The organism is Pseudoalteromonas sp. NS-SX12 (genome assembly GCF_057367955.1).
Window position 1 is genome coordinate 2439798 of the sequence record NZ_CM170634.1, and the last position, 57671, is coordinate 2497468.

Annotated in this window: 59 protein-coding genes (2 of these 59 cut by a window edge); 16 read left to right on the forward strand and 43 right to left on the reverse strand. The window is 38.8% G+C overall.

Annotated features, from left to right (window positions below; translation table 11 throughout):
* Positions 1–326: the 3' portion of a hypothetical protein gene (locus AC2IOM_RS11275; protein ID WP_486358408.1), read on the forward strand. It extends 169 nt beyond the left edge of the window; the window shows 326 of its 495 coding nt (coding positions 170–495); its start codon lies beyond the left edge, outside the window; its stop codon occupies positions 324–326.
* A gap of 1064 nt (positions 327–1390) precedes the next feature.
* Here the strand turns inward: AC2IOM_RS11275 and AC2IOM_RS11280 are convergent.
* The 18 genes from AC2IOM_RS11280 to AC2IOM_RS11365 all read right to left on the reverse strand — a co-directional run bounded on the left by AC2IOM_RS11280 (position 1391) and on the right by AC2IOM_RS11365 (position 13217).
* Positions 1391–1747, reverse strand: coding sequence for a hypothetical protein (locus AC2IOM_RS11280; protein ID WP_486358409.1), 357 nt, complete (start codon positions 1745–1747; stop codon positions 1391–1393).
* Between the two features lie 112 nt (positions 1748–1859).
* Positions 1860–2228 carry a hypothetical protein gene (locus tag AC2IOM_RS11285; protein ID WP_486358410.1) on the reverse strand — a complete coding sequence of 123 codons (369 nt, stop codon included), beginning with the start codon at positions 2226–2228 and terminating at the stop codon, positions 1860–1862.
* A gap of 141 nt (positions 2229–2369) precedes the next feature.
* Complete coding sequence (locus AC2IOM_RS11290) at positions 2370–2624, reverse strand: hypothetical protein (RefSeq protein ID WP_486358411.1); 255 nt, start codon at positions 2622–2624, stop codon at positions 2370–2372.
* Positions 2625–2718: 94 nt separating this feature from the next.
* Positions 2719–3405, reverse strand: coding sequence for a hypothetical protein (locus tag AC2IOM_RS11295; protein ID WP_486358412.1), 687 nt, complete (start codon positions 3403–3405; stop codon positions 2719–2721).
* A 99-nt stretch (positions 3406–3504) separates the two neighbouring features.
* Positions 3505–3942 (reverse strand): hypothetical protein, encoded by a 438-nt coding sequence (locus AC2IOM_RS11300; protein WP_486358413.1) that lies wholly within the window; start codon positions 3940–3942, stop codon positions 3505–3507.
* Between the two features lie 110 nt (positions 3943–4052).
* On the reverse strand, positions 4053–4388 hold the full coding sequence (locus AC2IOM_RS11305; RefSeq protein WP_486358414.1) for a zinc-ribbon domain containing protein: 336 nt from the start codon (positions 4386–4388) through the stop codon (positions 4053–4055).
* Between the two features lie 71 nt (positions 4389–4459).
* Positions 4460–4984, reverse strand: a complete 525-nt coding sequence (locus AC2IOM_RS11310; RefSeq protein ID WP_486358415.1) for a DUF6988 family protein — start codon at positions 4982–4984, stop codon at positions 4460–4462.
* 386 nt (positions 4985–5370) lie between these two features.
* A complete protein-coding gene (locus AC2IOM_RS11315; RefSeq protein WP_486358416.1) occupies positions 5371–5859 on the reverse strand; it encodes a hypothetical protein in 489 nt (162 codons plus the stop codon).
* Positions 5860–5906: 47 nt separating this feature from the next.
* Positions 5907–6323 carry a hypothetical protein gene (locus AC2IOM_RS11320; RefSeq protein WP_486358417.1) on the reverse strand — a complete coding sequence of 139 codons (417 nt, stop codon included), beginning with the start codon at positions 6321–6323 and terminating at the stop codon, positions 5907–5909.
* A 659-nt stretch (positions 6324–6982) separates the two neighbouring features.
* Positions 6983–8305, reverse strand: a complete 1323-nt coding sequence (locus AC2IOM_RS11325) for a zonular occludens toxin domain-containing protein (RefSeq protein ID WP_486358418.1) — start codon at positions 8303–8305, stop codon at positions 6983–6985.
* Positions 8305–8706: a DUF2523 family protein gene (locus tag AC2IOM_RS11330; protein ID WP_395388934.1), complete on the reverse strand. Its 402-nt coding sequence runs from the start codon at positions 8704–8706 to the stop codon at positions 8305–8307. The genes AC2IOM_RS11325 and AC2IOM_RS11330 overlap by 1 nt, the downstream gene beginning before the upstream one ends.
* Positions 8699–10090, reverse strand: a complete 1392-nt coding sequence (locus tag AC2IOM_RS11335) for a hypothetical protein (protein WP_486358419.1) — start codon at positions 10088–10090, stop codon at positions 8699–8701. The genes AC2IOM_RS11330 and AC2IOM_RS11335 overlap by 8 nt, the downstream gene beginning before the upstream one ends.
* 119 nt (positions 10091–10209) lie before the next feature.
* Positions 10210–10446 carry a hypothetical protein gene (locus tag AC2IOM_RS11340; RefSeq protein WP_486358420.1) on the reverse strand — a complete coding sequence of 79 codons (237 nt, stop codon included), beginning with the start codon at positions 10444–10446 and terminating at the stop codon, positions 10210–10212.
* A gap of 35 nt (positions 10447–10481) precedes the next feature.
* Positions 10482–10721: a hypothetical protein gene (locus AC2IOM_RS11345; protein ID WP_486358421.1), complete on the reverse strand. Its 240-nt coding sequence runs from the start codon at positions 10719–10721 to the stop codon at positions 10482–10484.
* A 2-nt stretch (positions 10722–10723) separates the two neighbouring features.
* Positions 10724–11041, reverse strand: a complete 318-nt coding sequence (locus tag AC2IOM_RS11350; protein WP_105171391.1) for a hypothetical protein — start codon at positions 11039–11041, stop codon at positions 10724–10726.
* Positions 11032–12411: a replication initiation factor domain-containing protein gene (locus AC2IOM_RS11355; RefSeq protein ID WP_486358422.1), complete on the reverse strand. Its 1380-nt coding sequence runs from the start codon at positions 12409–12411 to the stop codon at positions 11032–11034. Before AC2IOM_RS11355 ends, AC2IOM_RS11350 begins: the two co-directional genes overlap by 10 nt.
* Complete coding sequence (locus AC2IOM_RS11360; protein ID WP_100915185.1) at positions 12411–12611, reverse strand: hypothetical protein; 201 nt, start codon at positions 12609–12611, stop codon at positions 12411–12413. The genes AC2IOM_RS11355 and AC2IOM_RS11360 overlap by 1 nt, the downstream gene beginning before the upstream one ends.
* Before the next feature lie 3 nt (positions 12612–12614).
* On the reverse strand, positions 12615–13217 hold the full coding sequence (locus AC2IOM_RS11365) for a 3'-5' exonuclease (RefSeq protein ID WP_486358423.1): 603 nt from the start codon (positions 13215–13217) through the stop codon (positions 12615–12617).
* Between the two features lie 159 nt (positions 13218–13376).
* Between AC2IOM_RS11365 and AC2IOM_RS11370 the strand changes: the two genes are divergently transcribed.
* The 5 genes from AC2IOM_RS11370 to AC2IOM_RS11390 all read left to right on the forward strand — a co-directional run bounded on the left by AC2IOM_RS11370 (position 13377) and on the right by AC2IOM_RS11390 (position 18979).
* The gene (locus tag AC2IOM_RS11370; RefSeq protein WP_237128763.1) at positions 13377–13718 is read left to right on the forward strand and encodes a hypothetical protein; all 342 of its coding nucleotides are present in this window, start codon (positions 13377–13379) and stop codon (positions 13716–13718) included.
* A 122-nt stretch (positions 13719–13840) separates the two neighbouring features.
* On the forward strand, positions 13841–14746 hold the full coding sequence (locus AC2IOM_RS11375) for an AAA family ATPase (RefSeq protein ID WP_486358424.1): 906 nt from the start codon (positions 13841–13843) through the stop codon (positions 14744–14746).
* Positions 14747–14749: 3 nt separating this feature from the next.
* Positions 14750–15724 (forward strand): DUF58 domain-containing protein, encoded by a 975-nt coding sequence (locus AC2IOM_RS11380; protein ID WP_486358425.1) that lies wholly within the window; start codon positions 14750–14752, stop codon positions 15722–15724.
* Positions 15717–17663 (forward strand): transglutaminase TgpA family protein, encoded by a 1947-nt coding sequence (locus tag AC2IOM_RS11385; protein WP_486358426.1) that lies wholly within the window; start codon positions 15717–15719, stop codon positions 17661–17663. The genes AC2IOM_RS11380 and AC2IOM_RS11385 overlap by 8 nt, the downstream gene beginning before the upstream one ends.
* The gene (locus AC2IOM_RS11390) at positions 17660–18979 is read left to right on the forward strand and encodes a Na+/H+ antiporter family protein (RefSeq protein WP_100913367.1); all 1320 of its coding nucleotides are present in this window, start codon (positions 17660–17662) and stop codon (positions 18977–18979) included. The genes AC2IOM_RS11385 and AC2IOM_RS11390 overlap by 4 nt, the downstream gene beginning before the upstream one ends.
* A gap of 21 nt (positions 18980–19000) precedes the next feature.
* On the opposite strand, the gene AC2IOM_RS11395 is transcribed toward AC2IOM_RS11390, so the two are convergent.
* From AC2IOM_RS11395 to AC2IOM_RS11410, 4 genes are all read right to left on the reverse strand, one after another.
* Positions 19001–19432, reverse strand: a complete 432-nt coding sequence (locus AC2IOM_RS11395; RefSeq protein ID WP_100913365.1) for an Mpo1 family 2-hydroxy fatty acid dioxygenase — start codon at positions 19430–19432, stop codon at positions 19001–19003.
* A gap of 86 nt (positions 19433–19518) precedes the next feature.
* Complete coding sequence (locus AC2IOM_RS11400) at positions 19519–19941, reverse strand: acyl-CoA thioesterase (RefSeq protein WP_237128758.1); 423 nt, start codon at positions 19939–19941, stop codon at positions 19519–19521.
* A gap of 2 nt (positions 19942–19943) precedes the next feature.
* Entirely contained in the window at positions 19944–20759 is an 816-nt protein-coding gene (locus tag AC2IOM_RS11405; RefSeq protein WP_486358427.1) for a M23 family metallopeptidase, read from the reverse strand.
* Complete coding sequence (locus AC2IOM_RS11410; protein ID WP_486358428.1) at positions 20752–21606, reverse strand: 6-carboxytetrahydropterin synthase; 855 nt, start codon at positions 21604–21606, stop codon at positions 20752–20754. The genes AC2IOM_RS11405 and AC2IOM_RS11410 overlap by 8 nt, the downstream gene beginning before the upstream one ends.
* A 146-nt stretch (positions 21607–21752) precedes the next feature.
* Here AC2IOM_RS11410 and fabA point away from each other — a divergent pair, with 146 nt between their 5' ends.
* Entirely contained in the window at positions 21753–22268 is a 516-nt protein-coding gene (fabA, locus tag AC2IOM_RS11415) for a 3-hydroxyacyl-[acyl-carrier-protein] dehydratase FabA (RefSeq protein WP_010560104.1), read from the forward strand.
* 55 nt (positions 22269–22323) lie between these two features.
* Here fabA and rmf read toward each other — a convergent pair whose 3' ends face one another.
* From rmf to AC2IOM_RS11460, 9 genes are all read right to left on the reverse strand, one after another.
* Entirely contained in the window at positions 22324–22494 is a 171-nt protein-coding gene (gene rmf, locus AC2IOM_RS11420) for a ribosome modulation factor (protein WP_010560105.1), read from the reverse strand.
* Positions 22495–22914: 420 nt separating this feature from the next.
* Positions 22915–24756 carry a protein kinase domain-containing protein gene (locus AC2IOM_RS11425; RefSeq protein ID WP_486358429.1) on the reverse strand — a complete coding sequence of 614 codons (1842 nt, stop codon included), beginning with the start codon at positions 24754–24756 and terminating at the stop codon, positions 22915–22917.
* An 88-nt stretch (positions 24757–24844) separates the two neighbouring features.
* Complete coding sequence (locus tag AC2IOM_RS11430) at positions 24845–25606, reverse strand: SDR family oxidoreductase (RefSeq protein WP_010560107.1); 762 nt, start codon at positions 25604–25606, stop codon at positions 24845–24847.
* Between the two features lies 1 nt (position 25607).
* Positions 25608–26504, reverse strand: a complete 897-nt coding sequence (gene mmsB / locus AC2IOM_RS11435; RefSeq protein WP_486359561.1) for a 3-hydroxyisobutyrate dehydrogenase — start codon at positions 26502–26504, stop codon at positions 25608–25610.
* A 2-nt stretch (positions 26505–26506) separates the two neighbouring features.
* Positions 26507–27610, reverse strand: coding sequence for an enoyl-CoA hydratase/isomerase family protein (locus AC2IOM_RS11440; protein WP_486358430.1), 1104 nt, complete (start codon positions 27608–27610; stop codon positions 26507–26509).
* Complete coding sequence (locus AC2IOM_RS11445) at positions 27610–28386, reverse strand: enoyl-CoA hydratase (protein ID WP_038641585.1); 777 nt, start codon at positions 28384–28386, stop codon at positions 27610–27612. Before AC2IOM_RS11445 ends, AC2IOM_RS11440 begins: the two co-directional genes overlap by 1 nt.
* A gap of 10 nt (positions 28387–28396) precedes the next feature.
* Entirely contained in the window at positions 28397–29554 is a 1158-nt protein-coding gene (locus tag AC2IOM_RS11450) for an acyl-CoA dehydrogenase family protein (protein ID WP_010560111.1), read from the reverse strand.
* A gap of 35 nt (positions 29555–29589) precedes the next feature.
* A complete protein-coding gene (locus AC2IOM_RS11455; protein WP_486358431.1) occupies positions 29590–31080 on the reverse strand; it encodes a CoA-acylating methylmalonate-semialdehyde dehydrogenase in 1491 nt (496 codons plus the stop codon).
* A 50-nt stretch (positions 31081–31130) separates the two neighbouring features.
* Positions 31131–32327, reverse strand: coding sequence for an acetyl-CoA C-acyltransferase (locus tag AC2IOM_RS11460; RefSeq protein WP_486358432.1), 1197 nt, complete (start codon positions 32325–32327; stop codon positions 31131–31133).
* A 288-nt stretch (positions 32328–32615) separates the two neighbouring features.
* Here AC2IOM_RS11460 and AC2IOM_RS11465 point away from each other — a divergent pair, with 288 nt between their 5' ends.
* The 9 genes from AC2IOM_RS11465 to asnB all read left to right on the forward strand — a co-directional run bounded on the left by AC2IOM_RS11465 (position 32616) and on the right by asnB (position 43168).
* Positions 32616–33014: a MerR family transcriptional regulator gene (locus AC2IOM_RS11465; protein WP_010560114.1), complete on the forward strand. Its 399-nt coding sequence runs from the start codon at positions 32616–32618 to the stop codon at positions 33012–33014.
* A 48-nt stretch (positions 33015–33062) separates the two neighbouring features.
* On the forward strand, positions 33063–34238 hold the full coding sequence (locus AC2IOM_RS11470) for an isovaleryl-CoA dehydrogenase (protein WP_100913354.1): 1176 nt from the start codon (positions 33063–33065) through the stop codon (positions 34236–34238).
* Positions 34239–34246: 8 nt separating this feature from the next.
* Positions 34247–35854 (forward strand): carboxyl transferase domain-containing protein, encoded by a 1608-nt coding sequence (locus AC2IOM_RS11475; protein ID WP_486358433.1) that lies wholly within the window; start codon positions 34247–34249, stop codon positions 35852–35854.
* A gap of 9 nt (positions 35855–35863) precedes the next feature.
* Positions 35864–36631, forward strand: a complete 768-nt coding sequence (locus AC2IOM_RS11480; RefSeq protein ID WP_486358434.1) for an enoyl-CoA hydratase/isomerase family protein — start codon at positions 35864–35866, stop codon at positions 36629–36631.
* An 11-nt stretch (positions 36632–36642) separates the two neighbouring features.
* Positions 36643–38604 carry an acetyl/propionyl/methylcrotonyl-CoA carboxylase subunit alpha gene (locus AC2IOM_RS11485; protein ID WP_486358435.1) on the forward strand — a complete coding sequence of 654 codons (1962 nt, stop codon included), beginning with the start codon at positions 36643–36645 and terminating at the stop codon, positions 38602–38604.
* Positions 38604–39503, forward strand: a complete 900-nt coding sequence (locus tag AC2IOM_RS11490) for a hydroxymethylglutaryl-CoA lyase (RefSeq protein WP_486358436.1) — start codon at positions 38604–38606, stop codon at positions 39501–39503. The genes AC2IOM_RS11485 and AC2IOM_RS11490 overlap by 1 nt, the downstream gene beginning before the upstream one ends.
* 34 nt (positions 39504–39537) lie before the next feature.
* Positions 39538–40236: a CoA transferase subunit A gene (locus tag AC2IOM_RS11495; protein WP_486358437.1), complete on the forward strand. Its 699-nt coding sequence runs from the start codon at positions 39538–39540 to the stop codon at positions 40234–40236.
* Between the two features lie 8 nt (positions 40237–40244).
* The gene (locus AC2IOM_RS11500; protein ID WP_486358438.1) at positions 40245–40901 is read left to right on the forward strand and encodes a CoA transferase subunit B; all 657 of its coding nucleotides are present in this window, start codon (positions 40245–40247) and stop codon (positions 40899–40901) included.
* A gap of 605 nt (positions 40902–41506) precedes the next feature.
* Complete coding sequence (asnB, locus tag AC2IOM_RS11505) at positions 41507–43168, forward strand: asparagine synthase B (protein WP_486358439.1); 1662 nt, start codon at positions 41507–41509, stop codon at positions 43166–43168.
* Positions 43169–43218: 50 nt separating this feature from the next.
* Here asnB and AC2IOM_RS11510 read toward each other — a convergent pair whose 3' ends face one another.
* The 12 genes from AC2IOM_RS11510 to AC2IOM_RS11565 form a co-directional block, all read right to left on the reverse strand.
* Entirely contained in the window at positions 43219–43626 is a 408-nt protein-coding gene (locus AC2IOM_RS11510; RefSeq protein WP_486358440.1) for a hypothetical protein, read from the reverse strand.
* An 83-nt stretch (positions 43627–43709) separates the two neighbouring features.
* Entirely contained in the window at positions 43710–44792 is a 1083-nt protein-coding gene (locus tag AC2IOM_RS11515; protein ID WP_486358441.1) for a DUF3137 domain-containing protein, read from the reverse strand.
* A gap of 30 nt (positions 44793–44822) precedes the next feature.
* The gene (locus AC2IOM_RS11520) at positions 44823–45404 is read right to left on the reverse strand and encodes a LemA family protein (protein ID WP_010560125.1); all 582 of its coding nucleotides are present in this window, start codon (positions 45402–45404) and stop codon (positions 44823–44825) included.
* Between the two features lie 263 nt (positions 45405–45667).
* On the reverse strand, positions 45668–46327 hold the full coding sequence (locus tag AC2IOM_RS11525) for an IPT/TIG domain-containing protein (RefSeq protein WP_486358442.1): 660 nt from the start codon (positions 46325–46327) through the stop codon (positions 45668–45670).
* A gap of 172 nt (positions 46328–46499) precedes the next feature.
* The gene (locus tag AC2IOM_RS11530) at positions 46500–47087 is read right to left on the reverse strand and encodes a hypothetical protein (protein WP_486358443.1); all 588 of its coding nucleotides are present in this window, start codon (positions 47085–47087) and stop codon (positions 46500–46502) included.
* 116 nt (positions 47088–47203) lie between these two features.
* Entirely contained in the window at positions 47204–47896 is a 693-nt protein-coding gene (locus AC2IOM_RS11535; RefSeq protein WP_486358444.1) for a hypothetical protein, read from the reverse strand.
* A 22-nt stretch (positions 47897–47918) separates the two neighbouring features.
* Positions 47919–48377, reverse strand: coding sequence for a hypothetical protein (locus AC2IOM_RS11540; RefSeq protein ID WP_486358445.1), 459 nt, complete (start codon positions 48375–48377; stop codon positions 47919–47921).
* A 63-nt stretch (positions 48378–48440) separates the two neighbouring features.
* Complete coding sequence (locus tag AC2IOM_RS11545) at positions 48441–50441, reverse strand: IPT/TIG domain-containing protein (protein ID WP_486358446.1); 2001 nt, start codon at positions 50439–50441, stop codon at positions 48441–48443.
* A gap of 75 nt (positions 50442–50516) precedes the next feature.
* Positions 50517–50957, reverse strand: a complete 441-nt coding sequence (locus tag AC2IOM_RS11550; protein WP_486358447.1) for a hypothetical protein — start codon at positions 50955–50957, stop codon at positions 50517–50519.
* Between the two features lie 181 nt (positions 50958–51138).
* Positions 51139–53127, reverse strand: a complete 1989-nt coding sequence (locus tag AC2IOM_RS11555) for a hypothetical protein (RefSeq protein WP_486358448.1) — start codon at positions 53125–53127, stop codon at positions 51139–51141.
* A 72-nt stretch (positions 53128–53199) separates the two neighbouring features.
* On the reverse strand, positions 53200–53625 hold the full coding sequence (locus AC2IOM_RS11560) for a hypothetical protein (protein ID WP_486358449.1): 426 nt from the start codon (positions 53623–53625) through the stop codon (positions 53200–53202).
* Between the two features lie 153 nt (positions 53626–53778).
* On the reverse strand, positions 53779–57671 hold the 3' portion of the coding sequence (locus AC2IOM_RS11565; protein ID WP_486358450.1) for an IPT/TIG domain-containing protein. It continues 31 nt past the right edge of the window; only the last 3893 of its 3924 coding nucleotides appear in the window; its start codon lies off the right edge, out of view; it ends in the stop codon at positions 53779–53781.

The following is a 57671-nucleotide window of genomic DNA, read 5'->3' on the forward strand; positions in this document are numbered from 1 at the left end:
CTGAAACATCACAAAAGTATCAAAATAAAAGCATGTTCGAATCAGAGCGCAACGCGAGTTTTTTAAAAAAAATTCAAGAAGCGATTTTAATGCAACGACTCGGCGTCGATCTTGAAAAAGTGAAACAGTTGAAAGAAAAAATAGCCGAACTTGAAAGCATGCTCGAAACGGGTGACATTAGCCAAGAAGATTTTCAAAAACAAGTTTTAGCATTAGAAGAAATGATCGCTGAAGAATATCAAAAAGGCCAAGAACGACGGCAAGAAAAGGAATTAAAACAAGCCAATGAGACCCAAAATACCAACGACGAATCGTTAACTTCTTAGCTTAGCTGGTTGTGTTATTTCTGCTTACTAAAAATTTTCGTCACAGTTACTCATTTTTAAGTCGAAATACCATATCGCGAGTGAAATTGTTAATGTTATTCATGAGGGAATATAATTTCCTCATTTATTAGCGTACATACTTAAATTGTACATTAAGTATAAGAAAAATATTCAAGTAGATGTTAGTTTAAATAGCGTGCGTAATGCTTTGAAATATAAGGCACTAACAAACAACACACATATCGTTGTTAACGAGTTATTTAAACGCATAGTAATACATCATTTTAAAATAAGAAATTAACGCATTCACAGCCCACATAAATAAGCACTTCCAATTATTAGACACATGTATTTAAATATATTTTGTGTTTTTGCAGATAGATCTGGTTGATTTCTTCCATATCATTCAAGTTTTATGTTTAAAATCTAATTAATTACAAATTTAAAATCTAGCAAAGATTAATTTATTAAGGTGTGAGATGAATTATTAAGTTAAATCATGGATTGAAAGTAATGAATGCAACTTAACTAAGTAAAGTAATTAAATAAAAAAATGCCCATAATGTATAGTATGTGATTGAAGAGGAAATGATAGTTTCCTCTTTTTTATTAGAGAGTTAAATAAATATTTAAATATGTCAAAGTGACATTTATATGTGTAACGCCCATTGTTGATGCGCTTGTTAGGGTTACAGTAATGGCTCGCCAAATTCATCAACTTTATTGCCCCATTTATCCATCATTGTGCCGCAGCTATCGCAAGTCCAGCCCCCGTAAAATTTTTGATATTGATTTTTGGGCAGCCTAATTATTGGCATTTGTTTATTACAGGTAGGACAATTCACTCTGTTTTTCAGATTTATACCGTGTTTAGACTTTTTAGCACTCTCCACTTTAAAGTAGAGGTACAAGCCCAAGATTGGAACTAGTGGAGTAACTATAATCGTCAAATACAATCTTGTAACCCTAACTTTTAAATAAGGGGCGCAGGCGCGTGGGCTAAAATGCGAAGCAGCCCACGTGTATGCGTCCCAGCTAACGAAGTGAGTGACTTAATTTTTTTGTTAGGTGGCATTGTTTCCTCGAAGATACACACCAATGTGGTCGCCCGAATACTTATGATTTTTAAAGTTACCACGTTTTACAATTGGGACAGAGCCTAAAGTGCTGGTTATTTTTTGTTGAAGCTTCGGTGTATTGAAACTTGATTTTTTTGGAACAACTATGAGTGGCGTGAATAAGAAATGAGAGAAGTCTTGATTGCCACTTACTACGGTATATCCACTTTTTTCTAATTTGATTCTTAGGTTAGTTAACTTTGCTTCGCTAACTCCATCTGAGTGGAGGTGAATAGTAGGTCTAGCGACTGACGTGCACCCAGCTAACACAATAACAATAAATGACAGTAGTACCGTTTTCATCCCTGACACCTAACGCTAAGCTAAGCGGAAAAATGCAGTGGGCTATAATGTGCGAGGCACGAGCGCTAGCCAACTGTAATTTTTCCGTTTAAGCGCCTTGTTTTACTTTTAATTACACATAACTGACATTGTTATTATCTAGTTTTATGTACTTCTGTTTTTGAAGCTCTTTAATAATTTTATCAACATCAGAGTCAGAAATACCGCCTTGAAACTGAAACATTGATTTAATAGAGTTTGTCAAAGACTTAACCTTTACGGGCTTTAACTTTGATAGTCGCTCCGTAACATAAGAAATAGTATCTACTTCAGCTTCTTCAACTATTTTTTGAGGTGCTTTCTTTGTAGGAGGCTCTGCTCGTTTTTGAGGGTTAGAATTTTCCTCTTCTTTACGCGCAGTTTGAATTAGTAGCTGAGCAAGTCGGAGTTTATCTCTGTAATCCAACTGCTCACATGCTAACGCAATAACATCGTAGTTCATTAATACTTCCTTTTATTTATACGTGCCAAAATTCGATAAAAATATAACGCTTTGCTAATGGGCAAATTACAAATTTGCTAAACTGCGCGTAGCGCAAGCAGACTGTAATTTGTCCTGTTGAGTAACTTGTTATACGTGATATTAATTACCTCGACCAAAATCGTTCATAATTGAAACTATATCAGTACACTCAACATCATTAAAGTTTAGTGATACTTCCTTGTTTGGGTTTGCAAATTCATTTATATCTAATGTTGCGTCACAGAGAATATTTATAACAGTAACAGCATCGGACATTGGTGTATCTGTAATAATTACAGTAGCCTTTTTGGATTGAGCAAATACAGAAGTAACAAAACTTAATACTAAAATTGAGGCTAGTAATAATTTTTTCATAGTGCATCCTTGTAAATAGAGTAATTAAACGTATAACGCCCGGCGCCAGCCAAGCTTTAGACGTCCATTCATTAATGCGTTTGTTATATGGCATTTACCTTAGATTTGAATTTAACGGGTTGCCATTTTTTATTAATGTAATGAGTTTTGAGCAATGTTGAGTTTTATCTTTATTCTCAGCATTCCAAAATAACCTTTTTTGCATTTTTAATAAGTGATCATATTCTGTTGATTTAGCTTTAACTCTATCAAGTAACCAGTCATGCTCGGCTAACCAGTTTGTAATTTCAGTTGGGTTACCACAAGGAATTACAGATGTTTCAATTATCGATAGCATCCAGGCTCCACCAGTACCCACTTTTTCACATTTTCCAGACTCAGTATCACAAATTTCATTTGCGTCCTTTTGAGTGACTTGTGAAGTTGCTTTGCTCCTAACAAATTTAACGATTTTATTTGTAGAAAAGTCATAATGAATTACCCCATTTTTATAAGATTGATCCATTACCGATTTACTATTACGAAATGTAGAACGATGCTTTAATTTAAACTCAAATAATCCAGGTTTTATGTTTAATCCACTTTTCTCTAAATAATAGTCATATGCTTCATCACCTTTTTCTTTTAAAAAAGATAAAGTAGCAATGTACGCTTTTCTCTCAAGTTCAGACTCAGCCTCGTAAGACCCGAAGAATGTATACCCATCAGGCGGCCCTATCGTAACTGTTTTAGCTTCAGTTTGAATTGATAACAAAGCTAGAATTATAAGTATAAATTTCATGAGCAACTTAACGCCTTACTAATGGGCGCATAAATGCTTGGCTAAAATTAGCGACGAAGGAGCGCAAGCCAAGCGTTTTGCGTCCTTTTGAGTAACTTGTTAGGTTGCCATTTTTACTGCTGACAAACCTAGTAAAGCAAGACTAAATACTATTAGTACCAGAATACTTTTAATACCAATACCATATTTAAGTTCGTAAAAGCGCCAATACTCAAAAAAGCGTTCACGCCCTTTAGGTAAAGTAACTAGAGTCACAATAAAACAAGGTATGGCAACCATTGACCCGAAAGCAAATCCTACAACCCAAAGGCCAAAAGCATCTAACTCACTTTCGTTAAAATATAGTAATGGAAAAGCAATACCAAGAAGCGAAGACCACTGAGTAATCACTTCCAGTAAGTTATTTCTTTTTTTTAGTTCTTCAGCAGAGAATTTATTGAATCGTGATTTTTCTGAAGGTGGAAATGCAAGTCCCCACACCACGATTATTAGCGGTGTAGCTATTGCTGAAATAACAAAAATACTGATTCCGTTCACTGAAACTCCGAAGGCAACCTAACGCCCTGTTAACAGGCTAAATATAGTTGGCTAGAATAAGCGACGAAGGAGCAAAAGCCAACTGTATTTTGTCCTTGCTAAACAGCTTGTTATGTGTTTTTGAAAAACTTCTCATTTGGGTGTTTTGGCTTGTTTTTCATTTCTTCCATATGCAGCTTTTGTTGCTCCTTAAGAGCTTGGATATGTGCGCGACAAGCTTGGCAACGAACTGCTATAGAGTTAATAGTTTTGCCAAGCTCTTCATACCAATACTTCTGCTGTTCCGCGCTCCAAACCTGATCTTTGCCACAATCCCTACATTTGTACTCTTGATCATAATAGTAATCTGGAGGTGAAGAGTATGTATTGTCATTAACTCCCCATTTTTCTTTATCTGCGGGAAGTCTTAAAGCATCTTTGTTTTTTGGTCTATTACGTCTACCCAATGCTCAACTCCTGTACGAACACATAACGCCAAGTTAAGCGGCGCAGCAGCGCAACGAACTTGAACTTATTGTTATAAAGCAATTGCACCTTTCATTTGAAAACATTCAGAATATTCATGAAATGACTTGTATACACGTTTGGTAAGCATTGCTTGTCCTGTTAGAACTGAGCCAAACACTGCTACTAAACCATTAACACCATTTGACGCTTTAAGTGCTTGCTCAAGTATTTCAATGGGATATCCTTTACTATGACGATCTATAGCATGTAAACCTCCATGAACATAAGAACTTAACGGTTTCCACGAATATTCTTTGAATTCAATAATTGGACCAACTGCATTTTTCGGAGCTTTTTTCTCAAGCTGACTGATCATCTCACTCAGCATTGGTAAGTTATTTGCCCTTTTCTGGTTTTCTTCATTCAGTTCAGCTGTTAACTTACTGACAGATAAATCAGAAGCTGCGTATAGAACCCACATACCACGAACCAAACTTTCAAACTGAAGGCGTAATAGCCCAATTGCTGAAGTGAAATTCCTTGAGGCAAGCAAAATTTTAAAACTCTCCGCGTGCTCAAGTGAAACACTACACATTATTTTACTTACTTTAATTCTCTCAGAGTTGTCATAAAGAGGGTGACTAAGGACATGTATGACAAAGTCTTCATATTCTGAAGACCTTAATAATAACTTATCTATGACGTGTTTCCTTTTGCTTTATAACAGTTTATTAAGAGGCAAGTTACCTCTTTTTCTACCGCAACATCGCCTGTTTACATTCTAAAGCAATTTATAACACTAATAATTAATTGTTACTAGTCATATAGTTATTTGAAAATTAACATTTTATAAGTTGAGGAAAACAGGCAAATTGCCTGTTAATTCTATTAAGGGGGAACTAATCATTAAGAAGTGGAATAGTCATATTCCCTTTAATTTTCAATAACTAACATTATATCTTCGAAGTGTCATTTTGGAATTTATCTTGCCGCTTTTGCCTTATTACATGCCTCATCTCGTATTGATTTGTTTTTAGCATTGTTTTGTTGCATGTATCGTAAAATTGCTGTGCTACAAGCTTTTTCTAATTCTTGATTCCCTTGGCCAGATGAAAAAGAAACTTGCGCTATAACAGGTTTGTAGTTTAGAGATGCGTTGCAATACATGTTCTTTGTTTTAACGTATCGCCAGCCTTTTTCTGGGTTTTTTTCTAAGTGTTGGCAAATATCATTGAATAGTGATTTAGCGCTGACAGTACAACTAGAATAATTTGTGTAATCTTGTTTTTTGTTAGAACAAACTGATTTGGGTTTAAGTTTCCAAAGGTGATAAGAATAAGAAATATTATGACCTTGATATTGTACGGTTTTGGTTTTCATATCAGCACCGTAAATATCACTGAAATGATCGTGAACTGAGTCGGTATAGAGCTGTAAAAGTGAGCTAACAGAAAATATTAATAAATCCATTTAAATGCTGAATAAGTTAGGTAAGCATATACCTAACTTAAATGATATTAGCCTGTTTTTCTAGCTAATTTAGCCACTATATCCAATAGTGCGTCTTGTATATCATCACTGTTTGATAGTTGTTCTAATTCAGAGATCCTTTTCCTTGCATTTTTAAGTTGCTCTGTTGCTCTATGTGCAGCCCATTTGTAATTATGCACATAAGCTAAATCACCCGAAGTAACTTTACCGTAAGGGGAGTGCATCACACCGTCTTTATCGATATAGGCATCATCCCAGCCATGCGAATTGGGTAAATATCCTCGATACATAACGTCAGTCAGTATTCTTACAGTTCCACATACACGGCCAGTCTCGATATAACGCCTTATTTGCCTTGGTGATTTACCAAGCTTTTTAGATGCTAATTCGTAATCAGTGCCGAATAGTGAATAGAATTGACTTTCAAAGTCTGCCTTAACCATTGTTAACTCCTTATATTTCAGTGGTTAAGGGGTTGAATTATTGTTTTCATAAGATTGTATGCAATTACATTTGAGTGCTGTGGTGAACAGGGTGTTTACGTGCCCATACGGTAAAATTTTTGCTCCCCCCCTATTAGTATTAGGGGGGAGGGCTGATACATCCGAGTTAAATTTATACATTGTTTTGGTTTAGCAGGGGGCGAACCAGCCACTTTTATACAAGTGTTGCTGGTTTTGCCCTTGTCGATTTGATGTACGGGTATTGATATGTGGCATGTTGGTTTTGCATCAGGGGCAAGCCCCTAATAACCCCAAAAGAGTGAAATTAAGCTTTATCGTTATCAGATGATGCTCTAGGTTGCACCCTAACCCAAGAATCAGCGCAAACGCCTAGATAAACCCAGAGTATTATAATGACAGTCCAGAACGGGTGATTGCTAACGAAATTAATTATTGGATATGTTAATTCATGCAAGGTCATTAATATTTACCTTTGGATATAGATTCCAAGAGTTTACGTAATAAGAACGTTAATCCATCGTACATAAACAGGCCCATTAAAACAGCCAGCATTATCTCAAAGATGGTTAGCGGCAAAATTATCTCTACAATTTGTTTATCAGTCATATTAATCCTTATGGCTTGTTAGCTCGTTACGCTCAGACTTCGCTTGACTCGCTACCAATGCCAAACGGTTGTAATTCTATTGATGATTTACTAGGTTCTTGTGTTTGGCTGTCTACTGGCCTTGGGTTGCATAAGGCTCGATACTCGTATTTTTGAGACTGTAAGAGTACATTGCATTCGTTTATGTACTTTGTGTTTATACCCATTCCAAGTAGCTCGGTATTTGTGATTGATACGGAACCAAAATCAGGCGTTAGTAATTCAAAAATGATATGTCTTGAAAACGCTGCACCATCTTTTTTTGTGACGATGCCAGAAACAAATACATGTTTAGCGTTGTATGGGAGCTCTAAAAGAACATTAGAGCTAGTAGATACCTGATTGTTATCATCACGATTACTAACAACAGGAGTCTTGTAAGTACTTTCGACAGGAACTTGCGTGGCTTGGCCGTTATCCTCCACAGGGCTTTTATCGGCAAAGAAATACCATAGTAGAAAGCCGACACAACAAATGAATAAAAGGGAAACAATAAACAACTGCGGACTGAGAAGAAAATTTTTACCTTTTCCTTGCGTAATACTTCCGGTAGCGGTTGATTTGTAGCACTTGTGGACATCCAACGGGATTTTCTTCCAGTTGATTGTTTCATTTTTGTTTGGTTTTTTGCCGTCGAACTTGGGATTGTGTTCGTGGATTCTCGGACGTCGGTAGTAGTAAGGGATTTTTGCAAGTCCATCAAAGTACTTGTGTGCGTAGGCATATTCAGTGACGGCTCTAATATATTTGTGGACACTCCCGATATCGGGCGTACAACAGAGGATATCCCAGTTGTACTTACGGTGTCGCATGTAGGATTCTTTGAGTGTTTTTGGGTATATAACGTGGCCATGTTCATTAAACCTTTCTATTCCTAAATCATCGGTATCAGCTTCTGTTAAATCTTCGGGTTTGATTTCCTCCAGCTTTTTCATGTGATAATCGTACATATAATCAGGTAAGACGTTCTTATAGTTCGATATATGTTTATAGTCACAGGATTCAGGCTTGAAACGCGATTCAGTCGGATAAATGTCTTGTACTTCGTCCATGACAATTAGCGCGCCAACTGGCATCCAGTGAAACCAATTGCGCCATAGCATTTCGCCAACATCGTTTTGTGATGATAAGCGCCATAACTGAGCTGATTCTGGAAACGTTTCACCAAGTTCATGCTCGATTGTTTCGAGTGGTAAAATCCCCTCTATGTTCGTTACAACTAAACGGCCTTTACGTAAAGCAGGGATAACTTCGAACCAAGTTGCTGATGCTGTTTTGAAAGAACCTGGGGCACCATGAAAAAGAAACGTACTCATTACACTATCCTTAGAATAAATCGGGTGACTAGGGCATTAAGATAAATGTTCAAACCATCAAAGAAGCGTGAATCAACAAGCGCGGCTTTTACGTCTTGTGGGAGTGCATTAGCAAGGTTTGCTATCTGAGAACCAACTTGAAAACTTTCTAGTATTTGCTTAGCTACAAACCACGCAAACTTGATGCTTTCTAGTTTCATTTCAAAATAAAACTTAACCGCCCAAACAGTAATATACGCCCAAAACCTATCTATAAAACTTGGTAAGTCATCATCAAAGAATGACCAAAAATCGCTAAAGAAGTCACCCTGCATTTGAGCAACCCCTTGCTCACCTGTGTAGGTGTCTGCAAATGCAAAACACGGTATTAGTATTAAAACAAGCAATAAAAACCTAAGCACGAACACCCCCTAAAACGGCATATAAAGCGAGACAAGAAAAGACAAACAAAACAACAGGGCCAAGTGACTGCCAGAACGTAGCAAAGCGGCCTAAGCCATAGTCGATAGATTGACCTTTGAGCACCATCGTTCTTTCTTCATACGTGCCTGTTGCATTTATTTGTATGTCGAACATACCTTTAATTTCTGATTGAATTTGTGAGTAGTAATCTTTTAAATCTGTTTGCACTTGAACGCTTTCTGCTTCTAAAGATGCTAAGTTTGTTGAGCTAAACAAATCATTTAAGCCACCTGTTTTGCGGTTTGCAGTAGCTGTTATTTGAGAATTATCACAAGAATCACCAGAGCAAGGTTCTGAATTATCAGCGGGCAAATTATCAACTTTTCTATTTAATGACCCTATACCATCCCTAATCTCGGCAAGTAGGCCAGTTTGGTCTTGCTCTGCACCTAATGCGCGACCTGTTGAATCGACGATTTCGGTTAGATATGAATTTGTATTGTCTATGTTGTCTTTAATCAGAACCAAATGCTCAGAGTTAGTATCTGATGCAATGTTAATTGTGTCGTTAATTGTTTTTAGGTTGTCATTTATTTGGTTTAAAGCGTCAATTTCTAATGTTTTGTCTGAATCGTCCGCTTCGGTGTTATCGTCTGGTGTTGGCTTGTCAGCGTCAGGAACTTCGTCAGGCTGTGTAATTGGGTCAGGGTCTTCGGACTCATGTTGTTCGTTGTGACAAACGTCTGCCTCCTGAGAACCGTAAGCGTATGGTTGAAAAAAATTACCATTTTCATCTGATTCAATTTTACATTGGCTACCATCTGGATTTGTATAACAAACAGTTTGAGGCTGACCATTACCGAATATCTGAAAATCATTAGGTGTAGGCTCAGGGCAGAAGTTGTCCTTAAGCTTTGCGCATTTTTTGCCTGTTTGCGTTTGTATCATGTTGATGTGAGGTGGGTATAAACAGGCCTTGTTTATATTCGTATCTATTATTCTGAATTGTGCTTCGAGGACAACGCTGGCTGCGTTATCAGAACATGAACCGTAAATGTTCTTTTTCAAAAACCACATTACACGACCAACAGTTGTAGCGCTTGAATAAATAGGGTCTGATAATCGTGTACCACAAATGGAATAACCGGATGGCTCTGGAGTATCGACAAGCACAGCAGTTAGACCATCAACACACTTTTCGGGTACGACTTGAGCAGGGTCGTTAGCAATACCTGACGAATAAACAGTCGCATTCCCGTAACACTCCCAATCAATAACTGTTTGTTCTTCTGGTTCTTTCAAATCAGTCATGTCATACATATCTGTGTTTGAGAGAGAGTAGAAAGGTATGCTGAATAAAAAAAGTAAAAATAATAAGCGCATAAATCACCGATAAAAAAGGCGGTATAAAACCGCCATTTATTAACTAGTACGAACCCCACTGGTAAAACCCTCGGCAAAGACCCATACGAAGAAACAAGCGAGACCGATACTAGTAACCATTAGTTTTTAAGTTTGCTAATAATTAGACCAACGCCGAAACCAACAGCACACATACCCAAAATACCGAGAATTACAGCGGTATAGTTTGCCGTACCCTCAGTAACAGCTGTGTTGATAGTTGCAGTGTGATCAGTTGCAAATGCAGACGCAGAAGCAAGAACGCCAGTTGTTGCTAAAGCTGCTTTTTTAGATACAGATGCAGCACGTTGTTTAAGAGCTAGAATGTTTAATTTCATGATGAAATTCCTTGTATAGATTGAGTATTAAATAATTAAGATTTGCCCATAGCCCGAGCAACACGCCCGATACTATGGCCAGCAATGAAAGCAACAAAACACGATGCGTTAATCATTGAAAATGTTGCTAAATCAAAAGCGAATAGCTCAGTAAGCAAATTCGCTAATCCTTGCATACCTAAATTTAGGTATTCTTCATGCGTAACGATTACGAAATCACAAGCTGTGTTACTGGCCTGTAAAGTGCCGTCTTGTAGTACCGTTACGCATTGCATAATTAGTCCTTAGCTAACGCGATATCAGTTACGATGTTACGTGCTGGATTTTCTGGGTCTGGCGATAGTGTTAGGTCAACTTCGCACACACCATGTTGAACACTAAGCTTTTGAACCTTGTTGAATAGGTCGGTGCTGTGTTGCATGTTTACTGACTTCTTATCAAAGCCGCATTTATCGATGTTATGGTCACCAGCGTGATAACTGCTTGCTGGTACGATGTAATCAATAGATGCAATTGAATATGGTTTTGGTGTACCAGATTTAGTGCTGATACCACTACCTAAAGTAGCGCCTAATAAAACAACTTTTAATGACATGGGATGTTCTCCGGTTGGTTAAAATTCGGTGGCATAACGAACGTTTGCCTTATCTTGGTTGGCATGTCATCAACAGCCAATCCTTTGGTTAATTGTTTAACGATTTCGCTATCTGATAGCTGTAATGCTTGTTTCATGTAGTTCACACACTTGCCGTAAGCGAGTTTGTGATATTTGAATAAGCGTTGCTCTGTTGCTTCTAGCTGGATGCGAATATCAACAAGTCTTGAATCCATTTTTTTGCGTTTAGTTGTTTCGATAACTAAGCGTTTTTCAGATACAAAGGCGAGGGCGGGATAGGCCGCAGCAAATACCGCATCTGTGTTAATCAGTGCATCAAGTGGAATAGTGCGGTCAGTTGCGCGCAGTTCTAGCTCAGCACGTACCCAATTAGGATTGGTTTCGCATTCCATTTGACGGCCTTTTTCATAGGCTCTAAACATTTTGCCGTTAGAACGTGAGCCAACATAAAGCGTTGAACCAGCATTAGGTACTAGGTCATATTTCTTTTGCCAGCCGTGTTTTTTCTTAAATTCGGTTTGTTGTTCTTTTGATAGTGATACGTAAGTACCACCGCAAATATATGACCAGTTAGGCATTTGATTAGTTAAAGCAAAGTTACCCATTTCATATTGGCGTAAGTATTCATCAACAGGTATTTCGCCTTGGTAGTTATCGTAAGCAATATCTAATCGTGTAATTTTTGCGTGAGGCATTTTTGAAAGCATTTTATGTAATAGCGTTAGGTCTAAGCCTTTGCAGCCAGTGCCCGAAAAAGAAACCATACAGCCAGCGTTATTTGCGCCCCACGCTACAATACCGCTGTTTACCCCGTGGCGGTAAAGAGTTGCTGAATGGTCATAAGTAAACATTCCGCCTGTGTTTTGGCGAATAGTCCACGGTTGTTCATCTGCGTTCATACAGTCGGCTTTGGTAGCAACAACTGTATTTAATAGGGTTAAGAAGTGTTGTAGTTCACCCTCGATAAGGCTATCTAATACTTTGTATTTCTGTGTTTTTTTAACGACTACTTTGCAAAGCGCTATCTTTTCGTCATAAGGCATGTTGTTTGGATAACGTTTATTGTTATCAAATAAATCGTTGTAAGCCTTTTCTGATTCGTCGGTAAAGAAACGGTCAGTTGTACGTTTTGTTTCGGTGACAATATCAAAGTCGTCTGTGCCGTTTTCGTCGAATACCTCAGCACAAATAAGCGCGTTGTACGCTTCGCGATAGTGGTTATATTCACCCGTTGAAACGTGCCATTTAGCCATTGTTTTAAGGCGTTGGATTTCAGCAGGACAAAAAGTAACGGTTAAATAATCAACCTTAGTCACATTTTGGTGTTGTGGTTTAGGCGCTAGTTTCATTAGTCAAACGCCCCCGACATTAACAAATCTTCGCGATTGTTTTCGTCAACTTCTACTAGCTCGAATTCCGCACCTTGTTGGTAATCAATTATCCAAGCCAACATTTCAGCTTTTGAATAAAAAGATAAATACGTGTCTAAGCCGCTAAACATAAGGCCGTATTCGTCTTGGTTTGGGATTTCTTGCCAGTAGAACTTCATTAGTTAGCCTTGAATATTCATGAATTCATTCATAAGGGCTAAGGTCATCTGGCAATCACCTAGTGCGCGGTGAGCAGTGAAATTAGTTGTATCGATATTTTGTTGAGCACAAGCGTTTACTAGTTTTTGCCAGCGATATGAATAAGTTGGATATAACTCTTTAAGCTCACCAAAGTTAGGCTTTAATTCACCGTAAAATTCAGCGTAGGTTTGCATGATGCAGCGTATATCAAATGCTGTATTCCAAACGTGTCTCTGAAAATCTAAATGAACATTAAATGATTGATTAAGGAGGCGAACATCATAGCCTGAGTTATAGATGCAGAGTGTTTTGCCTGATAGCGCTTCTTGGATTTGAAGACCGACATCAATAATCGTTGGTGCATCAGCAACCATTTGATTTGTTATGCCATGAATATCGATAGCATCTTGAGGGATTTCGATTTCTGGATTGATAAGGGTGTCTAGTAGCGTATTACCAGAACCATCAATAATTGAGATTTCACATACACGGGCGTATTCATCTAAGCCTGTAGTTTCAGTGTCGAGTACAACAATATCAGAACGATATAAATCAAATTCTTTAGGTGTAGCTGCTAAATTCATAATTATTTCCTTATCAAATCCGTCTTAAAATGACATATGTCAAATTTGATATTTAGCGTAATGTCAATTTTGACATGTGTCAATATGTCAAATGTGATATTTTTCAAAATGTCATTTTTGAGATTTTGTATTTATAATAGATTTATAAAGGAGGCACTTATGGCTTTTAGTAGCGAACTTATTGATAAGTATAAAAAATTTAAAGACTACACTCAGGATAAACAAGTACTGTCTGATGTTGAAAGTTTACATCAGGGTAACTTGTCTAAAATTAGAAAAGGTGAAAGACACCTGACAGCAAATCAAGTGATATACATTGCCGAAGCGATGGAAATGGATGTTAAAGAGGCTTTATTGCAATTAGCATTAGAAAAATCGAAATCAAAAGAAGAATCGGCAGTATGGACAGATGTTATAAAAAAGATTAGTGCTGCTTGTGCGATTGTGGGTCTATGTTTAGGGCTTGCAGCAGAACCAGAAAGTCAGGAGACTTTCGCCTAACCTTTATATCCCATAATGTATATTATGTTAAATTAAGTATTTGATACTGTTTTCCTATTTGTTGCGTCCACTTCTTTGTTATATGCTGTTGTGAATTATTAGTTTATTTAAACATTAGCATAATGAACAAAACACTCGACCAGATAATACAACAACTAAATTCGGTCATCTTGGGTAAACAACAACAAATTAAACTCTCAATATGTTGTTTGCTCGCTAAGGGTCATTTATTAATTGAAGACTTACCTGGTATGGGTAAAACCTCTTTGGCGCATGCGTTATCCAATGTTCTTGGTCTCAATTATCAACGCGTGCAGTTTACTAGCGATCTGTTACCGTCGGATATTACCGGCAGCACCATCTTTGATCCAAACAAGCAAACTTTTCATTTCCATGCAGGCCCACTATTTAATCAAGTTGTGTTGGCAGATGAAATAAACCGCGCAGGCCCTAAAACACAAAGTGCCTTGCTTGAAGCAATGGAAGAACAACAAGTAAGTATCGATGGTAAAAGTCACACACTTCCTTCTCCTTTTTTTGTGATAGCTACACAAAACCCAATGCATCAAGCTGGCACCTTTCCATTGCCAGAGTCTCAGTTAGACCGATTTTTGATGCGTATCGGTTTAGGCTATCCAGATAAAGCTTCAGAAAAATCTATTCTTCTTGGTGAAATAAATAACGCGGCAAAGAAAATTAATGCATTACTTTCACCAGAGCTTTTAGTCGAGATGCAGCAAATCGTTAGCGAGGTCGTACTTTCTTCAGTTGTTGCTGATTATATTTTAGATTTAGTAAATGAAACACGCGATAGCTCTGATTACCCAATGGCATTATCGCCACGAGCATCCATCGCGATAGCAAACGCAGCTAAGGCGTGGGCGTTTATACACCAACGTGATTATGTTATCCCAGATGATGTACAAGCTATATTTCCATCGGTGGCAGAACATCGTCTTGGACTAACCAGTAATACCTCAAATAGTTTGTCATACGACTTATTAAATAAAGTTAAAATCAACCCTTAAGTTATGTCCGATACTATAACTAGTCTTGTGCAGTCAATAAAATCGCACGTAAATGTTTGGTTTAACAATCAATTAAAAAAACGTAAGCACAGCGAAACGTCTATTACCCTTACTCATAAAAATATTTATATTTTACCGAGTAAGTTTGGCATGGCGTATTTGATATCGAACGTTTTGGTCTATGTGTTAGGTATTAATTACCAAAACAACTTAGTAATTATGTTTAGTTACTTAATGTTTTCGTTTCTTTTAGTGAATTTTATCGTTGCGTTTATCAATCTGTATAATCTTAAAGTATCACTTTCTCACACAGTAGCGGGTTATCAGCACACCGGATACTTTGCCTACTTTCAATTGGTCAATAAAGATGGCACCACGAGTTTAGAAGTTAGTGGTGATCATATTCGTAGCCAATTTATTGATAGTATTGAGGAGACTACGCAAAAATTAGAGTTACAAATTAATATCGCTAATCGCGGTCTGCATAGTTTGCCACGGTTAAAGTTTTTTTCTCGCTATCCTTTTGGTCTAGTAACCACTTGGAGTTACTTCGTTCCCGATAAAAAAACGTATGTATACCCCACTCCACTGTCGTTTTCATTTCACCAAGTAAGCCAAGCTGAAATTGAATCAGACAGTCAATCTCAATCTAACCAAGCAACGGTTAGTGAGAACTATCAAGGAGTTAGGCCTTATATTGATGGCGACAAAGTGAATCGTATATCGTGGAAACATTATGCTAAACACCAAGTACTTGCAACTAAAGACTTTTCTTCAGGCAGTACCAGTGAATACGAATTCAGCTTGCAAACAGTACCCGGCAACCTAGAGCAAAAACTGCAACATCTAAGCTATTTAGTAACCCATGCGGAAAATGAAAATTTACGATATAGCCTAGTGTTACCTCACGCTAAAGTAGATTTAGGTTCGGGTACACCGCATATGACCAAATGTTTGGAAGAATTAAGCAATGTTTAATCACCAAAGCGTTAAAAGCTTATCTGCGCTGATCATCGCTATTGTTAGCGCCTTATTATTTGATGAACTTGCGGTACTATTTGTTGCTACCGTTGCACTTTTAATTATTTGGGTATTTGCAATTGCGTACACAAAGGCCAGTGCACCAACTGTTATCGTTGGTAATATACTCGCTTTGGTATGTACGCTTACCTTATTCTTAACAATCGGCATTAGTGAGCTTGTAAATTTATTTATTGCCATGTTATTGCAAGCCAATTGTCTGAAACTATTGATTGCTGAAAAGCCACGTCAAATCAAATCAATTGTGTTAGTTAACTTTTTCATTTCAAGCTGTGTGTTTTTGTTTTATCACTCGCTGCCAGTGACGCTTTTGGTTTTGTTTTTATTTTTGCTCAACATCACCGCTCTGTATTTACTTACCAACCGAAAAATCATAAAGCAAAGCGGCGCACGTGCTTTTAAACTATTACTGCTAAGTTTGCCAATAACCTGTGTACTTTTCCTGTTTTTACCAAAACTGCCAGCCTTTTGGCGAATGCCGAGTTTATCTACCGCGCAAGTTGGGTTATCTGAATCAGTAAACCCTTTTAATATCTCTGATCTCACTAAGTCAGATAAACTCGCATTTCGCGCTGTTGTGCCAGACAATATTGCTGCTCCTTACTATTGGCGCACTATGATACATGAAGAGTTTGATGGTCGTTCATGGAATATCATTGATTCAGCGGATTTAAAATTACGCAACAGCGCGCTTAAAAAAGGCGGTCGCGAAATTAAGATCTACCATGAACAAACATCATTAAACTGGCTACCTACTTTGTATGCAGGTTCGTCAAGCACCGGTAATATTTTCACTACAGTTGACGGTGGTTTATATCGAGTTAACCCTAACAACCAAAAATTTACGTATGACATAACCGAAATAGACTTTGCTAACGACTTAACGTCTAGTAAACGTCGGTTAAACCTTACATTACCACAAGATATCAATACACAATCCGTTGCGTTAGCCTCTCAATTAAAAGCACAATCAACATCAACCGAGCAGTTTATTCAATTGCTATCACGCTATTACACTCAACAACAATTTAGCTATACGTTAAAGCCACCTATTTATACTGGTAATAATTCAATTGATGAGTTTATGTTTGGGGAAAAACAAGGTTTTTGTGGGCATTACGCAAGTAGCAGCGCCTTTATATTTCGAGCAGCGGGTATTCCTGCTCGGGTAGTATCGGGTTACTTAGGTGGTGAAGCTTCAAGTAGCGCTGAATATTTATCAGTTTATCAATACGATGCACACGCTTGGACGGAAGTTTGGCTACCTTCAAAAGGTTGGGTTAAATTTGATGCGACTGCATTTGTCGAACCTGATCGCCTATACGGGTCACTCTCTCAACTTGATAATACACGCGATGACTTCGAAGAGAATATTGGCGTGGGCCTAACCGCGTTAAGTGATATTGCTGTTTTTAATGAACTTAGGCTTTATCTCGAACAATTAGATTATCAATGGACAGCATGGGTGCTGAGTTTTGATAACGAAGCACAAAATAAGTTATTAAAAGAGCTTATAAAGGAAACCAGTGCGCTCAAAATAGCAGTGATTGTGATGTCGTTAATTGGATTATTTTTGGTAAGCTTTTTAGTGATAAAACTATGGCAACGACGTACGCAAATTGACGACCCAGTCGCGGCTTACTTAATTGCATTAGAGCATTTTGCGAAAGGCAAAAATCTCGCACGTGAAAATGGCGAAACTGTAGCACATTTTTTAACTCGATTATGCGAACATTTCCCTAATAATAAAACCGATTTAATGAGCTTCTTAAGCCTTTATAGTCGTCACCGTTATGGTGAAAAAACGCTTACAAAGGCACAAACTAAGATGCTTAAACGTAATGTCAATAACATAAAATATAAGAGACAATTATGAACTCAGTCGTACTCGGCGTTAGTGTAATGCTGATTTTAAGTTTACTGCGTATTAATGTGATCGTAGCGATGACAATCGCCGCAATTACCACAGGATTAACTGCAGGTCTTGGTCTTGAACAAACACTGCAAGCATTTAATGATGGTTTGCAAGGCGGTGCAAAAACCGCTCTAAGTTATGCAATGCTTGGCGGGTTCGCAGTTGCTATTGCCAAATCAGGCTTAACCGATATCGTGGCAGACAAATTAATTAACCAGATAAAAGGTGAACAAACTCAATACTCACAACTCTTTATTAAAGCGAGCGTATTGAGCTTAATCTTACTTGTATCAATCAGTTCACAAAACTTAATTCCAGTGCATATTGCGTTTATTCCAATTTTGATACCGCCTCTGCTTATTATTTTTGATCATTTAAAACTCGATCGCCGCGCAATAGCATGCGTATTGACCTTTGGTTTGGCAACCGCCTATATGGTACTACCTTACGGCTTTGGTGGAATATTTTTATATGACATTGTGCACACTAATCTTGAAAAAAATGCGCTAGAAATTGACGCTACCAGTGTACCGTTTGCGATGATTATTCCAGCGATAGGCATGTTAATTGGTTTGATAATCGCAGTATTTTTTACTTATCGCAACGAGCGAACTTATCAAGCGTTAAACCAAACATCCGAAATTAAACTGCCTAAAAACAAAAGCAAAGTGATTGCTGTTGGCTTTATTGCGATAGTGACTTCTCTTTATGCGCAAACCATTACCAATTCAATGATTCTAGGAGGCTTAATCGGCGTACTTATTTTTACTATTTTTGGTGTTGTAAAATGGCAAGAGTCGTCTGATATTTTCAGTAAAGGTGCAGCAATGATGGCGATGATCGGGTTTATTATGATCTCAGCCCAAGGCTTTGCCTCTGTTATTCAGCAAACCAATGAAGTATCAACGCTTGTGCAAAGTATCTCGAGTTCAATTGGTGATAGCAAAGCGTTTGCCGCAGCACTTATTTTAATAATTGGCCTGTTGATCACTATGGGCATCGGCAGTTCGTTTTCCACTGTGCCAATCGTGGCGACGATTATTGTACCACTTGCCATCACACTTGGCTTTTCGCCAATGGCTACTGCAGCGTTAGTGGGCACGGCGGGTGCATTAGGAGATGCCGGCTCCCCTGCTTCTGATTCAACCTTAGGACCGACATCTGGTCTCAATGCCGATAATCAACATGACCATATAAGAGATACAGTTATACCAACCTTTATTCACTTTAACATTCCGTTATTAATATTCGGCTGGATTGCTGCAATGGTATTATAAAAAAAGGCCTTATTTGGCCTTTTACTTTTTATCAAAACTAAAAATCGGATTAAATACCCAAGCAGGCCCTATGAGTAAAAAGCTCAAGTCATCAAAAAATGATGGCTTTTTACCTTCTACTTTATGCCCCACAAACTGAAATATCCAAGCGACAACAAATACAGCAATGGCAATTTCAATCACATAAATTGAAATACTGCTCGCAACGTAAATACACAGCCCAGTAAAAATCGACATTACAAAACCAAGTTTAATGCTCAGTATAAAATAAAAGAGTAATGCGGCCAGCGTGATAGCACCAAGAATAACGAGCCCCGTTAGCCCTGGTATTGCACTAATTAGCGCTACAACAGAGAAGTAAATAAGCGGCACTGCGACTTTGTGGATTTTAATGTTAGTGGGGTTTTGATGGCTTTCGCCATACAAAGAAAACCATTGTTCAATCGTTTTCATAATTACCTCAGTGTTATTAGATTTATTAGAATAATTAAACTAACAACAATAATACACTGAGGTATAAAAAGCTAATTTGCTATATTCTATCCGAAACCATTTATCATTTTGTCACATACAACCGGTGTTGGCTTATGCTCGGCATCGACAGCAACAAATGTAAAACTACCTGAGATGGCTTGGTGTTTATCGTCTTTGTGCATAGTTTCAAGGTAAATAACTACCTCTACTTTTAAACTGGTATTACCTACGTGTACCACTTTAGCTACAAGCTCGGCAAAACTGCCTGCAGGAATCGCCTCTTTAAAATCAACGCGATCAGAAGAGATGGTTACTAAAGGTTTACGACAAAAACGTGTTGCAGCAATAAATGCCACTTCGTCCATCCACGCAAGTGCATCACCACCAAATAAGGTGTTGTGATGATTTGTACGGCCTGGAAATACCGTTTTAGTTACAGAGGTAACTGAGTCTTTAATACGTTGTTCAATAATATCTTGATTTGTCATGATTACTTTTGTTTACTCGCAAGCTGCACTTGCATTAATAGTGCGGGATCTAGGCGAACTTGACCCCAGTTTAAGCGCCAATCTAAATGCGGGCCAGTTACTCGCCCTGTTGCGCCTATTTCAGCGATTTTATCGCCTAATTTGACTTCCTGACCTTCTTTAACGTGCAGTTTATGAAGGTGAATATAGGTTGTGGTTACGCCATAACCATGGTCAAGAATAAGCGTACCACCTGAGTAGTATAAATCGTTATTGGCAAATACAACTTTACCTGAAACGGGTGCATAAACAGGTGTACCGGTTTTGTTAGCAATATCTAACCCAAAGTGTGGACGTTTAGGGGTACCATTGAAATAACGCTGGCTACCATACACGCCAGAAATACGTCCTGTCGCAGGGCGATAAAGCGGCGACAAAAAATCTTCTCGATGAGAAAAGGTACTGCGTGCCTCTTTCACTGCTTTTGCTTCTTTTTTAGTGCGCGTAAGCACCGATTTTGGCGGAGAAACATATTTCTTTTCTACACCAGTAATTTTATCAATGTCGTAATCACGCTTGGTTATTACTAGCGGTTGCGTTTGCCAGCCGCCATCAGCAGTTTGCCAAGAAAGCGTGTGTGTTAATGTTTCATCGCGGCCAAAACCAAAAACAAAATGGCCACCAGGGGTAATCGCAAGCGGTTTATCGTTTAGCTTAACCTGCTTAGCGTTTTTTATATGACCTGTTACTAAGCCACCTTGGGTTAAATGCCCTTTTAGCTCTAGCGCTTGTGCTGAACTTATAATAGAAAGACCTAATGCAAACAGTTTTTTAAGCATATGCAATAGCTCCTTTGCCGACACCTTCATAGGCGGCTACGCGATAAGAATTTTCTGGGTTATCATTTTTTAATGTTTGTACAACATGTTGTGCAATGCACTCAACGGTTGAATCAACCGGTAAAATATCGGTAACCGCTTCACTAATGCTTAGCTCAAAATACCCTTGCGATGCGTTGTAGGCAGAGTGAACACCATTTTCAATTGGTGCTACAAACTTAAGTTCGTCTGCGTTGATACGATCTTCTGCACTTACAAGGTAAATATCTTGCCACTTTTGACACCAAAGCTTGTTAAGCCTTGGGCTGCGCATGCCATTTTCTTCAATTTCAATGGTGCTGCGATGACCGTGAATAATACGCTGACAATTACCATCGTGTTTTTTCAAACCATGACTGTAATGATAATAAAACCCGTTGGTGTGTTCTGGTCTTAATTTAAGTACGATTTTACTTACATTACTAGGTAGTTGCGGCAGTATTGTTTGTTCTAAAAAGCCTTTAACACTGGTTTCATTGATTTTATCTGTATCAATCAGACAAAACGCTTGATGAGGCGAACTGATGGCAAGCTGATGATCGCCAAAGCTAAAACTAACATTGGTTTGTTCACCAGCCTCAGATATAACCGCATCGCCTTGTGTTGCAATCGCCAATTTATGGTCAATTACATCGTCTATAATGCGCTTCACTTGTTTTTTAACCAGTGAAAAATCAAGCACCATTGACTCGTCGTTTAAATCGCCATGCATTTCAAGGTCGACAATCCAACTTTCTCCCAATGGACCACGGTCTTTACAAAGGTAAGAAAAATCAATAACGGTTAGGTCTTTTACAAATAAAATCATAGATAAGCTGCGCTTTTTAACAATGCTGTAATTATAAAGGGATAACGTGGCTATTAGTAGCAAATTGTTGGAATTCAACTGTTCGGAGTTGTTTGGCGTACAAGTGTAAGCTAAAGTAGCCGGAAAAATTTACGAAGAAAGAAGTTATGGAACAGAAAAACAGTTATAGCAAAGCCGAATTAGAAGCATGTGGTCGTGGTGAAATGTTTGGAGAAGGCAATTGCCGTCTTCCTTCAGATAATATGCTAATGATGGACCGCATCATTAAAATCGCCGATGAAGGCGGTGAATACGGTAAAGGCGAAATCATTGCTGAGCTTGATATCGACCCTAGCCTGTGGTTTTTCGACTGTCACTTTAAAGGTGACCCAGTAATGCCTGGTTGTTTAGGCCTTGATGCTATGTGGCAGTTAGTGGGCTTTTTCTTAGGTTGGTCTGGTGGTCCAGGTCTTGGCCGTGCATTAGGTGTTGGCGAAGTTAAATTTACAGGCCAAATCTTACCAACAGCTAAAAAAGTAACGTATCGTTTAAATATGAAACGTGTAATCAAGCGTAAATTATTTATGGGTCTTGCCGATGGTACGGTAGAAGTTGATGGCCGTGTAATCTACGAAGCAAAAGACTTAAAAGTAGGTCTTTTCCAAGATACTAGCGCGTTTTAATTTAAAACGAGCAGATACAAAAACGCCCACTTTATGTGGGCGTCGTCTCCTAAAACTATGATTTAAACATTGTGCGATCTTCCATCGCTTCTCGCCATCCACCGAGCCATTGAGATCTTGGGTCAATATTGTCATACGGACACATTTCTTTGGAACGACCTGCTAGGCCTGCTTTGTAACCTTGAGAATGTGCTCTTTCTAAACGATCTCTTTTTTGTCTCTTCATAGGTAATGTCCTCACCTTCTTATTAAACTAATTGGATGTTGAAGTTGGGCAAAGGCCCTTAACCAATAACTTAAAAAATTCGTAACGGTTTCACGTTACAGTTACGGTGTTTAACATTTCCTTGTCAGCAATCATTGCTAACAAATGGAAGTGCTCTACATAGATTTAAGTTGCTCCTTTTTACATTATGAGTAAGTGAACTGGCTCAAAGGCCACATGTCTAGAAGACCATATTTATAAGGTTAGATCAAACACAGAAAACATGTTAGATAGAATAAACATGACAAATGTATGAAGATTTAATTGCATATTTGGGAAATCAATGCAGTTTTGTGTAAATAGGAAAATTATTTTTTAATGAAGTGACAATAAGCGAATAAATATTTTTATTTGTGTTTTTTTTAAAACAATTGTTGAACTTTATTTATTACCTCTATCTATTTGATTTTCAATGAATAGTTTCGGGTTTCTCGGGTAGTAAAAGCTAGGGTGTTGATCGCAAAGAGAAAACTCACGAGTGTTTTTATACGGCAACTTCATAAAGCCCGCTACACCATGATCTTTGATACGTACGATGTTTGCCATAATGCGGTTTAACAGATTTTCAAACAGGCCTTTTTTGCTAGATTCTAACAAGCGATAGTAATAATGCACTTTGATACGCTCAGGCAGTGATTCAATAATAATGCAACCTGTATGGTGAATTTGGTTTAAGCCAAATACTGCTTTTAAAATTTCATTGGGTAATGTTAGTTGCTCGTCTGGATCTTTACCATCTTCAAAGTAACTGTGCGGCCTTACTATTTCGCTATCAGGCATTTCAGAGGTCGAATAATGCAAGGTTGGCATTTCATCGAAAATAAGTGCACCTTCTTGATCGCGCTCAAGCTGAATAGTCTGCCTTGCATCGAATAAACAACACTTAAATAAGCCTTTTTGCTTAATGCCTTGAGCAATACGAATGGTATTGTTAACCGCTTGAGTAAAGGCTGTGCGATATGATTCATCGTGCAGCACCAAATTAGATTCAACATACAAATTATCTTCACGCCATTGATAACTTAAGCCGCCTACCACTGGGTATTTTGCTAAACGTGAAATAGACGCTAAAAACGCCTTTTCAGTATCACCCATATCGACCAAAAACTCTTTGTAGTAACGATCTAACTGCGCATCTTCAACCTTAGCTAACTGTTTTTCACTGTCTGCTTGACGTAAAAATTGTTTTCGAGAGCTATACACTACGGTATCAGGCTTATCATCAAAGGGGTGATGCCAAAATGGAATAAGTGCTTTGTCTTTATGAAGTGGTAAGTCAGGCAGATAGCTTTTGGCAATTTTCGGCATGTTTTTAATAAAATAATCGCCAGATAAATCGCGGGTGGTTTTATCTTTACTCAGCATACCATCAATAATACTGGCAAATTCAATCGGCAACCCCAAACTTTTTGCAGGCAACACAAGGCTGCCAAAACGACATGATTGCGCAGACGCTAATGCATATAATGTGGACGCAACACCCTGTTCATCAAAACGTGGCGAGGATTTAGCCCCAGACATCTGCTCATCACCAATAAAATAAACATCACCCATACGTGCATTAGAATAATTGGCATCATGGCTCATTAAATCCATCATATTGGCTGCAACGGGATTACCAAAACCGTCTTCTTGCGCAAACACACTTGAGCCCCAATCAACTAACGAAAACTGGTTTGTGTCTTCATCCCACACAATATTTGAAGGTTTAATATCACCATGCACTATAGGCTGTTCGGTAAAGCCTGTTTTATGATTGCGAAGGGCCAGCAATATATTGCGAAGTTCAAGACCCAGATTTACCAAAAAAGGCACTGACACGCGGCCATGTTGTAAGCTTACTTGTTCAAGGTTATCGCCTTTGGCATAGGCCATCATTAAAATGCCCTGCTTCTTTATACGCTCAAAGGCATAAAATTCAGGCACCATAGGGTTTTTTACTTGAGAAAGCATATAGCCTTCATCTTCTAAGCGATCCCGAACACTTTGTGCAAGGGTAATACGTGAAAACTTAAATACGCATTCTTTACCCTGGGTATTTGTGCCAACAAAAACAAAACCAAATGCGCCTGAGCCAATTACTTTAACGTTATGGTAGCCAAGTTTTTCAAGCTGCTTTTCGCAAATTTTCAGCCATTGCTTATGTTTTTTAGCATCAATGTGCGAAAGCAAATAAATAGATTGCTCTTCATTGATATAAAAATTACGAATGGCTTTAGACATGAAAGGAAATAAACTGTGTTTTTATTGATTATAAAGAAAAAAACGAGTGAAAGACCACTCGTTTTTAGATTTAAACGCGCTTTAATGGTTAGAAAGTGATACCACCATCAATTTCCATTACGCGGCCAGTAACAAAGTCATTTTCAAAAATAAAGTTTGCTGTATGCGCGATTTCATCTGCTTCACCTAAACGACCAACAGGCTTCATTTTAAGTAAACGCTCTTTCGCTTCAGGTTTCATTGCATCTGTCATGGCAGTGCGAATAACACCGGGTGCAATAGCAGCTACACGAATACCATAACGGCCTAGTTCGCGTGCCCAAGTAGTAGTCATTGCTACAACGCCCGCTTTTGATGCTGCGTAATTGGTTTGTCCCATATTGCCTGCTCGGGCAACACTCGACATATTAATAATAACGCCTTTATTCCCGTTATTAACCATATGGTTTGCCGCTTCACGGCCACATAGAAATACACCTGTTAGATTAACGTCAATGACCGATTGGAACTGCTCTAGTGACATTTTTTTTGCCACTTTGCCTTCTTTGACTTTTAAAAATAAACCGTCACGTAAAATGCCTGCGTTATTTACTAAGCCATCAATCTGACCAAAGTCGCTATTAATTTGGTTAAAGGTGTCTTCAACTTCTTGTTCTTGCGTAACATTACACACATAAGTGCGAATAACGCCCGTTGTGGTGCCTAATTCAGATTTCGCATTTGCAAGCATCTCTTCTTGCATATCAATAAGGGCAATGCTTGCGCCTTTATCTGCAAAATGTTTTGCCATCGCAAGCCCTAAACCTTGCGCACCTCCGGTAATAACAATGTTTTTACCATTTACTTGCATATTATGAATCCTTATTAAACAACTTAAAGATTGAAGAGAAATCGAGATTACCCATCTCTTGATTTTGCATTAACTGATATAAGCTTTGCGATAAACGGCCAAGTGGTACATTTGATTGACTGCTGTTTGCAGTATCCATCGCAAGGCCAAGATCTTTTGCCATTAAATCAACCATAAAGCCACCTTTATAGTCATTTGAGCTTGGCACATTTTCAAGCACATTCGGGCAAGGGTTATATAATTCTAACGTCCAGTTACGGCCAGAACTTTGCAGCATAATGTCTGATAAAATCTTAGGATCAAGACCGTTATCGATACCCATTTGAAGCGCTTCGCTGGTTCCGGCCATTAAAATAGCAAGTAGCATGTTATTACAGATTTTAGCTACTTGACCTGCACCATGGTCACCCGCATGAAAAATGTTTTTACCCATATCAGCTAGTACGGTTTTAGCATTTTCAAATTCAGTAACACTGCCACCAACAATAAAGGTTAATGTGCCATTCGTAGCGCCCGCTACGCCACCAGAAACAGGTGCATCTACAAAACTTACACCACGTTTGGCAAGCTCGCTTGCAACAAATTTAGCCGTATCTACATCAATGGTGCTGCAATCAATCACTTGTGTATTATTTGTAAGCGCAGCGCCAACACCGTTTTCATCTAAATAAATAGACTTAACGTGCTTGCCAGCAGGTAGCATGGTAATGACAAAGTCTTTCTCTTCCGCGCATGCTAAGGCTGTTGTGGCGCTATTAGCACCTTTTTCAACCAGTTCAGACACTGCTGAATCATTTAAATCAAATACCGTAACTGCATGACCCGCTTTAACAAGGTTTGCAGCCATTGGGCCGCCCATATTACCTAAACCAATAAATCCAATATTTGCCATGATTATTCCTATAAATCCGTTAGTGGATGCCCGTTTGACCATTCAACATTAAAGAATGACTCAATCACATCGCTATCTACATTGCTGATGGCGTCAAATTGCCATTGAGGTGCATTGTCTTTATCAATCAATAATGCACGCACACCTTCTTTAAACTCACCAAGCTGACCACAACGTACACTCATACCAAGTTCCATTTGAAAGCAGGCTTTGAGTGATAAGCCATTTGCACGCTTAAGCTGCTGATATACTAAATGGGCACTCAGTGGGCTACCATGCGAAAGGCCTTTTTGCGCACGTGTTAACCATTTATCGTCTGTTTCAAACGATAAAATGGCATCTACTTTATCGGTAAGTGCGTCTACTTCTGCCATTGCAGCAAATACTGCGTTGTGCGATTCAACATTGGCTGGCAGGTTAATATCACTTTTCGCATTAAACGCTGTTAATAAATGACTTAATGCTTGATGGTTTTCATCAGCATTGGTTGACCACTTTGCGCTTATAAGTGAATCTATTAACTCACTTTTAAAGTGATGTTCAATTACTGTATCGCCTAAACCAATATAAAGTGCATCTTGGGCATTCACCGATGCGCCCGTTAAACCTAAAAATAAGCCTACTTGTGTTGGCATTTTATTTAGAAAATAACTGCCACCGACGTCTGGGTATAAACCAATGGTAATTTCTGGCATAGCGATACGTGATGACTCGGTTAATACACGATGCGATGCACCTGCCATTAAACCAAGGCCGCCACCCATAATAATGCCGTTACCCCACACACATAGTGGTTTTGCATAATTATGGATAAGGTAATCTAAACGATACTCTTTAGTGAAAAACGTCTCGATGTAATCGCTTGGCTCGCCGGTATGCATTGCATTGTACAAGCTAACTACATCACCACCGGCGCAAAACGCTTTATCGCCTGCACCTTGTAATAGCACCATGCTAACGTGTTCATCACTTTGCCAATTGAGCAGCTGGTTATATAGCAGCTCAATCATTTCAAGATTAAGCGCATTAAGTGCCTTTTCAACGTTTAAGGTTGCGATACCGATAACAAAGCCGTTATCGGTATTTTTTGTTTCAAACGTAACAACAGCCATTAGCCGTTCACCCAGTTTGCTTTACGCTTTTCTAAAAAGGCATTCACGCCTTCTTTTTGATCTTGCGTATCAAATAGGTTGATGAAAAGTTCACGTTCAAGTGGTAAAGCTGAACTCATAGTGCCTGAGCGGCTATGTTGGATCAGTGATTTACACGCAGCAACCGAAGTTGGGCTTTGTTCTTCAACTTGTTTTGCAAGCGCCATTGCTTTATCAAACGCTTCGCCTTTGGCAACAACCTCTTCCACAAGTCCAATATTATGGGCTTTCTCGGCAGTTAATCGCTCACCACATAAAATCATGCGTTTCGCCCAGCCTTCACCTACCAGCCATGCAAGGTTTTGCGTACCGCCAGCACAAGGTAATAAACCCACTTTTGCTTCAGGCAATGCCATTTGCGCTTGTTCTTCAGCAATGCGTAAATCACATGCAAGTGCTACTTCTAAGCCGCCGCCCATGGCGTAACCATTAATTGCAGCAATAGACACACCACGGAAATTACTTAACGCTTCAAACGCCTGACCAAAAATAATCGACATTTCAGCGGCAACGCCTTTGTCACCGCTTGCAAATAGGTTTAGGTCAGCGCCAGCTGAGAAGAATTTTTCACCTTCCCCTGTGATCACAAGCGAATACACATCTTTATTGTTATTCAGATCAGCGACCATATCTCGAAGTTGCGTCAGTGTTTCTTTGGTCCACGTATTTGCCGGTGGATTAGACATAGTAACAACTGCAATATGCCCTTCAATCGATAATTTGATTTGTGCGCTCATAATGCTCTCCTTACAGAATCTCTTGTGAACCTTCAGCTAAAATACGACGTCCAATAATTAGGCGCATAATTTCATTTGTGCCTTCTAAAATTTGGTGTACACGCACATCACGGAAGTGACGCTCTAACGGGTATTCTTTGATGTAACCGTAGCCACCGTGCAGTTGCAGTGCATCGTCACATACTTTAAAGCCAACATCGGTTGCATAGCGCTTTGCCATTGCACAATACGTAGTGCGTTCAGGATCTTTTTCATCTAATTTAAATGCAGCAAGGCGTACCATTTGGCGGGCAGCTACAAGCTCTGTATTCATATCAGCAAGTTTAAATTGCAGTGCTTGGAATGCTGCTAATGGTTTGCCAAATTGCTTACGCTCAAGCATATATTCTTTAGCTGTGTTAAGTGCTTGTTGCGCAGTACCAATTGAACAGGTCGCAATATTAATGCGGCCGCCATCTAAGCCCATCATGGCAAATTTAAAGCCTTCGCCTTCTTGACCAAGTAAGTTTTGTTTTGGAATACGCACACCATCAAACGAAATAAGACGTGTAGGTTGGGCATTCCAGCCCATTTTTTCTTCTGCTTTGCCGTATTCAATACCCGCCGCGTTTGCATCAACAACAAACGCCGAAATACCTTTCGGGCCATCTTCACCAGTGCGCGCCATTACTACTAATAAATCGGTTTCACCAGCGCCTGAAATAAACATTTTTGAACCAGAAATAACGTATTCATCACCTTCTAAAACCGCTTTAGTTTTAAGAGATGCAGCATCTGAACCTGAACCTGGCTCTGTTAAGCAATACGATGCAAGCAATTGCCCCATCACAAGCTCATCACAATACTGTGCTTTAACTTCATCAGTACCAAAGCTTGCTATCATCCAAGTAGCCATATTATGAATGGTTAACATGGCGGTCGTTGCAGTACATCCCATCGCCAGTTGTTCGAAAATAATGCTTGAATCAAGACGCGATAAACCAAGACCGCCAGCTTCTTCTGGCGTATATAAACCACAGAATCCTAGTTCACCCGCTTTCTGGATTACGTCTTTTGGAAAAATATGTTCTTGATCCCACTTGCCCGCATTTGGTAATAATTCGCTCATCGCAAATTGTTTGGCGGTTTCTGCAAACGCTTGTTGATCTTCAGTTAGATTAAAATTCATAGTCACCCCTTTGAACGGCAGATAAGGCAAACGCCTTATCGTAGGTTGATACTCATATTTGGACCGGTTGCGATATCATCTTCAAACCAGCGTGCAGTAATTGTTTTAGTCTCAGTGTAAAAACGAACACCTTGTTTACCATAGGTGTGTTGGTCGCCATAGAATGAGCCTTTCCAACCCGTAAATGAGAAGAAAGGAAGTGGAACCGGAATTGGCACATTAATACCTACTTGGCCTACTTCAATTTCATGCTGGAATTTACGTGCTGCAGCGCCGCATGCAGTAAATAAAGACGTACCATTACCGTATGGGCTTTCGTTGATGATTTGGATTGCTTCTTCAAGCGTATCAACGCAAATACACGCAAGCACAGGACCGAAAATTTCTTCTTTATATAAGTCCATTTCGCGCGTTACATCTGTAAATAATGTTGGGCCTACCCAGTTACCTTTGTCATAACCTTCAACAACAAAGTCAGAGCCATCAATTAAACACGTTGCACCTTGCGCTTTACCACTTTCGATAATTGATAAAATACGCGCTTTTGCTTGTGGCGATGTTTGCGGGCCATAGGCAGCTTTAGGGTCATTCCAAACGCCAGGACGTACTTTGGTATATTCTTCTTTTAATTCGTTGATCCATTCTTTTGATTGACCAACAAATACAGCAACTGAAATACCCATACAGCGCTGACCAGCCGCACCAACCGATGCACCAACAAGGTTTGAAATGGCACGCTCTTTTTTCGCATCAGGCATAATTACCATGTGGTTTTTAGCACCAACACAGGCTTGAACACGCTTAAGATTCGCAGTACCACGTGAATAGATATACTCACCAACACCACATGAACCAACAAACGAAATTGCACGTACACTTGGCTCATCTAAAATACGGTCTACTTGGTGTTTTGTACCATGAATAACCTGTAATACACCTTTAGGTGCGCCAGCTTCTTCAAACAGTTCAACTAAACGCATTGGTGTAAGTGGATCTTGCTCAGACGGTTTTAAAATAAAGGTATTACCGCAAACAATCGCCATTGGGAACATCCAAAGTGGGATCATCGCAGGAAAGTTAAATGGTGTAATACCAGCACACACACCCAGTGGCTGCATATACGAATAAGTATCGATATTACGCGCTACGTTTTCAACAGTTTCACCCATCATTAATGCAGGCGCGTTAGCTGCTTGTTCAACCACTTCAATACCACGCCACACATCACCTTTTGCATCTTCAAACGTTTTTCCTAATTCGTGGCAAATAATGGTTGCTAATTCGTCATGGTGTTCTTTTAAAAGAGCTGCGTAACGCATCATAATGCGTGCACGTTCTGTTACAGGTACATCTTTCCACGTTTTAAACGTTTCTTTAGCAGAGGCAATTGCTTCATCAATTTCGCTGTCTGTTGCTAGAGGCACTTGTGCCAGTACTTCTTGGTTAGCTGGGTTTACAACATCTAACCATTCATTTGATCCCGATTGGCGCATTTCGCCATTAATATATAAAGGAACCTTTACCATTATTCTTCTCCCCAAATAAAAAAGGCGCATAAACGCGCCTTCATTTTTAGTTATTTTACTTCGATTGCCATTGCAACCGCTTCACCACCACCAATACACAGTGACGCCACGCCTTTATTTAGGCCGCGGTTTTTAAGTGCATGAATAAGCGTTACTAAAATACGCGCGCCACTGGCACCGATTGGGTGACCAAGTGCACATGCACCGCCATTCACGTTTACTTTATTGTTATCAAGTTGCATTTCGTTAATAGCAAGCATAGTTACCATGGCAAATGCTTCATTAATTTCCCAAAGATCAACATCTTCTTTTGACCAGCCCGCTTTTTCTAACACTTTTTCCATCGCACCAATTGGCGCTGTCGTAAATTCAGCTGGAATATGTGAATTAGTCGCATGGGCTTTAATTTCACAAAGTGGTGTTAAACCAAGTTCTGCTGCTTTTGACGCTTTCATTAAAACAAGTGACGCAGCGCCGTCAGAAATTGACGATGAGTTTGCTGCTGTAATGGTGCCATCTTTTGCAAATGCAGCACGTAGGCTTGGTATTTTTTCAGGGCGCGCATTACCTGGCTGCTCATCAATTGCTACTGTCACATCACCTTTACGGCTTGAATAAGTATGTGGCGCAATTTCCGCTTCAAATGCACCACTTTCAATTGCAGCGTTAGCTTTTGAAAGAGATGAAATGGCAAACGCATCCATATCATCACGGGTTAAGCCATACTTATCAGCTGTTTCTTGTGCAAAACAACCCATTGCTTTGTTGTCGTATGCATCTTCTAAACCATCGGCCATCATATGATCTTTAATTTCACCATGGCCCATACGGAAACCGCCACGTGCTTTTGGTAAGAAGTAAGGTGCATTACTCATACTTTCCATACCGCCAGCAACGGCAACATTAATGCTGTCTGCTTTAATTAAGTCATGAGCTAACATCGCTGCTTTTAAGCCAGAGCCACATACTTTATTGATGGTTGTAGCGCCTGTTGCTAAATTAAGCCCTGCTTTTATCATTGCTTGACGTGCAGGAGCTTGGCCAAGACCTGCAGGTAATACGCAGCCCATAATGACTTCGTCGATGATATCAGCGTTTAAATCACAGCTTTCAATACTACTTTTAATTGCTGTAGCACCTAAATCAGTTGCATTTACCGATGATAAAGCACCCATAAAACCGCCCATTGCAGTGCGTTTTGCACTCACTATTACTACCGGATCGATTTGAGAATTTTCAACAGACATTTGTTATCTCCAAAATTTATATGTTTTCAGCATACATAAAAATTACGTTTACGCAAACGTAAATCTAGATGTCATACCTTTTATAGTGTTAAGAAATAATGACAATGAATGGCAACTATGTAATGAAATTAAGGCTGTAAGCTTGGTAAAGATCGTTGGCGACCCAACATTTACTGCATATACCTACGACTAATTGGGGTAGATAAATACCCTCTCCCAAGCATGCAGCTTTACCTTTACGTAAACTTCACTTATAGTTAATTACCAAATTAATGAGGTGTAGTTTAGATGAGTACAGAAAATACAGAACAGACCTTTAGTATTAGCGAACTTGCAAAAGAATTTGACATAACAACTAGAAGCATTCGTTTTTATGAAGACCAAGGTTTGGTTACGCCCCGCCGTCAAGGGCAAACACGTATCTATAGTAAACGCGATAAAGTGCGTTTAAAACTGATCTTACGAGGTAAACGCCTAGGATTTACGCTAGCTGAAACAGGCCGTTTGTTCGAGCTGTATGATGCCGACAAATCAAGTGCAACTCAACTTAAAATTATGCTTGAGCTAATCTCTGATAAAAAAGCACATCTAGAACAGCAAATGGATGACATTAAAGTTGTTTTAATGGAACTGGTTACCGCTGAACGACGCTGTCGTGACACACTTAAAAACCTAGACGACGCTTAAAATAATAATCACACCTTATGGCAACAACACATCAATAGGATACACACAATGAGCACCGTTTCTCTTTATAAAGAATTAAATTTTGGTCTTGGTGAAACAGCCGACATGATCCGTGACCACGTAAATAGTTTTGCAACCAACGAAATTGCCCCACTCGCAGAAAAGACTGATATCGACAATATGTTTCCAAACGAACTTTGGCCAAAGTTTGGTGAAATGGGTTTATTGGGCTTAACCGTAGATGAAGAGTTTGGCGGCTCAAACCTAGGTTACCTTGAACACGTAATTGCAATGGAAGAAATCAGCCGTGCCAGTGCGTCAATTGGTTTAAGCTACGGCGCACATTCAAATTTATGTGTAAACCAAATTGCCCGTAACGGTAACCAAGCGCAAAAAGAAAAATATTTACCAAAACTTATTTCAGGTGAGCATATTGGTGCACTTGCGATGAGTGAGCCAAATTCTGGTTCAGACGTTGTTTCAATGCGTTTAAAAGCCGAAAAGCGTGGCGATAAATACATTCTTAACGGTAATAAAATGTGGATCACCAATGGTCCTGATGCAGATACTTTTGTTATTTACGCAAAAACAGATTTAGAAGCGGGCCCTAAAGGCATTACTGCTTTCATTGTTGAAAAATCGTATCCTGGTTTTAGCCAAGCACAAAAACTCGATAAATTAGGTATGCGCGGTTCAAACACTTGTGAGCTTGTATTTGAAGATTGTGAAGTACCAGAAGAAAACATTCTTGGCGAATTAAACCAAGGTGTTAAAGTACTGATGAGTGGTCTTGACTATGAGCGTGTTGTGCTTGCAGGTGGTCCACTTGGCATTATGCAAGCATGTATGGACATTGTTGTGCCTTATATTCACGAACGTAAACAGTTTAATACTGAAATTGGTAACTTCCAGTTAATTCAAGGCAAGATTGCTGATATGTATACGCAAATGAATGCCGCGCGTTCTTATGTTTATACCGTTGCAAAAGCGTGCGACCGTGGTGAAACAACCCGTAAAGATGCCGCTGGCGCAATTTTATATGCTGCAGAGCTTGCTACCAAAATGGCACTTGATGCAATTCAAATTCTAGGTGGTAACGGTTACATCAATGAATATGCCACAGGCCGATTACTGCGTGACGCAAAACTGTATGAAATTGGTGCGGGTACATCTGAAATTCGCCGTATGTTGATTGGTCGTGAACTATTTAACGAAAGTAAATAGGATGTGCCATGACCATATTAACTTCAAATATTAACCCGCTTGATTCAGACTTTTTAGAAAAAGCTGAATCAATGCAGGCACTTGTTGATGACTTAAAAGCTAAAACGCAAGAAATAACTCAAGGCGGTGGCGAGCGCTTAGTTGAACGTCATCGCAGTCGTGGTAAGTTATTTGTTCGTGACCGCATTAATTGTTTATTAGATGAAGGTTCACCGTTTTTAGAAGTATCGCAATTTGCAGCTTTTGGTGTGTATCCAGAGCAAATCCCATGTGCCGGTGTGGTAGCAGGCATTGGCCGCGTTAAAGGCGTTGAATGTATGATTATCGCAAACGACGCGACGGTTAAAGGCGGCACCTACTTCCCTATTACGGTTAAAAAACACCTGCGAGCACAAGAAATTGCAGAGCGTTGTCATTTACCGTGTATTTATCTTGTTGATTCAGGTGGTGCTAACCTGCCTGAGCAAGATGAGGTATTCCCAGATAAATTACACTTCGGCCGTATTTTCTATAACCAAAGCCGTATGTCAGCAAAAGGTATTCCGCAAATTGCTGTTGTAATGGGCTTATGTACCGCAGGTGGCGCTTATGTGCCAGCAATGGCAGATGAAAGTATTATCGTAAAAGAACAAGGCACCATCTTTTTAGCAGGACCACCGCTTGTAAAAGCAGCAACAGGTGAAGAAGTATCAGCCGAAGAGCTTGGCGGCGCAGATGTACACTGTAAAACATCCGGTGTTGCCGATCACTACGCTGAAAATGATGAGCATGCCCTGTCAATTGCGCGCCAATGTGTATCGCGTTTAAATCATACACGCCCTACCGCACCAATTTTAACAAATTTCAAAGCACCTCGTTATGATGCGAAAGAAATTTACGGCATTGTTGGTACCGACCTTAAAAAGCCATTTGATGTTCGTGAAGTGATTGCCCGTGTTGTCGATGATTCATCGTTTGATGAGTTTAAACAGTACTTTGGCGAAACCTTAGTCACCGGCTTTGCTGAGATCTTTGGTATGCCTGTAGGTATTGTTGCCAACAACGGAATTCTTTTCTCAGAATCAGCGCAAAAAGGCGCGCACTTTATTCAACTTTGTGCCCAGCGCAATATTCCATTGGTGTTTTTACAAAATATTACCGGCTTTATGGTGGGTAAAAAATACGAAGCTGAAGGCATCGCAAAACACGGCGCGAAAATGGTAACAGCTGTGAGCTGCGCTGATGTGCCAAAATTTACCATTTTAATTGGTGGTTCGTATGGCGCTGGTAACTACGGTATGTGTGGCCGCGCATTTGAGCCAACCATGATGTGGATGTGGCCTAATGCCCGTATTTCAGTAATGGGTGGTGAACAAGCTGCTGGGGTATTAACCCAAGTAAAACAAGACGGTTTAAAGCGCAAAGGCCTTGCAATGAGCGACGATGAAGTTGCGGCATTCAAAAAGCCTATTATTGCGCAGTATGAAGAACAAGGTCATCCGTATTATGCCAGTGCACGATTATGGGATGACGGCATCATCGACCCTGCTGAAACACGAAACGTACTCGGACTTGCTTTAAGTGCAGCTAAAAATGCGCCAGAGCAAGAATCGAAGTTCGGCGTATTTAGAATGTAGGAGTAAGTGATGTCTGTAACCTTAACAATAACAAAACAAAAAGTTGCGACCCTTACAATTGAACGCAGCGAAGTACATAACGCATTTGACGCACACACCATCGCACAGCTAATTCAACAAATTGAATATGCCAACACTTTAGATATTCGCGCGTTAGTTTTAAAAGGCGAAGGCAAGCATTTTAGCGCGGGTGCTGATTTAAACTGGATGAAATCCATGGTGTCCAATACGTTTGAAGATAACGTCGCGGATTCAATGGAACTTGCCCGTTTAATGCAAGTACTGTTTGAAACCAAAGTGCCTACCCTATGTTTAGTGCAAGGCGCGGCTTTTGGTGGTGCCCTAGGTTTAATCGCCTGTTGTGATATTGCTGTGGCTGATGAAAAAGCGAAATTTTGCCTAAGCGAAGTAAAACTTGGCCTTATCCCGGCGGTAATTAGCCCGTATGTAATTAATGCAATTGGTGAGCGACAAGCGCGCCGTTATTTCCAAACGGCTGAAGTATTCTTTGCCGATAAAGCACTTGCCCTTGGTTTAGTTCATGAAGTATCAGATTCACCTGAAGACACACTCGACACCCTACTTCATACAATTTTACAAAATGGCCCAGAGGCTACAAAGCAAGCAAAACAGTTGATTTGTGATGTAGCAAACAAACCGATAAATAACGATTTACGACAACTGACCGCAGAGCGTATTGCCCAAATTCGTGTATCGGATGAAGGACAAGAAGGTCTACAAGCCTTTTTTGATAAACGTAAACCAAGCTGGCAATAGAGAACATCACCATGATTAATAAACTTTTAATAGCAAACCGCGGTGAAATTGCATGTCGCATTATCAAAACAGCACGTCGTTTAGGCATTAAGACAGTTGCGGTTTATTCCGACGCGGATATTCATGCAGAGCATGTAAAAGCAGCCGATGAAGCCTACCATATTGGCGCAGCACCAAGCCGTGAATCATATTTAGATGGCGATAAAATTATTAATGTTGCGCTTAAAGCCGGCGTAAATGCAATTCACCCAGGCTATGGCTTTTTATCAGAAAATACGCATTTTGCTGATAAGTGCGAGCAAAATAACATTATTTTTATTGGCCCAAGCAGTGAAGCAATTAACGCAATGGGGTCAAAATCACGCTCAAAAGAGCTGATGTTTGAAGCCAATGTACCGCTTGTACCAGGTTACTATGGTGAAAACCAAGACCCAGCCTTTTTACTGGCAGAAGCGGAAAAAGTGGGCTTTCCAGTATTAATAAAAGCAACCTATGGCGGTGGCGGTAAAGGCATGCGTGTGGTGCGCGATAGCGAATCATTTAACAAAGAGTTAGAAGGTGCAAAGCGTGAGGCTCTTGCAGGCTTTGGCAACGATAAAGTTCTAATTGAACGCTATGTTGAGGCACCGCGTCACGTAGAAGTACAAGTGTTTGCAGATAACTTCGGTAACTGTATCTATTTAGGCGATCGCGACTGTACACTGCAGCGTCGTCACCAAAAAGTGATTGAAGAAGCCCCAGCACCAGGTTTAAGCGCAGAGCTTCGAAAAGAAATGGGAGAAGCGGCGGTACGCTGCGCCAAAAAAATTAACTATAAAGGCGCAGGTACCGTTGAATTCTTATTGTGTGGCGATGAATTCTTCTTTATGGAGATGAATACACGTTTGCAAGTAGAGCACCCTGTTACTGAATGTGTGGTGGGTCAAGATTTAGTAGAATGGCAATTAGCCGTTGCTAGTAACGAACCGTTACCGCTAGAGCAAAACCAAGTAGTGATTTCTGGCCATGCTTTCGAAGCGCGTATCTACGCAGAAGAGCCAAGTGATGACTTTATGCCATCTTCGGGTGTATTAACGCTATTTGATATGCCAAATGAGCATATAAGTGATCTTTCAGCAGTAAGAATCGATACGGGTGTAATTGAAGGTTCTGAAATCTCGGCATTTTACGATCCAATGATTGCAAAACTGATTGTACTCGGTGCAAACCGTAAAGTTGCGCTGCGCCAGTTATCACTCGCGCTTGAGAAAACAGCTATTTCAGGTGTTGCGACTAATGTGAGTTTCTTACATACCTTAGCAAATCACCCAAGCTTTATCGAAAGCCCAACAAGCACCCATTTTATTGATGATCACATTAGTGAACTAACGCAACAAGATGAACAAGAACACAGCCTGCAATTAATAATGGCGGCACTTGTTTATATTAATGCTAATACGTGTCAAACAAGTACATCACCTTGGAATACACTTACCGCATTTAGCTTAAATGCCAGTAACCATTACACCTTGCCATTTGTTGATTTTAATCTTGAGTGTCAACGTAATAACGATGCTATGACCTTGGTTTACAATAATGAACACTTTGCTGTAAATGCCGATTTTAACGGTAATAGCCTCACCGCATTTATCAACGGTGAAAAACACACGGCGAAATTTGTATTAGATGAGCAGTCTATTGCGATTATGCACAGTGGTAACACTCACCTATTTGCTTTAAAAAGTAAGCACTATGTGGCTGAAAAACAAAATGATGGTAATAGTTTACAAGCACCACTTAATGGCACAGTCGTCAAACAAGTTGCAAGCGTTGGCGATACCCTTAAACAAGGTGATGCGGTTATCATTATCGAAGCGATGAAAATGGAATACACCTTAACGGCACCATTTGATGGCCAGTTAAGCCAATTTTATTTTGCTGAGGGCGATCTTGTGTCGCACGGTGACCTACTTGCTAAAGTTGAGGAAGCGTAATGCAACCAAAGTTTGTAAAAGTAGTTGAAGTAGGCGCACGTGATGGCCTACAAAATGAAAGCGCTGTATCAACACAAGATAAAGTACTACTGATTAACGCGCTTGCAAATGCGGGCGTTAAGCATCTTGAAGCAGGTGCATTTGTGTCACCCAAATGGGTGCCACAAATGGCAGATTCAAACGAGGTTTTAGCGCAAATTGATAAAAGTACACTCAGTACTTACAGCGCACTTACACCTAACTTAAAAGGCGCTGAGCTTGCATTTAATGCAGGCGCCAATGAGTTTGCAATTTTTACCGCAGCAAGCGAAGCCTTTACTCAGAAAAACATTAATTGTTCGATTGATGAATCTATAACACGTTTTCAACCTGTGATGGATTTTGCTAAGCAACATAATATTCCGGTACGCGGTTATGTGTCGTGTGTTATGGGTTGCCCATACGATGGTGCTGTTAGCCTTGATACTGTTGTAAAAGTAACCAAAAAGCTTTTAGCTATGGGCTGCTACGAAGTATCGCTTGGTGACACCATAGGTGTTGGCACACCTCAATCTACTGAACAATTATTAAACGCCCTGCTGGAGCAAGTATCCGCTGACAAGTTAGCTGTACACTTTCACGATACCTACGGCCAAGCACTTGCTAACGTGTATACCGCGCTTAATATGGGCATTAAAACCGTCGATTCCGCCGTTGCAGGCCTTGGTGGCTGCCCTTATGCTGCTGGTGCGTCAGGAAATCTTGCCACTGAGGATTTAATTTATATGCTTAATGGACTTGGCATTGAGCATGGAATTGATTTAGAAATGCTAGCCCAAGCAGGTTGGCAAATTAGTGAAGCATTAAATAAACAACCAACAAGTAAAGTTTCACTGGCATTAAAAGCCAAACTAACTTAACCGATTTCTCGCCCTACTCGTTCAGGAGAATTTTATGGCAGGTTTTAATAAGGTCGTCGACAATTATCAAGACGCACTTGAAGGCATTAAAGACGGCGATACTGTTATCGCAGGCGGATTTGGCTTATGTGGTATTCCAGAGGGCTTAATCGCAGAAATTAAACGTAGAAAAACCACTGATCTTACCGTTGTTTCAAATAACTGTGGTGTGGATGATTTTGGCTTAGGTATTTTATTACATGATAAGCAAATAAAAAAAATCATCGCATCATACGTTGGTGAAAACGCGATTTTTGAACAGCAGTTACTTAACGGTGAAATTGAAGTAGAGCTAACGCCACAAGGTACGCTTGCTGAGAAAATGCGTGCTGGCGGTGCCGGTATCCCTGCGTTTTATACCGCAACGGGTTACGGTACACCGGTAGCTGAAGGCAAAGAAGTTAAAGAATTTGGTGGTCGCCCGTATATTCTAGAAGAATCAATTACGGGTGAATTTGCCATTGTAAAAGCGTGGAAAGCAGATCGCTACGGTAACTTAGTGTTTCGCCACACAGCAATGAACTTTAACCCTATGGCCGCAACAGCAGGTAAAATTACCGTAGCTGAAGTGGAAGAGATTGTTGAGCCTGGTGAACTATCACCAAGCGAAATCCACACCCCAGGTATTTATGTTAACCGCGTGATTAAAGGTAACTTTGAAAAACGCATCGAACGTGTAACTACAAAAGACTAGGAGGCAACATGGCGTTATCAAGAGAACAAGTTGCAATGCGTGTTGCACAAGAACTACAAGACGGTTATTACGTTAACCTAGGCATTGGCATTCCTACCTTAGTTGCTAACTATGTACCCGATGGTATGGAAGTAATGCTGCAGTCTGAAAATGGTTTATTAGGTATGGGGCCATACCCTACTCGTGACCAAGTTGATGCGGATATGATCAACGCGGGTAAAGAAACCGTTACAGCAGCCACAGGTGCGGCAATATTTAATAGTGCCGAAAGCTTTGCAATGATCCGTGGTGGTCATGTAGATTTAACAGTACTTGGTGCGTTTGAGGTTGATCAACAAGGAAATATTGCTTCTTGGATGATCCCTAAAAAGCTTGTTAAAGGCATGGGTGGCGCAATGGATTTAGTGGCAGGTGCAAAAAATATTGTCGTTACCATGACCCACGCCAATAAACACGGTGAATCAAAGTTACTTGAATCATGCACGTTACCACTGACAGGCGTTAACTGCGTTAAGAAAATCGTAACCGATTTAGCCGTGTTAGAAGTAAAAGACGGTGCATTTTATTTGTTAGAACGCGCACCAGGTGTAAGCGTTGATGAAATTATCAATAAAACGGCTGGTAAATTAATCGTTGAAGGTGATATTCCTGAGATGACGGTGTAAACCGCTTACACAGTAACAGTTCCTCATTCCCGGTGTAATGAACACTGAGAAACCCAACAAAAACCCCTCAATTGAGGGGTTTTTTCTTTTAACCCTATCGACAAAACGACTTCATAAATTATACCAATTCTGTTAAGTATGTGATCAGAGGTAGCGTAGGATAAATGAAATGATAACAAGGCTGAATTTTTCTTATGTAGTTGTTCTACAATGATAAATTCAAACGCAGTTAGCATGATATTTAACCCGCTAGAATGATCAGCTATTTAAGTGAATTGGTATTAATCACGTCGCGTTAAAAGGCTAATAGAAGTCTTTGTTAAAGCCAAAATCTTGATTTTTGATTAACTGCATAAACTAGCTCAAAAATACTTTTTTGTGCGAAAAACACACTAAATTATCGATTTGATAATATTCATTGTAAATCATCTTTAATTATTAACAATCCAATCATTGCAAGCTTGTATTTTTGAAGAATTCACAATCAAATTGATAAATCATTATTTTTTGTTCATTTTGATGTGACATTTGATTTTTGGTTTGGTACAAATTAATTAACAAACTTATCCAAGATAAGAAAAATTGACAGGAATGAGGAAAGAAGTATGTGTTCAATTTTTGGCGTACTAGACATTAAATCAGATGCAGCACAGCTGCGCTCACAAGCAATCGAAATGTCGAAGTTACTTCGTCACCGTGGCCCAGATTGGTCGGGCGTATATTCATCAGAAAAAGCAATTTTGGTACACGAGCGTTTAGCCATCGTTGGTGTTTCAAGTGGCGCGCAACCACTTTATAACCCAGAGCAAACACACGTACTGGCAGTAAACGGTGAAATTTATAACCACAAACAATTAAAACAAGATCTAACCGTAGACTTTGAATTTCAAACCGAATCAGACTGTGAAGTATTATTGGCACTTTATAAACAAAAAGGGCCTGAATTCTTAGATGACTTAAACGGTATTTTTGCATTTTGTTTATACGATGAAGAAAAAGACGCTTACTTAATTGGCCGTGACCACATTGGTATAATTCCACTTTATACCGGTCATGATGAGCATGGTAACTTTTATGTTGCATCTGAAATGAAAGCCCTTGCACCTATTTGTAAAACCATTGAGGAGTTTCCTCCAGGTCATTACTTATGGAGTCAAGATGGTGAAATTCGCCCTTATTACGCACGTGACTGGCAAAGTTATGATGCGGTAAAAGATAACGAAGCAAAAGTAATCGATGTAAAAGAAGGCTTAGAAGCAGCAGTTAAACGTCAATTGATGTGTGATGTGCCTTACGGCGTATTATTATCGGGCGGCTTAGACTCATCGGTAATCTCAGCAATCACGCAAATGTTTGCCGCTAAACGTGTTGAGGATAACGATGAATCAAGTGCCTGGTGGCCTCAGTTACACTCTTTTTCTATTGGCTTAGAAGGTTCGCCAGATCTAGCCGCTGCACAAAAAGTAGCAGACAGCATCGGCACAGTACACCACCCTATTACCTTTACAATTCAACAAGGTATCGATGCGCTTAAAGAGGTCATCTACCACATAGAAACATACGATGTAACTACCATTCGTGCGTCTACACCGATGTACTTAATGGCACGTTATATTAAAGCCATGGGCATTAAAATGGTGTTATCAGGTGAAGGTGCCGATGAGTTATTTGGCGGTTATTTATATTTCCACAAAGCGCCAAATGCCAAAGAGTTTCATGATGAACTAAACCGTAAAGTAAGTAAGTTACACCAATTCGATTGTTTACGTGCAAACAAATCGATGGCAGCTTGGGGTGTTGAAGCGCGTGTACCATTCTTAGATAAAGAATTTGTTGATACCGCAATGCGAATCAACCCTGAAGGTAAGATGTGTAAAGACGGTAAAATCGAGAAACACATTATTCGTGAAGCGTTCGATGGCTATTTACCAGATGAAGTATTATGGCGTCAAAAAGAGCAGTTCTCAGACGGCGTTGGTTATAGTTGGATTGATACTTTAAAAGAGCATGTTGAATCAATCGTAAGTGACCAAATGATGGAAGCTGCTGCGTTTAAGTATCCGATTAACACACCACAAACAAAAGAAGCCTATTACTATCGTTCAATTTTTGAAGAACACTTTCCAGGTGATGCTGCAGCGAAAACTGTACCACATGGTAAGTCGGTAGCCTGCTCTACTGAAGCTGCTCTTGAATGGGATGAAAGCTTTAAGAACAACGCTGATCCATCAGGTCGTGCAGCGGGTGTTCATAACGAAGCGTATTAATAATTCACTTTATATAACATGAAAAAGCCCGAATTATCGGGCTTTTTAATTTAAAACGGTCTTGGATTTTTAGTGAAAAACGCATCTAAGCCTGTAGTTGAATTAAATTTTATAACCGCTATGTAACTTATATCACTATCAATCGGAGCAGGTTTAGTAAATACAACCTCATTGGTTGCTGCGTTATTTCCCGACACTTGCCAATTAAGTGAGAGCTTCGCATTTTTATAATGTGTTTGCGGAAAACCTGTCGCACAATAACGCTTTGGCTCTACAAGCGTGCAACTCACCATTTTTCCAGTCTCTGTTACTTTAAGCGTTACATTTTCAATGGTTTCGTTGCTGTCGTTGTAAAAAGCTAGACCCGAAACCATTAGTTGATTTTCAGCATGTGAACTGCAACCAATTAACGCGCTAAATAAAGCCATAAAGGCTAAGTTACGCATATTGTTTTGCACTTTGTAATACCCCTTTACATAAAAAGAGCGCCTTTAATATCAAGCGCTCTAGCCATAAAACCATAAATAAAACACACAAACGATTATTGATTTACGGCCATTTGTGCACTTGACACTTTTCGTGCTGCCATTAAATCAAGGTTGAGTTGTTTTGATATAGAGGTTAATAATTCAAGCTCTTGCTCAATCAGTGGTAACGCATCAATATCGTAAGCTGACTGACTAATCCACGCCGGTTCAATCAGGTTCGCTTTATAACTAATTAAAAATATCGCTGTGTTATCAATAAATTCACACTCAAAGCTTTGTGCACCGGCTTTGTGCATAAACATGGTGTAAAGCGCTAGGATCTGTTCCATCATCACAGGCGTAAGTATATAGCGAGCAAGCACTTGATCAGTTGAAAATACTTCGAATGCTTGTTCAAAGTAATTGTTTTCTAATTCAACTTTTTCTGTTGCTTTGGGATCTTTTGTTAGCCAGTTTGCTACTTTACCGCGATCTTGCTGAACGATAGTGTGCGAATTAAAATCAAACGGCATGGTTAACTTAACCATACAGCCTTTAAACATAGTGTGTCGGCCATTATTACCACTGCGCTCAAGCTTTAGTTCACAAAATTGAAAGCCAATATTATCAAGCTCGCCAACGATACTATCTTCTGTTTCAATATGATCAAAACTAGGTGAGATTGCGAGCTTTTTAATCTCGTCTTTTTTGATTTCTGAGGTCAGTGAATAACTAAATTCACCATACATTTTAACTAATATCGGCATCACGTTTCGTTTGTAAAAGTGTATATAATCAAGCGCTGGTTTATACGCCCAACTGGTGCCAATACAAAACGCAAATATAAGTGTAGAAAAGAAACTACCATCGCCCCCTAGCGCAACCACTAACAAAACAATAATTACCACTGCAGGAAATACTTTAAAATTAAGCAGGCGATTTCGCTTTTCAAACTCGCTGTTAAACGAATCTCGTTGCTGCTCAATAAGGTCTAACTTAGGTTTGATCTCATGTTCAAACGTGTTTTTTAAGGTGTCTGATGCTGGCACATCGGTGGCATTTTTTTTATGACGTCTAAAACGTAATGACAAAGCGTCAATATACCCTTTTATTTCTTTCGACAAAAAATCTGCAAACTCATGTTTATCCGATGACATAAACTCTCCTTGTTGCTAAAAAGCCCGTAACTAGTTTAAAAGTTCTGCGGCGTTAACCGGCTGTCGTTCAGATTCAGAAATTTCGAAAAATGCCATCGCTTTTACGCCAACCATGGCGGCAATGATGTTGCCTGGAAACACTTGAATTGCGTTACGTAATACACGATTTGCGCTATTAAAATTACGTCTTGCCGCGGATATATGAGCTTCTACATCGGCATAGGTACGTTGCGCATCAAGCATTGTTGCATCAGATTTTAGCTCAGGGTAATTTTCTACCGCAATCATCAAGCCAGATAGCGAGTTTTCTAACTGACCTTCAAGTTTAAAGCGTTGTTCGTTGTTGTTACTACTGGCCGCATTTAAGACATCAGTTCGCAAACGGGTGACTTCTTCAAGTAACTCCTTTTCGTGTGTCATAAATTTTTTCGCGATTGCTAATACATTTGGAATTAAGTCGGTGCGTTTTTTAAGTTGCACATCAATGCCAGAAAACGCTTCTTCCATCGCGTTGCGTTTGGTTATTATTGAGACATACCACGCATAAAAAATAACAATAAATACGACTAAAATTGAAATGAGCAACCAGTTTGCTGTGAGAAATTCAGACATAATTGTTTCCTTTTAACTTTATCAATCCTTTTAATAAACGGGCTAGTGTCAGCTTGTGTATGACTTAGTAAAGCCCGTCTAGGTTTTAACCGTTACCTTAACATTTAAGTACATCATTTTAAATTACCTATATCTCAGGTATGTTGAATTTTGCTGTGCTATTTTAGCTCTTGTTAATTGTATTTTTTCGCGTCGTTCAACGTAACACCTAATCCGATACGCTATTCAAACTGCGATAAGCAATCATAAATAATCAACAGTTTTTAATAACTAACAATTCGTACAATGTTACTCTTTGAAGACGCGTTTTCGACGTATAACTGCAGACCTGCAGCGTTATTGGGAACATCAAATTGTATTTGTGTACTGGTGACGTTTGACGGGGTTACTTTTAATGCACCAATGACAATTTTGCTGTCTTTTGTAAAACCAACACCGTTTAAGGTAAACGGCTTGCCTTTACTAAGTGATATTTCACTGTGACCAAAAATAAGCGGAGACGCGTTATTAAACGCATCGACCTTCATTTCATTTGTTTTGCTATCAGCATCGTAAATAAACAAGGCATACTTGCCTTTTGGCACATCAAAATTAAAGGTTAATTGATTAGCGCTTACGGAGTTAGGTTTAAAGTTAAATACATTATTGTGTTGATACACAACCACAACGGGATCGTTTAACGCACTGAAATTATCACCTATTAACGTGATTGCGTCACCAAAACGATAGCGTCCTTTTTCAATCACGTTGTTAAAATTACCACCCAACTCATTTATTTGAATAAAACCTTTAGCAAACGGCTTTACTTTAGAAGATGGATTTAAATCAAAGGTATCAAGTACTTTATCGTTATCACTGTCTGATGCAAATGCATTTGCACAAAACAAACAACCCGTAATAATAGCGATAACATAACTTCTCATAATTAACTCAAATTGTGACTACTTTATTAAGTTAGTCATATACCATTTATTAATAAAGATGTTTATAAAAATATTGCACAAAAGTGCGTTTTTCTCGACTATTTACATACAGTGTTGATAATGACGGTGCTTTGTTTATTCAAGTACATAATTAACGATCTCGAAACTAATTTTATATCAACCACGAAAGCGCAAAAAACAATGGAAACAACAAAATATAAATAACAGGCCAACGTGCGATACGATATTTAACCTTTACCCCGCGCGCCTTTAAAAACGCAATGAGCAATTCCGAATTTTTGGTGTTAAATGTATGCACCCCATGAGACGCGTTTAACATATCCGTTAGGGAAAAGTGCGTTGTAATGTATGGACCAAATTTGAATAATGGGGTTAGCGGTAAATAATACACGTTAATACTTACGATATTGGCATATTTTATAAAGTAGTCTTGCTGCCCTTTTAAATCAGGAATACTCACGCCTTTACGGGTAATAAACACATCTGAGTTATAACAGGTACTGCGTTGAAAAAAAGCCTGTAACCACACTAACAATATAAAAATAAACGGTGTTGCCGCTAATATAACGCTTGTTTGTGATTCCCGTGTATTATAAAGCGGTCCAGCATCGATAAAAAATGCAATAACCATTGATGCAATCAACATGATTAAAAACGAGGTAAACCGTGTATAAGGTATTTGCCGAGTATGCGCTAAACATACTTGATGTTGGTTTTTAAGTAACTCTTCGATATTCATTTGGATATATCTTACGTGTGTTAGGAATAATTAGATGCCATATAAGCTTGATATAATAAAATCGATGCAAATAAGTTAGTTCAAATTTATCACGTATTTCTCATAATTTATTTTTGTTATAAAAAGCTATCACTGAATAATGCTCCGCTTATCGCAATTACACAAAGTACCGGAATAATTAACATAAACATACGTGCCATTTTTAATATACCAAAATGTGTTTTTTCGAAACTAAGCGGGTAATCAAAGTAAGTTAGTAAATAAAGCATTGATTGAATTGGAAAATAGTCCACTTTTAGTGTGATGGCTTTGTTAGAGATTGACTTTATTGTTAACTGTAAGGCGCGACAAGACAAACTATGACTCGTAGTATTTTGCATATACTGCACTTTTATCTCTTTTATATCGCCTTTTGCTAAAACTAATTGCCCTTTTTTATGACCAATTAAGCGATTTGCAGGCAGCACTAACGCGCTGTTACTGACTGACACAAACAGTTTGCTACCTGTTTGATAGTACAAATTCACCAGTAGCATTCGTATAACTAAATAACATGGGACAATGGGCAGATAGACTAAGGTTAAGTCTCTAAAAGCAATATTAACTATTGCAACGTGATGATTAACTAGCGGAAACAGCGAAACTGCTAACAGTAGTACAAAGAAAATAAGTTCAAGCCAAAAAGGTAAAGGATAAAATGTCTTTGTTACTCTTAACTGGATAACACTGTTTTCACACAGCTCATTTTTACCGTTAAAGTCGGTGTATTTAAACCAATGTTTATCGTCGGTTGTTATCGTCTCTTCCATGGGTTGTTTACCACAATCCTTTTTATTTTAATAAGTTGATCATGTACCACGTATCATCAAAGAGCGCGAATTTACAGTGACCTCCCCTAGTCGCTTCAGCATTTGTAGTGCGATCGATAGTTTCGAATGAATACCTTACCCATACCTCAACATCATGGCCTCGTCGCTGAGCGGAACTTTTAACTCCATAGTTGTCCGATTGCTTTGCGTTTTCAAAAACTCTAACATCGTGAACAATAAAATTATTTACTCCTGAATAGCTTTTAAGATAAGCCCAGTCATGAACCTTGTTAATAGCCTTTTTCAAATCCGAATCAGGTACGTCAAGCGGTATATAGATACTTTTCATTAATTCAACGTCTTTGTTTTTTACTATCTCAACGGCCTTTAAACAGTTTTCTTTGGGTATAGCTACATCAATTGTTGCATGGGCATAGGATAATAGCGTAGTCGCTGTTATTGTTATAAATGGCTTTAACATATTAACGTCCTTATTATTTTAGTGAACTAACTTTCAGGCAAGCTGCGTGCTTTTGTTAGATACTTAGCTTTTCTTAGCAAGTGCTTGCGATAACGCTTTTTCGAACATTACTTCATATTTAGCGATAAAATCTTCGGTTTGTTGGGTTCTATTTTTATAACTAAAAAACGAACTATCCTGCTTTATATGCTCTGTTGCCTCGTCTATATAACGCTCATATATAGTAGACGCTTGGATTATTGTGATAAATTCTTTTGTATTTAACCCTTTGGATTGATACACGTGTGTCATCGGCAAGGAAATACAGGCGAGTGCTGTGGATTCAAAGCTAAAGTCTACGCGCGTTTGCCCATTAAAATGAATTGCGCTTAAGTATGCTTGTAACTCACCAAGGTTACCTTTGGTGTAAGTGAAAACAACTTGAGACTGTTCATCGGTTTTGGTCAAGAGGAACGTATCACCCGTAATAGGCTTTGCCATTGTGGGGTAAATACCACCAATTGCGTCAATCGGTTTTGCGTATTTTTCACTTACACTAAACGTAATAGATTGCTGAACACTATAATTAACGTAATTACTTTGACCATGTTGATTTGTAACTGAGTAACTAGTACCCGCTACATTATGTGGTACACGTACCGTGATTTCGCTCGGTGAAATTATAGTTGCTTTAACTGGCATGCTTTTAAACAGTACACTAGTATCATTATCAAAATTGTCACCGTTTAACACGATCACTTCCCCAGGAATTAGTACTTTAGGGTTTAGCGCTGATAATAATGGTAACTGCCCACTTTTAATTTCAATTGGGTAAGGCTCTGACTTAAATCTGTCAGCAACGATAGATACATTTGCATCACCACTTGCATTTGGCATCACAAATCTCATGACGGTATTATCGTTTATTTTATTTACTTTGCTGGCGATTACGTTGTAGTGCTGCCTTTTCTTGGTTTTTATTATAACGACTGGGTTTTCTATGGATTCCGGATAGCCTTCAACTATTAGCTCAATCTCATCGTTAGCCCGTGTAAAGTAATTTACTTTACTATTATCAAACAAGGTATCAAGTGAGGAAATTGATAAACCGCCTGTTCGTTGCCACGGCTTAACTTTCAGTTTTTCAAGTCTATATTTATCGTACGTATCAGATACACCGTCATTATCATCATCTAAATCTAGGTGATCAATAAAACGATCATTATCAAAATTGTTTGGTTTATTGCTAAGCCCGCTTTCTAATTTATCCTCTATACCATTACCATCAGCATCCTTATCGAGATGATTAGGCATGCCATCATTGTCGAGGTCGTTTGAACCTTCGATGCGGTCACTAAATGTGTCGTTATCAGAGTCGGTATCTAACCAATTTGGTATGCCGTCGCTGTCGAGATCACTATTAAATTGATTAAACTCCATTCCATCGAGGATCTTATCGTTATCCTGATCATTTGATTGTGTGTTAGCGCCAAATGCAGTTTCTTTGATATCGTCTAGTCCATCGACGTCACGATCAGAAAAAAATATAATTTCGTACGTAAAATTAGGTGTACCTGCGTAGTTTTCATCAATAACACTTAGTTGGTATTTGCCAGCAGTAAAAATTGGAAAGTTAACAACGTAAATATTAGGTTTTTGGTATTTGTACAAAAAGATTTCATCGATAACGCTGCCGGTTTCATTTGAAACATATACTTGCGGTTTAAAATCTTTTGAATTGGTGTAAAAAACGGCGGTTAGCGATTTACGCTCTGCTACTTCAAATTGATATAAATCTCCCTTATCTAGATTTGAAGATATTGCCCCTTTTACACGCACTCCTTGAACGAGCTTAATCGGCGTTGCTATACCTGGATTATCATTTGGCTCCTGCTCAAGGTAAACAGGGTATTGTGATTTGCGAGCATCGAATGGGTAATCATCGTTTTCGTCTAAAACGCCATCGCCATCTTCGTCTTTGTTTTCCCAAGTGCCCTTAGGCGTTTCGAGTGTTTGTGTAGTTGACGCTGCAAACGCGCCTGCGTTATATAATGTAAACGCTACTAACGCTATACGAAAAATCATAACAATCCTTGTTAATGCCGGTATGAAAAACTTTCTCAGCAAATCTATTAATATATGGGCAGTTATGTACTGCACCTAGTTTATCAAATACCAATCACCTTCATCATTTATATACTTGAGTATGGCATAGTACTTAATGAATCTTCCTTCAGCATCAGGCTCTAGATAGCTATAATAAACACCATAAAATTTATCGATTTTAGGGTAATACTTAGTTTTCATCGGATAATTAAATTTACGATATCCACTTAAATCGCTATCTAAGGTAAATTGATAATCTTTTCCTTGAAATCGTTTAGCTTTCTTCAAAAACTTCAACGTAAGTAGTTTATCGCCTGCCGATTCTCTAGGCTTTTTCGCAAACTTGAACAAGAATACTCCCACATCTGAAGTGTTGTAAGCTGCTAACATTTTTTTGCTTAACTCATCAACTTTCTCAGGCATTTGTTGTTGCGCAACCGAACAAAAAGATAGCCCTAACAAAATCAATAATAGGGTATGCTTTACTTGCTTCATAAAATTTCACCTAATGTAGTTTTAACGCATCGCCCTAGTATGATTTGATACATCATATTAAAGCTTCTAAATCTTTGTTAGCTATTTCGCTTAGGCTCGACTTTTTTATAATACGAGTTTTAACGTTTTTACCAACCAAGGTTTTGGTGGTGTAGTATAAATCGATAAACATTGGCGTAACTCATTTACGTTTTCTAGCAAGCTGCATCCTTGCTTTATTCAAAGCAGATTCAAATACCAGCTTATAATTATCATCATTGATGTTTAGCTGCTTCGGAGTCTTATACAAAAGTGCAATGTTATTTGCTAAGGAAATTGTTTGTTCGTTTTTAATAACTTGGTTATAGAAGCTCACTGCATCATTGCTTGTTAAAATTCTATCAGGTCTTAATTTGGCCCAAATTTCTGATACAGCAAAATGTAACGACGAAACTCTATTATTTACCCCTTCCAGATAGATAAAAAATGGATAATCTGTCTCTACCTCGCCAGTTACAAATGACACATAATAACCGGAGTAGTCTAAACCTTGCGAGTTTAAGACAAGTACTTCACCAGATATCACGTGATTTGACCCAGCACTACTTTTAAAAACAAGATTTGTGGAAACAGTTGAAAAAGGCTCATCAACAATAACTTCTTTAATGCTAATCACATCAATATCTATTGGATTGGATAAACCGTACGTTGTTTTAAGTTGAAGTACACCAGATGAAATTGTGCTATCAATAGTCAGCCTCAAGTGCCCACTATCAACCACATTCGGATTGTATTCAATATCATCTATCAAAACTTTCATACCTGATTGAAATCCTACACCTCGGAGTTCAAGCGTTTCTCCAATATTGACCTTTTTAGCTGCTTTTCGATCTAAGACTAATTGCTCATCTGTAATCATTACATGGCCACTTAAAAGCGGTGATATTTGAATAGTATTTGTTTTGAATTGACCATTTGAAAAGAAAATACTTTTTGCTTTATATGGCAATGTGAACACATACCCTTTGTCAGAAAGCATTACGGGAATATTAACAATACTTGTGTCTGTTTCAATAACAAGAAAACCAGAAGTTGCGTCACCATCGACTTGCACAAAGTGGGCCTCATTCTCAAATGCCATATTTGGGATTTGAAATTGGTCGCCATAGTTATATGCAACACGTGTTATTTCTACGTAGTTAGTGTCAGAAAGTTTAAAACTTTCGATCATCTTTAAGGGTTCTAAATCATTTTCATCTAACAATTTATCCCCATCATCATCGATATCCCGATAATCTGGGATACCGTCAAAATCTGTATCCTTTAAACGCTTATTATTAAAGCTAATACTATCTAGATTACCGTCATTATCTGAATCTAAATCAAAGCGTGACGCTTTGCCATCGTAATCATCATCAATCGAACCTTCAACGGAGTCGCTAATTCCATCGCCGTCTGAATCACGGTCTAACCAGTTTGGGATATTGTCTGCGTCAACATCGTGTTCAAAACTCCGACCGTATTTATATACATAATACTCTAATGCGTCTTTACCGCCGTCGTTATCTTGGTCGTTAGAATGTGCATCGTGCATTCCTATTGCTGGTTCAGTTCTGTCTGGTATCCCATTGACATTTTCGTCGACAAAAATTTCAGCATCATACGAGTAAGCGCTAGCACCTCTAAAATAAAAATCTGAAATAGATAAATTATATGTTCCCGATTGCTGAATATCGTATGTGGCTATAAACCTTAAAGGGCCTGTAGGTTTCATTATTCCTTTGTATGATGCCAACGAAGCGTTATCGAATCCCAATATATGTGCATTAGGAATGAACGATGAACTGTTTGAATGGAGGATTAATGTAACTTTTTTCGGCTTTGTAACCGTAAATTTATACGTATCTTTATCCTCACGTTCAGAAATCACACCTTTAACTCTAATAGGCAAGGAAACATTCTTGTTATTAGTACGTAAGTGAGAATTATTGGGCTCAGTATCAAAATGCACCACCATCTGACTTTTATTCTTATTAAATGGAAAGTCGTCGTATTGATCTAAAACGCCATCGCCATCTTCGTCTTTGTTTTCCCAAGTGCCCTTAGGCGCTTCGAGGTTTTTATTAGTAGGCGCCGCAAACGCGCCTGCGTTATATAATGTGAGCACTATTAACGCTATACGAAAAATCATAACAATCCTTGTTACTTTATTTATGTTCACGGTTTAACCGTCATCATAAAGCGACTTTAGTAAATAAAAACGCTATAAGTGAATTCTCCACAAATCGCTATCTTTTATTTTTTCAAAAACACAACCGTCATTTGATGAAAATTTGTCCCCATTTGTCCAATTTATGAGTACTTCTGCGAAATTATCTTGCGTTTTATCTGAAAGACGCTTTTCTTTAACGATATAGTTACCGGCTTTTGACACTCTTTGTTCAAAGCGGGCTGCTTTCTTTAACAAAGCTTGCTCCGCTCTTTTAGCTTTATCACCTTCAAACCACACTTTATCTACAAATGACTTTAGAGTTTCTAAGTCTCCCTCTTTTTGCGCTTGTTGATAAACATCGCATTTTTCTATAAAAATTGGATCTTGGTTATTTTTTGCAGCGATACCGTAGTTTGGTGATGCAATTAGTGATGCGCTAGACAATGCTAGTGCAAACATAGTCCATCTAAATTTCATAACAGTCCTTGTTTAGCTTGATATGTGAATCGTTAATTATATTTGAATACGCGAATACTATTACTTTGTGCGAATTTGTTGTGAACTTGAAATTAGCTCATCTATTATTCAAATATAAGGCCTACTTCTAAAGTAGGCCTATTTATTTTGTTGTTAAAGGTTACTTGACGTTTGGCACTCTGTGGCTACACCACTCTGCTCAGCTTGTAACCTTATTGGCATCTTAACAGCTTTAACGCTAGTTCGATGTAAAGTAGGACCTACAGTGACATTGTAAGTTTTGACAACCTCAGGGCATAAATCACGTCCCTCAAGGGCATCTCCGGAAACTGACTGAACATCGCCTCCAAAACTTATATAATAAGTACCAATACCATCATCTGCTTTAGTACCTTCAAGCTCTATTTTGTGAACACCCTGTGTTAACGCAATCTCAATTGGCCCAATTTGACGTTGTGGTTGGTCATTATCATAAACAACGTTACCACCAACTTTAAGCTTAAAGACATCATCATTGTGATTACCATTATCGCCATAAGTAATTGTGATCGTGAATGGAATAGTGAACAATAAACCATTACTTTCGTTGTTCCCAACTCTCACAGTGACATCACCAGTCTTAGCTCCAACAGGAACTTTCACTTTCAGCTCTGTTGACGTTGCAGATTCAACAATTGCTTCTACTCTGCCATTTTTACTCTGAAATTCAACAATATTAAATCTAGGCTCAACACTAAACCCCGATCCCTTTATTGTAATAACATCTGATGGTTTACCTTCGTCAGGTGTAATTTCCGTAATAACTAAACCGAAAGTAACTTCTATATTATTTGCCGAATAAGCTGTTTCGTCTAAATGTTCCACAGACACTTCAATTGGTCCAACTGCATCGTTGATATAAGTCTCTGGTAACGTGATTGTAGCTTGATTTCCCTCTTCATTAATTACTGCATCTTTACTCACAGTATAGGTATGATCTCTATTATTTGAATCAGTAAACGTAAACTCAGGGTATCTATCCCTAAAGAACCCTTCGTCAATATCAAATCCTACACCATAGATCGTTATCGTTTGATCGCCAGATTCTTTAGAAACTACTCTCGGGTCGATATCTACTATCGAAAGCCCCCATGTTACGATGAAATCAGTTTTTTCAGGAACCGTTGCAAAATCATGTATAGTTTTACCAAAATCAACAACGATACTTGCAATCTGACCAAGTTCAAACGCTGCTTTTAGTTGGCCGTAAAAAGGGATTGCTTTTTCTGCTTGCTTTTCTAAGAATCCACCTAATGCCTCTAAAGGATCTAAGTTAACAAGTTCAAGAATTCTTGTCATTACAGGGCCAAAATGTGGGTTTTCTGAATAAATTGTCTTGATTTCATTATTATACAATTGCTTTAGGATTTGTTTTCCGGCTTCTTCAAAGTCTGACGCCTTAGGGTTATTCATTTCCATAAGCTTCGCGACTTCTTCCTTTACTTTTGGTAAATCTCGATAAACTACTTTTGCAATATCAAGATATAATTCTGCATCTGCATCAATACCCATTTGGTCAAGCAAAACCGAAAAAAATCGGATCATTATATTGTCGATTATTGTTCGAATTGCTAATGCTTTTTTAGCTTCAGTAGCTACGTCGTTGTATGGAGTAGAATCATTGTTAATAAACGGACTAGGTCCAAACTGTTGACCAACGCCAGGCGTTAATACTTGATATAAACATGGCTTATAAATGCACTCTTTTGGGTCATATAGTTTGTCGCCAGCGAAAATTTCGACACCTAAAAATGTGAGGTTTATTGGGCCCGCCATATTTGAGTCCCAAGGATACAAAATATGTTCCATTTCAGGTTTGTTTAATTTATCTGAGGTTAAATCTAAATTCCCTATCTCATCGGTCTTATAAATACGAGTACTAAGGTAAAGCTGTGAACGGTTTTGTAATTCTACACACCCGTCATAACCAAGAATATCCCTCCAGCTTTCTCCTTCTTTACAATTGTTCATTACTTCAGCAAAATTCTCAAAGCGACTTGTTGCCGAAATCGTAAAATTAAAATAGCTGTCCATGTAATCAGTTACGTTTGGGTTAAGCGTATTACTTACATTATTCGCAGACAAAGAACTTCTAATTTTGTTATATTTTAAAGGGTTAGCTTTAGTATTCCTGTCATAACTTTCTTCAAAATTATTAAATGTATATTGGCCTTTAACCAATGCCACATCAAAACGCGTGTTCTTAATTTGATATTCGTAACTATTGTCACTTTGAATTTCCAAATTCACCTGAAACTCACGTGTTAAGTAGCCTGAGCGTTTGTCAAAAAAATGAAGTTTTGCACCGTCCGTAAAATCAAAGTGATAATCCATCCCGTCAACATATGGAATAGCACCAATGCCCATCGGATTCGAAGCGACGAGCAATTGGTTTGAAAATTCATTCGCTTCCTTAACAGAAAGCTTTATCGTAGAAGCAACCTCATATCGAATCTTGTTACTTGCACCAATATTATTCGTTAGATATAACGTGCCATCTGTAATATCAGAGGGTACAGTGAATGAAAGTCTTGATTCAGAATAACTAGATGGAACGAGTGTTTTATTACCCATAATAATACTCGTGTTACTATCAAAACCCGCGCCCCTTAGTTCATATAATTCTCCCTCTTGGACTTTAATTTTTGAATATCCAAATATTAACGGAGAACCTGCTTTATAGGGACTCAGTAGAACTTCATTTGAACGCTTTCCTCCTGTATATATAAACGCTTTATATTTCCCAAAAGGAACATCAAATTTAAAAGTTAATTCCGAACTATTGTGAAATGTCGGATTGATGTTATAAATTTCTTCTCCGTTGTAAACTACAACTTTAGGTTGTTCTAGCTCACCAAAATCCTCACCAGTAAAAGAAATATTATCTCCTACACGATAAAATCTTCCTTCTGTTTTACCATTAAAATACCCATACTGACTAAAGATTTGAATACTTGGTGATTCACTTAAACGAAATCCTTCAGCCCGTTCATATGGTGACGCATCATACACATCGAGGATCTTGTCACCATCATTATCCAAATCGCTAAAGTCGGGATCGCCATCTTTATCACTGTCTTCAGGCAACCCTTTTATATTTTTCTTTTCAGCAACATCTGGCACACCGTCATTGTCTGAGTCTAGATCTAGAAAGTTCAATCTATCATCTTTATCTGGATTCCCAGCACCTTCAAGCTTGTCTTCAATGCCGTCGCCATCGCTATCTAAATCTAATAAATTGATAATTCCATCGTTGTCTTCATCAAGAGTTATTCCTTGTTTAACATAGTATTCATAGAAATCATGAATGGAATCTCCATCGGTATCTATGCGACTTGGTTCAATACCTATTGCGTATTCTGCGTGGTCATCAATACCATCTGTATCATTATCTTGAATTACGACGATTTCATAAGAATAGTCAGGTGCACCACCAGACAAGTCATCAATCACGCTTAAATTAAACTTACCACTATGTGGGATCTTAGTAAGAACATGCGCCATATTTAACGCACTATGGTTATGGATCTCTGAGGAATTAATTACAAGTCCACTTTGATCTGAAAAGTAGACTCTAGGCTTGAATTCATTCGACTGATACGTGATGCGCGCCGATATATAATCACCCTTTGTAGCATTAAACTGATATAAATCACCATTGTCACCCGAATCTGAAATTACCCCCTTAACCTTGAAAGGGAGGTCACTAGTGACTTGTACAGCAACACTTGGGTTATCGTTAGGTTCAATCTCTTCTATTTCGGGGTACTGACTAAGTTGGCCATTAAATGGAAAATCATCGTTTTCATCTAAAACGCCGTCGCCATCTTCGTCTTTGTTTTCCCAAGTACCGGTTGAAGGGTCAATCTGGTCATTGTTCCCGCCGCCATCATTACCACCATCGTCGTTACCATCGTCACCGTTTCCATTTCCTGGTTCAACAATATCTGGTTCTTTTTCAATAGGGTCATTACAACCAGTTAAGCTGAGCGCTAGCACGCCGCTTA

Bases quoted from the DNA above. Each gene is read 5' to 3' on its own strand.
- AC2IOM_RS11280 (WP_486358409.1), bottom strand. From the start codon at position 1,747: ATGAAAACGGTACTACTGTCATTTATTGTTATTGTGTTAGCTGGGTGC.
- AC2IOM_RS11285 (WP_486358410.1), bottom strand. From the start codon at position 2,228: ATGAACTACGATGTTATTGCGTTAGCATGTGAGCAGTTGGATTACAGA.
- AC2IOM_RS11290 (WP_486358411.1), bottom strand. From the start codon at position 2,624: ATGAAAAAATTATTACTAGCCTCAATTTTAGTATTAAGTTTTGTTACT.
- AC2IOM_RS11295 (WP_486358412.1), bottom strand. From the start codon at position 3,405: ATGAAATTTATACTTATAATTCTAGCTTTGTTATCAATTCAAACTGAA.
- AC2IOM_RS11310 (WP_486358415.1), bottom strand. From the start codon at position 4,984: ATGTGTAGTGTTTCACTTGAGCACGCGGAGAGTTTTAAAATTTTGCTT.
- AC2IOM_RS11315 (WP_486358416.1), bottom strand. From the start codon at position 5,859: ATGGATTTATTAATATTTTCTGTTAGCTCACTTTTACAGCTCTATACC.
- AC2IOM_RS11320 (WP_486358417.1), bottom strand. From the start codon at position 6,323: ATGGTTAAGGCAGACTTTGAAAGTCAATTCTATTCACTATTCGGCACT.
- AC2IOM_RS11325 (WP_486358418.1), bottom strand. From the start codon at position 8,305: ATGAGTACGTTTCTTTTTCATGGTGCCCCAGGTTCTTTCAAAACAGCA.
- AC2IOM_RS11335 (WP_486358419.1), bottom strand. From the start codon at position 10,090: ATGCGCTTATTATTTTTACTTTTTTTATTCAGCATACCTTTCTACTCT.
- AC2IOM_RS11340 (WP_486358420.1), bottom strand. From the start codon at position 10,446: ATGAAATTAAACATTCTAGCTCTTAAACAACGTGCTGCATCTGTATCT.
- AC2IOM_RS11345 (WP_486358421.1), bottom strand. From the start codon at position 10,721: ATGCAATGCGTAACGGTACTACAAGACGGCACTTTACAGGCCAGTAAC.
- AC2IOM_RS11350 (WP_105171391.1), bottom strand. From the start codon at position 11,041: ATGTCATTAAAAGTTGTTTTATTAGGCGCTACTTTAGGTAGTGGTATC.
- AC2IOM_RS11355 (WP_486358422.1), bottom strand. From the start codon at position 12,411: ATGAAACTAGCGCCTAAACCACAACACCAAAATGTGACTAAGGTTGAT.
- AC2IOM_RS11360 (WP_100915185.1), bottom strand. From the start codon at position 12,611: ATGAAGTTCTACTGGCAAGAAATCCCAAACCAAGACGAATACGGCCTT.
- AC2IOM_RS11365 (WP_486358423.1), bottom strand. From the start codon at position 13,217: ATGAATTTAGCAGCTACACCTAAAGAATTTGATTTATATCGTTCTGAT.
- AC2IOM_RS11370 (WP_237128763.1), top strand. From the start codon at position 13,377: ATGGCTTTTAGTAGCGAACTTATTGATAAGTATAAAAAATTTAAAGAC.
- AC2IOM_RS11375 (WP_486358424.1), top strand. From the start codon at position 13,841: ATGAACAAAACACTCGACCAGATAATACAACAACTAAATTCGGTCATC.
- AC2IOM_RS11380 (WP_486358425.1), top strand. From the start codon at position 14,750: ATGTCCGATACTATAACTAGTCTTGTGCAGTCAATAAAATCGCACGTA.
- AC2IOM_RS11385 (WP_486358426.1), top strand. From the start codon at position 15,717: ATGTTTAATCACCAAAGCGTTAAAAGCTTATCTGCGCTGATCATCGCT.
- AC2IOM_RS11390 (WP_100913367.1), top strand. From the start codon at position 17,660: ATGAACTCAGTCGTACTCGGCGTTAGTGTAATGCTGATTTTAAGTTTA.
- AC2IOM_RS11395 (WP_100913365.1), bottom strand. From the start codon at position 19,432: ATGAAAACGATTGAACAATGGTTTTCTTTGTATGGCGAAAGCCATCAA.
- AC2IOM_RS11400 (WP_237128758.1), bottom strand. From the start codon at position 19,941: ATGACAAATCAAGATATTATTGAACAACGTATTAAAGACTCAGTTACC.
- AC2IOM_RS11405 (WP_486358427.1), bottom strand. From the start codon at position 20,759: ATGCTTAAAAAACTGTTTGCATTAGGTCTTTCTATTATAAGTTCAGCA.
- AC2IOM_RS11410 (WP_486358428.1), bottom strand. From the start codon at position 21,606: ATGATTTTATTTGTAAAAGACCTAACCGTTATTGATTTTTCTTACCTT.
- fabA (WP_010560104.1), top strand. From the start codon at position 21,753: ATGGAACAGAAAAACAGTTATAGCAAAGCCGAATTAGAAGCATGTGGT.
- rmf (WP_010560105.1), bottom strand. From the start codon at position 22,494: ATGAAGAGACAAAAAAGAGATCGTTTAGAAAGAGCACATTCTCAAGGT.
- AC2IOM_RS11425 (WP_486358429.1), bottom strand. From the start codon at position 24,756: ATGTCTAAAGCCATTCGTAATTTTTATATCAATGAAGAGCAATCTATT.
- AC2IOM_RS11430 (WP_010560107.1), bottom strand. From the start codon at position 25,606: ATGCAAGTAAATGGTAAAAACATTGTTATTACCGGAGGTGCGCAAGGT.
- AC2IOM_RS11440 (WP_486358430.1), bottom strand. From the start codon at position 27,610: ATGGCTGTTGTTACGTTTGAAACAAAAAATACCGATAACGGCTTTGTT.
- AC2IOM_RS11445 (WP_038641585.1), bottom strand. From the start codon at position 28,386: ATGAGCGCACAAATCAAATTATCGATTGAAGGGCATATTGCAGTTGTT.
- AC2IOM_RS11450 (WP_010560111.1), bottom strand. From the start codon at position 29,554: ATGAATTTTAATCTAACTGAAGATCAACAAGCGTTTGCAGAAACCGCC.
- AC2IOM_RS11455 (WP_486358431.1), bottom strand. From the start codon at position 31,080: ATGGTAAAGGTTCCTTTATATATTAATGGCGAAATGCGCCAATCGGGA.
- AC2IOM_RS11460 (WP_486358432.1), bottom strand. From the start codon at position 32,327: ATGTCTGTTGAAAATTCTCAAATCGATCCGGTAGTAATAGTGAGTGCA.
- AC2IOM_RS11465 (WP_010560114.1), top strand. From the start codon at position 32,616: ATGAGTACAGAAAATACAGAACAGACCTTTAGTATTAGCGAACTTGCA.
- AC2IOM_RS11470 (WP_100913354.1), top strand. From the start codon at position 33,063: ATGAGCACCGTTTCTCTTTATAAAGAATTAAATTTTGGTCTTGGTGAA.
- AC2IOM_RS11475 (WP_486358433.1), top strand. From the start codon at position 34,247: ATGACCATATTAACTTCAAATATTAACCCGCTTGATTCAGACTTTTTA.
- AC2IOM_RS11480 (WP_486358434.1), top strand. From the start codon at position 35,864: ATGTCTGTAACCTTAACAATAACAAAACAAAAAGTTGCGACCCTTACA.
- AC2IOM_RS11485 (WP_486358435.1), top strand. From the start codon at position 36,643: ATGATTAATAAACTTTTAATAGCAAACCGCGGTGAAATTGCATGTCGC.
- AC2IOM_RS11490 (WP_486358436.1), top strand. From the start codon at position 38,604: ATGCAACCAAAGTTTGTAAAAGTAGTTGAAGTAGGCGCACGTGATGGC.
- AC2IOM_RS11495 (WP_486358437.1), top strand. From the start codon at position 39,538: ATGGCAGGTTTTAATAAGGTCGTCGACAATTATCAAGACGCACTTGAA.
- AC2IOM_RS11500 (WP_486358438.1), top strand. From the start codon at position 40,245: ATGGCGTTATCAAGAGAACAAGTTGCAATGCGTGTTGCACAAGAACTA.
- asnB (WP_486358439.1), top strand. From the start codon at position 41,507: ATGTGTTCAATTTTTGGCGTACTAGACATTAAATCAGATGCAGCACAG.
- AC2IOM_RS11515 (WP_486358441.1), bottom strand. From the start codon at position 44,792: ATGTCATCGGATAAACATGAGTTTGCAGATTTTTTGTCGAAAGAAATA.
- AC2IOM_RS11520 (WP_010560125.1), bottom strand. From the start codon at position 45,404: ATGTCTGAATTTCTCACAGCAAACTGGTTGCTCATTTCAATTTTAGTC.
- AC2IOM_RS11525 (WP_486358442.1), bottom strand. From the start codon at position 46,327: ATGAGAAGTTATGTTATCGCTATTATTACGGGTTGTTTGTTTTGTGCA.
- AC2IOM_RS11530 (WP_486358443.1), bottom strand. From the start codon at position 47,087: ATGAATATCGAAGAGTTACTTAAAAACCAACATCAAGTATGTTTAGCG.
- AC2IOM_RS11535 (WP_486358444.1), bottom strand. From the start codon at position 47,896: ATGGAAGAGACGATAACAACCGACGATAAACATTGGTTTAAATACACC.
- AC2IOM_RS11540 (WP_486358445.1), bottom strand. From the start codon at position 48,377: ATGTTAAAGCCATTTATAACAATAACAGCGACTACGCTATTATCCTAT.
- AC2IOM_RS11545 (WP_486358446.1), bottom strand. From the start codon at position 50,441: ATGATTTTTCGTATAGCGTTAGTAGCGTTTACATTATATAACGCAGGC.
- AC2IOM_RS11550 (WP_486358447.1), bottom strand. From the start codon at position 50,957: ATGAAGCAAGTAAAGCATACCCTATTATTGATTTTGTTAGGGCTATCT.
- AC2IOM_RS11555 (WP_486358448.1), bottom strand. From the start codon at position 53,127: ATGATTTTTCGTATAGCGTTAATAGTGCTCACATTATATAACGCAGGC.
- AC2IOM_RS11560 (WP_486358449.1), bottom strand. From the start codon at position 53,625: ATGAAATTTAGATGGACTATGTTTGCACTAGCATTGTCTAGCGCATCA.